The sequence below is a fragment of the Picosynechococcus sp. PCC 7117 genome (assembly GCF_001693275.1).
In the GTDB taxonomy this organism is placed as follows: Bacteria; Cyanobacteriota; Cyanobacteriia; order Cyanobacteriales; family MRBY01; genus MRBY01.
In genome coordinates, this window is record NZ_CP016482.1 from 57,672 (window position 1) to 114,705 (window position 57,034).

Consider the following 57,034-nt stretch of genomic DNA (forward strand, 5'->3'; position numbering starts at 1 on the left):
AGCATTACCCCGCCAAATCGTGGTTGGGGTTATCGTCGGTGGTGTGATGTGGCTGGTGCATACTTTCCTATTGGTTGGTGTGAACGAAGGGTTTAATCCGACCACAAATCCTTGGCTCGGTTCCGTCTTGGTGATCTCGGATCAGCTTGTACCCGGCACATTATTTTGGCTATTTAGTGGCATTTTGGTGGGTCACCTATTTCGAGGCACCCTGGGTAACTATCTCCAGGGGATCGGTCAACTGCCGCAAATCTGCGTGGATGTTGGCCAACAAGCGAGTCAATTTCAAAGTCCTTTCCCCTGGGTGGGTCTGGCGGTGGCGATCGCCTTTAGTACCTTTTTAGGGAATCTGCTGGTGAGCATCCAAATCGCTCTATTTGCCCTGGCCGCCGTTTGTGAACCCCAACATCTCCTGCGCCTTGCGGCCCAGTTGGGCTGGCAAGATGCCCATCGTCTATTTCGCCATCAATCTCCCCCAGCTTTATCCCAGGTCACGTTACAAACCCTCCTAGCTGGCCTCATGGTGGGCTATCTCATTGCGGCCATTTGCTTCTGGTTTTTTGGCGGCATTCCCCAATTACTTTTTCTCGGGGCGATCGCCATTGCTCTTGTTCTCATTTTTAGAAACAATCAACCGCCATCGACCCAGACTTTAATACTGCTATCGCTCAGTTTGGTAGGGTTTTACGTCGCCCATGGCATTCCTGTCCTCGCCGATGACTGTGGTTGGCAAGAAGCAGGTGGTAGCCTAGATCGCTGGTTAGCTAGTGGCCCCTGCGTTATCACAACAGCGACCCTTGGTTTTCCTGCTGCGGGCGGTTTCTGGACAGGCTGGATTTTAGGGAATTTGCCTTCAATTCCCACAGTTATCTATGGCACTGGCACGCCGGATGATCCTTTTTGCGATTACCCTGATGCCAATAATCCCCCCTGGAAACAAGGCATCTACGGTACGGGGACAAAAGAAGATCCTTTCCGCGATTATCCTGATGTGAATAATCCACCGCAAACCCCAGGTATCTACGGCAGTGGCACACCCGATGATCCCTATCGTGATTATCCTGATGCCAATAATCCACCGTGGCAAAAGGGTATCTACGGCACTGGTACAAAAGAAGATCCTTTCCGCGATTATCCCGACGCGAAGAATCCACCATGGCAACAAAACATTACTGGAAGCGGTACGAGAAATGATCCCGTTCGCAATGTGAACATCCCACCTGGACAGAATTTTCCAGCTTCACCGGGCCAAGGGCCAGGCGTACCGAAGCAACCTGGGATGCCAAATGCACCTTTTTATAATCCTAATAGTTGGGTTCCTGTAAATCCGGATGCACCTTTTGACCCACGGGTAAATCAATGGATTGGGTCGCGGGAAGTATATTCCAATGATTGGGAAGTAACGCCCGATGGAAAATTTGTCACCCTTAAAGATAATCCGCTATTTGTCATTCCGATTTCTCAAATTACGGGAGATTCTGGGGATGATTGGGCGACGATTTTTAGTACCCCAGTTCCAAGCGCAGATCATGATCAATATGTTGAAGGTATTGTTGATACGGCTTTGATCATTGATAGTCTTGAGGCGTTAACGGGTGATTCTGAGATCCGCCCATTGACAAGATCGGGCTGGAACCAGCTTTCTGATGCGGACAAACAGCAAACCCTACAATACATTGCGAATTTATGTGGCCATAAATTGGGAGTAGGGCCGGTACAGGTCGATTTCGGTTCTGGCCTAAAGGATGCTAATGGCAATATGGTTCATGCCCACTTCGATCCAAATACAGGGCGAGTTGTGTTTAACACTGACTCATACATGTATAAAAATCCTCAACAGGCGATCGCCACCATTGGCCATGAGGTGAAGCACGCTCAACAATGGGATCCGAATAACCCCATGGAAAACCCCACGGCCCGCCACGCCGCGACGACGAATGCCCAAAAATATACAGGCTCAGACACCGATCCAGTGATTTATGCGGGTCAATATAACGAAAATGATGCTGAATCCTTTGGTAACCGTTTGGGCAATGCCCTGAGTAAAGAAGCCTACAAGAAAGAGTTAGCCAGCATTAAAGATGTCTGGGATCAACTGAAGGGAGGCGCAGAACAGGCACCAAAAAATCAACCACCAAAATCCTGGGTACGGGAGAAAACGCTCATGGATTTTGTCAGTAAGGCAAATCCCCAGCAACGGCAGCAAATCTATAACCTTGTTAAATCCGGTGCTTTAAAAGTTAAAGATGATTGGGGGCGAGAGGTATGGTAACGCCACAAGAACATCCGTTATTACCCTTAGCAACGGCGATCGCCAATTTAGGCTATCAACCAACGTCGTTACTCTGGAATGCAACCCAACGCATGGCCCAGGTACCGGGTTTAGCCCAGGATCTCTTGGCCTATGTAAAAGCAGGTTCACCGCCTCCAGATTTTTCCCAGCAACAACCCGCCATCTTATTTAAGCCTTTACCAGGCGGCTATAGTGTTGCAACTTTAATTCGGGATTATCAGTTTCAGGCCATTGGTGCTTTTTTGATCGCTGTAGAACTCAGTCTGCGGCCCGACCAAGGGAAAGCTTTGTTAAATTATTTTCTTCACCTGGGTTATTGGCGTACAAATACCGATGGTTCAAGGGATTTGATCTTTCCCCCGCTCACAGAACAACTGCCCCAATGTCCCCAATGCCGTAGCCGCTGGTTTGAAGATCTGCCCCGATGCCCAAGCTGTGGCCTTGTGCGTCGTCATGTCACCGTTGAGGATGGCCCCTTACCCTTGGAGGAATTGGCGACAATGGCGCGAACTCAATCTATTGATCAAAAAGTTCCAGCGGCGATCGCCCCTAACCATCCCATTCCCCCGACGAGCGTAAATCGACGCTGTGACCAATGTCATCATCCTTTATCCCAAAACAGTCATTTTTGTCCCCATTGTGGTGCCGTTGTTGCGGTGGCTGCTGCACCTATTGAGCATTCTGCAGCTTGTCCGAAATGTGGCCATCTAGCCCGCCCTGGTGCAAAATTCTGTAGTCATTGCGGTCTGAATTTAAACTAACTCTTGTCTCTGCCTATCCCTGGGACTCATCTCCCAACGATAGAGGGTGAAAATCCTCTCATCTATCATTCATTACAATTCATTATTACTTCTTAAGTACTGTCGTATTGTTAAAGATGGAGTCTCTATTTTTTTAGACGACTCTTAAGTAAAGAAAATCTGGAGAAAAATTATTGTGGATACCGCAGTTCGTAAGGTGAAAGGTCAATGCCGTTGTGGACAGGTGAAATTTGAGGTCACGTCAGAACCATTGATTACAATGGCTTGTCATTGTGTGGGGTGTCAGAAAATAACTGCAAGTGCATTATTTCCAAACGCTACTTTTTTACTTTAGACACAAAAATCTCTGAAAAGCATAGCAAGACAATGATTTACCGATGAGGCGATCGCCATGTTGCATCACGAAAGTCTGCGGTAATATCCTGATAAGCCTGGTTTGTTGTGTGGCAGGTGCGGCATACCCCCTAGTTCAACCATAAAAACCAAAAAGTAAAGCCCACGGAGAGGAAATATGTCATGGCAGACCAAACATTTAAGACGTCGCCACAAATCTACGCGCGGGCAGTGGGAGTGTTGTATCTGATCATTATCGTCCTCGGACTTTTTAGCGAAATATTCGTGCGATCGCCACTTATTGCTCCAGGAGATGCAGCGACGACTACCAGCAACATTATGGCAGCAGAGCCGCTTTTCCGGGTTGGATTTCTAGCCGACTCAATCATGTGCCTGAGTGATGTGGCCGTGGCTGTATTACTGTTCGTACTTCTGCAGCCAGTTAATAAAATAATTGCTCTGATTGCCCTATGTTTCCGCGTGACCCAGACAGCAGTAATTGCCCTTAGTCTCCTCAACTATTACGCAGCCATACTTCTTTTGAAAGGTTCAAATTATACTGCGGCATTCGATATCGCTCAACTCAATTCACTTTCATCACTATTTCTTGATCTTCATAGCTATGGGTATGATCTCGGCCTGATTTTGTTTGGGGTTCATTGTCTCGTCCTCGGTTACTTAATTGCCAAGTCGCTATATATGCCCAGGGTGCTTGGATACTTAGTCATGGCTGCGGGTGTTACTTATTTGATCGGGAGTTATACACGGTTTTTGTTTCCGGACTTCGTCGAAGCTATCGCGCCAATTTATCTGGTGACGATTATTTCAGAACTCTCCCTATGTCTATGGTTGCTGATTAAGGGAGTGAATCCAGAACAGTGGCAAGAAAAGGCAGAAAGTGTTGGTTTGCTATAAAAAAATATATTTTTTGAATGGGACAGATTACTTCATTGTTCGTTAGAAAAGTTGTCGGAGTCGTTGAAGATGCCCTCGACAAAAATAACCTCTTGAAATCGCTCGGTATTGATCCAGATAGTGCCGCTGATCCCTCCCAGATGGTTTCTGATACGGATTACTATTCCTTTCTAGAAAAGATTGCCATAGCCGAAAATAATGGTACAACTTTGCCACTGCGAGCGGGGGCGGCAATGCGTTGTGATGATTATGGTGCTTTTGGCCTGGCCTGGAAGTCAGCCACAAATCTGGGCGGCTCCTATGAACGGGCAGAACGTTATGCTCGTGTGCTGACGAGCGTTTCGACCTATACAGTTGAGCGAGTAGACCAAGGCGCATTTATACACTTACACCGAATGGGCGACCGCCGCCTGGGAATGCGACTTTCCAATGAAGCAACAATTGCCAGTATTGTCTCAATTAGCCGGCAAGTCTCTACCAAGCCCTTTACACCGCTAGCCGTTTACTTCAAGCACCAGGCCCCTAAACGCATCAGAGAACATCAAGCCTATTTTGGCTGTCCAATGCGCTTCGATGCAGACCAAGACGCATTATTAGTTTCCAATGAGTCGCTGCAAACCCCCAACCAGCTTGGCGACAAAAGTATTTCCCAATTTTTTGATACCCATCTTGAGACTGAACTCTCTAAACTAGCAGACCCCCATTCCCTCGAACACCAGGTGCGTATTTACGTTTCTCGATGCCTGAGTGAAGGTGTGCCAACGATCTCTGATGTTGCCGAGCACTTCACCATAAGCGGACGCACCTTACAGCGCCGACTCTCAGAGCTAGGTTACTCCTACAAAACGCTGGTGGATGAGTCACGACGTCAGTTGGCAGAGCGGCTTTTACAGCAGACTGATTATTCTCTAGCGGAAGTCGCTTTCATGACGGGCTTTTCTGAGCAAAGTGCTTTTACACGAGCTTTTAAGCGCTGGGCTGGACAGACACCACGTTCTTTCCGTCTTAATCTCCAGACCAAACCAAATTAAGCCGAACTTGGCGCACTCAGTCAAAATTTCGGCAGCAACTGTCAAGAAATTCCCTAGTTGGGCTTTTTATAGTGGGCTTACAGTTCACCCAACAAAGGGAAGCAAACCATGAACACTATTCAACATCAAGCTTATAATTCAAACAGCTTAACCCTTGTCCTTGGTGGCACCGGCAAGACAGGACGACGGATTGTTACTGCGCTAGAAGCAAAGGGCATACCGACCCGGATCGGTTCACGCTCAGCCACACCAGCCTTCGATTGGCACCATGAAACCAGCTGGGATGCCTGTCTTAAAAATGTAGCAGCGGTTTACATCAACTATGCGCCAGATCTAGCCATGCCGGGAGCGACAGATGCTATTCAGGCTTTTATTGATCGCGCTAAAGGTCATGGTGTTAAACGCTTGGTACTCCTGTCGGGTCGAGGCGAAATCGAAGCCCAAGCCTGTGAACAGATTGTGCAGGAGAGTGGTCTTGATTGGACAATCATCCGAGCCAGTTGGTTTAATCAAAATTTCTCAGAGGGTGCGTTCCTCGAAATGGTCACGGCTGGACAAATCACTCTCCCAGCGGGTGATATTTCTGAACCTTTTGTAGATGTCGATGATATTGCCGAGGTTGCTGTTGCTGCCCTGACAGAAACGGGGCATGCCGGAGAAATTTACGAAGTCACTGGCCCTCGCTTAATGACCTTTGCTGATATTGCGGCTGAGTTGTCAAATGCCAGCGGCTGTGAGATTACCTATGTGCCAGTTCCCCACGATGCTTTTGTGGCTGGTATCAAAGAATCTGGCGCCCCCAAAGAAGTAGTTTGGATGCTGGACTATCTTTTTAACACTGTGCTTGATGGCCGCAATGCCTATCTCACCGATGGCATTCAGCGTGCCTTAGGACGTTCACCCAAGGATTTTGCTGATTATGCTAGCGAGGTTGCTGCCACCGGCCGATGGCGACCAGTGACCCTGTAGGAAAACACGAGAAGTTTGAGGCAGGACGCAGAAGTTGGCAATTGTTATCAATATTTTTGTGCGTCCTGTTTAAACCGATAAAACTGGTCGACCGCTAACCCTAGGGAATACATCATCAGGCTGTTGCTCGAAACCCCGACCACTGTACCCACCAGGGGAATCATTTCGAGAAAACTTAGGCCTGTTTTGAGACCATTGCCACCGAGGGACAAGCCAAAAATTGCCAGAATTTCTGCCCGGCGACGGGGATCCTGGAGATTCAGCCCATGGAGGCCAGAAATTTGATAAACCATCTCCGCCTGGAGTCTTGTCATACTTGCCAACTCCCAGCCGAATAATGCCAGGGCCAAAGGGGGCAAAAGATTGGCCACAAACCCTAATTTGGCAGCTTCTAGACTTTTTGCTTGGATAACTCGCTGGGTTAGTTGGGTTGGATTTTCGTTGGGATAAGCCTGTTTTAACCGCTGAATCTCAGCCTGAGCCATTGCCACATCCACATCTCCGACAATTGCTGCTAGCCAACCAAAGCCAAAGATTTTCTGAATTGTTTTAAAAATAGGATTGTTGGCGATCGCCGCCAGATTTTGCCCTGTATTAGCAGTGAGGGTTTCAATGAAATCGTGGAGATCTTTTTGGCGGGCTTTGGAATCGAAGGGATTAGTCGGCATAAACTCCCAAATAACTTACAGGCTAATAGTCGTTCCTTTACCGTAACAAGTTGCTCCCCAATCAACCTCTGTAAAGAGAAGCAGTTTGATGCTAATCACCCAGCATAGAGTGCTAGGAAAAATTGTCTGGAGGTCGTGAAAGAGCTTTGATGGGGCTAGGGGAAAGCTTGACGTAGGCCAGTCTTCAAGCCATGGTGGGGAAAATAGTTATTGTTCACAGTATCCTTTAGGATATGGATAGCTTCCCTAAAATGTTTTCTCCTGTTTTTGCTGGACTTTCCATGTAGAAAGCTTTTTAGGGCTTGTGTTTGTCAAGCGGCTTAAGTTGACAATGCCGTTTAGCCCCATCCATATTTTGGATTGCTGAAAGTCAGTATATTTTTACCATTACTAACATTCATCAACTTTTTTAAAATGCCTTTAAAAACTAGCTCTACCGCTGTTACGACGCCAGCAGACAAAGCAGGGCTAGGTATGTTCGGTGGGGTCTTTACCCCTTCGCTGCTGACCATTTTGGGGGTGATTATGTACCTCCGCTTTGGTTGGGTAGTTGGCAATGTCGGTCTTTTTGGCACATGGCTGATTGTCACGATGGCTGTGAGCATTACCTTTCTGACGACGTTGTCAATTTGTGCGATCGCCACTGATCGGGTCGTGCGAACTGGTGGCGCTTATTTTATGATTAGCCGCTCCCTAGGGATCGAGACCGGAGGAGCCGTAGGGATTCCCCTCTACTTTGCCCAGGCGCTGTCAGTTGCACTTTATACCATTGGATTTGCCGAAAGCGTTGTCAATGCCTTTGGCCGCTTCAACCAGACTTACATTGCCCTAATTGTCACCATTCTTGTGGCAGTATTAGCAATTACCTCAGCCGAAATTGCCATCAAAGCCCAGTACTTCATCATGGCGATCATCGCCTTATCGCTTGTTTCCCTAGCTTTCGGTTCACCACTGGAAGCAACTCAGCTAGAACCCTGGGGTACGGATAGTGGCGAATCTTTCTGGACAGTTTTTGCCGTCTTTTTCCCAGCCGTGACCGGAATTATGGCCGGGGTTAATATGTCCGGCGATCTCAAAGAACCGACAAAGGCAATTCCTACAGGTACATTGGCAGCCGTCGGCGTTGGTTACTTGATCTATATGGCTCTGCCTTTTTTTCTTGCCACTCGAGCCGATGCCAGTACGTTAGTTGAAAATCCCCTAATTATGCAGCAGATCGCCTTTTGGGGGCCATCAATTCTGTTAGGCATTTGGGGAGCGACATTATCGAGTGCTATCGGTAGCATTTTAGGTGCCCCCCGGATTTTACAAGCCTTGGCAAGGGACCGCGTCTTACCGCGATGGCTAAGCTTCCTAGGCAAAGGCAGTGGTCCTAATAACGAACCACGCATCGGCACAGCGATCACCTTAGGGATCGTCACAGTAGCGGTCATGGTGGGTGATTTAAACTTAATCGCACCAGTGCTGAGTATGTTTTTTCTCACAACCTACCTAGTACTCAACATTGCCGCTGGCGTTGAAGGATTTCTCGATAGTCCCTCTTTTCGCCCTCTATTTGCGGTGCATTGGTCTTTCTCGCTGCTTGGGGCTCTCGGATGTTTAGCGGTTATGTTTTTAATTAATCCAGTGGCGACCATCGTTGCTGGGTTAATTGTTGCGATGATCTTTTTGTGGATTCAGCGACGGGAGTTAAAGAGTACTTGGGGAGATGCCCGTCGCGGTATTTGGATGATGCTGTTGAGAACAAGCTTATTTCAACTGGGTCATCACCCCGATCCGAGAACATGGCGGCCCCATATGTTAGTTCTTTCTGGTGCACCAACGCGGCGTTGGGGATTAATCGAATTAGCAGATGGGTTAAATCGCAATCGGGGCCTGTTTACCATTGCAAGTATTTTGCCGATGGATTCTCGCAGTATCCGTCAGCAGCAGCAAATGGAAAAGAGCATTAATGATTATCTGCAAGAGCGAAATATACAAGCATTGGTCAGAGTCTTGACCGCCCAAGATCCATTTGTGGGCGTGGAGCGGCTTGTTGAAATTTATGGCCTTGGCCCCATCGTGCCTGATACAGTCCTCCTTGGTAATAATGAAACCCCCGAAAATCGCAGTAGCTATTGTCAGCTTATCCATGCACTGCATCGCGCTGAGCGTAATGTGATTATCTATCGAGAGAAATCTCAGCCCGAAAGTAAGCAGCATCATCAAATTGATGTTTGGTGGGGAGGTTTGCACGCTAATGGTGCACTGATGATGATCTTGGCAGAGCTACTGCGGGACAGTATGGAATGGCGTAGCGCTCAAATTTATTTGAAGCTAGTGGTGCCGGATCAATCAGCCGCAGCAACTGCCAAACAAAATATTAATGTCCTGGTACAAACGCTTCGCATTGATGCAGAGATTTGTATCTTGGTGGCAGAAGGTCGATCATTTGATGAGATTTTGTCTGAGTCTTCGCGTAATGCAGATCAAGTCATCCTCGGTATCGCAGAACCGAACGAGAATTTTTGTGATTACTATGCCTCCATTGAAGAGAGAATCCATGATCTACCATCTACAATGTTGGTTCTTGCTGCACCAAGCTTCGCCTTTGCTGAAGTCCTAAAAAAGTAGTACTTATTTTTTTTGATCCAACTTCAAATCCTGCTGTATCAAAAAATCTGCACTTCATGACTCTGTAATGGGCATTAGGTCGTTCACAATAAGGGGGTTCCGCAGCTCTCGCTACCCATGGATATTATTTTAGCTCTTTGTATTGGCGTTACTCTCAGTGCTGCTGCTGGCTTTCGTATTTTCATTCCCCCGCTAATACTCAGTGGGATGGCGATCTTCGGCGATCTATCCCTCGGTGAAGATTTTGTCTGGTTGGGAACTTACCCAGCCTTTTTTGCTTTTGGAATAGCGACGATCGTTGAAATACTTGCTTACTACATTCCTGTTGTTGACAATTTATTAGATGGGATTGAGATTCCTTTGGCGATCGCTGTTGGTACTCTTTTAACTTCTGCCAGCCTGGGGCAGCTAACTGAACTGGAACCGTTACTCCAATGGACTTTAGCAATTCTTGCAGGTGGAAGTACTGCCGGTACCATTGAAACTTTTACGGCGGTAACGCGAGGCGCTTCAACTACGGCTACTGGCGGCATTGCTAATCCAGTGGTGTCAACGGTCGAGGCTCTTAGTGCTGGAGTTTTATCTTTACTGGCACTATTTGTGCCGTTCCTGGCAATAGCGATTGTTGTTGGGGTTCTGGGAGTTGCGCTACAGCGACTATTTCGTGTTTTTGTTCGAAAATCTAGATCTTAGTGATCTCAGAGCAATTGATTATGAGATTGCTGAGGAAAACAATCTTGCAATTTTTGACCAGACAATATTTCTGATAATGTGCCCAAGCTGTTAAATGACCTGACTGCCATTGGTCATCAAGGCCCAGTCTTTGAAAAGGTTGCAGTGAATCCTTACGGAGCCTGTTTTGGCAGGAGCAACTATTTATTGTAGGTTTGGCGGTCTCTTCATGTTTTCTTTTTATTTATGCTTGCGAAATTTGTATACTTGCCAGATTGTCAAGTCATAGCGCAAGAAAATTAACATTGCGTTACAATACAATCAAGGTGATAGCGTCAGTGCCCCATAAAAAATCGAGGATGACAATCTTCGCCGCGAAGACTAAAACTTACTCAATATTCACGGCGATCGCCTTTACTGATAGCTACTGGTTTACGTACTCATGTTTCCTAACCTCCTCAATGCCACCCAAGAATACTGGCGCAAGCTAGACGCCCTGGAAGCAAGGTATCAGCAGGGTGAAATTTCATTACAAGAAGTTAATGCAAAGGTGACCAGACTAATACGAGAATTAGGAAATGAGCGACGCCGCAGCCTACACAATTTCAAGAATATGCTGCAGGGGTGGTTTAGTCAGCAAAAGGAATTCGTTTACGGGTTAATCCTGTTGGCAGTTGTAACCTATGGTTGGGTCATTTCAACGACACAGTTCTCTTAGCTCGACTTTATCCATTGAAAGAAGTGAGGAAACGGTAACGGTAGCAAGATCAGAATAGAAGATTTGCAGAGGTTCTGAGGCAATGCTACCGGGGGCGAGGGAGCCAAATTCTGGTTATCAGTGCTCAATGAAATCTACCATCGCGGGGTAGAGAACATTTGGGTAGTACTAAGAGGGTATTTATAAAGTAAAGATAAAGAGAATAGGATTGTTGCCCGTGAAGTCGTTAAGGTCAAACATAAGCATAACGACACAGGAAACTAGCACCAATGTCTCAAGCTTCCTATCCCAGTGACTTAAGCGATGCAGAATGGGCTTTACTAGAACCCTTAATTCCTGCTCCAAAGTCCGGCGGTCATCCACGTACCACTGATATGCGACAGGTCTGCAATGGAATTTTCTATCTCCTCAAAACGGGTTGTCAATGGGCCTATCTGCCCAAGGACTTTCCTCCCTCTTCCACAGTCTACTACTACTATCGCAAATGGCAGAGGCAAGGAGTCTGGGAAGAAATCAACCATGCTCTGCGTACCCGCTGTCGCCAATCAGTGGGGAAAAGCGCAGAACCTAGCGTCTTGATTGCTGATAGCCAATCGGTTAAAACGACAGAAAAAAGGGCGAAGTCTATGGCTTCGATGGTGGTAAGCAGGTCAAAGGAAGACGGAGAAACCTGCTAGTCGACAGTTTAGGGCTACTCTACAAAGTCCTGGTCTCTGAAGGGAATGGCTCAGAGCGTAGCCTTACCCTGGCGGCAGTGATGGAACTCAGGGAACAGCAGCAGGAACTATTGAGACGATTTCGGTTGATGTGGGTCGATGCCGGATATCGGGGAGGGCGTTTTGCCTTAAGTCTGTGGTTAATGGTTCAAGCCAAGGTGGAAGTGATTAGCAGAAACAGTAAGGCATTTGTGGTGTTACCAAAACGTTGGATTGTTGAGCGTACATTCGGTTGGTTGAATTGGTATCGTCGCCTTAGTAAGGACTATGAGCAATTACCAGAGGTATCGGAGGCAGGGATTTACGCTTCCATGAGTCGTCTTATGCTACGTCGGCTAGTTTCCTAAAGATTTACTTTATAAACGGCCTCTAAAGGGGTAATGATGAATTTTAGTGATGGATAAAATTCCACAGCAGTTCAATGTGATTAAATACACACCTGGAAAAAACTAAGTGGCTATGTCCACATTTTTGATGGTGTATTGAGATAGACCGCAACAAACCCATCATTACCTTTTAGGTTTCACCTAATTGCGTAAGCAAAAAGCACTAGCACAACAAAAGCCAGATGTTACTTAAGAACAAGGAATAAAGCCAAACTCAATACGGTAAATGACATCCTCTAAAGTCACATCCACCGTATCAATACCCATAGAAGTAACTTCATCACCGGAACGGGGTCCCCAAGCACTAATGTTAGTGTTAATGCCAAAGTTTGTTGTAACCGGTCGAGTGCAAGCATTGACTGCTGAAAGGGCAATATCGACATTACGTTCAAAATCGCTTTGAAAGCCTGGGCCAAAGTTGCTGCGATCAACCCACCCGCCACTTGCACCGAAACTCGCAAAAGTATTCAGCGTACTACGTGCCCCCGATACATTAGGAATATTGGCATAGCCTAAATAGCGGAGATTCACCGGTTGTACTGTGTAACCGCTAGGAACATCGAGCTTCATACGAATGTTGCAAGAAGCCCGTTTAAATTCCCGTCGGGCCGCTTCGGTATACATTTCACTAAAAATAATTGAAACCGAATTCCCATTCACAATCCCAAAAGCACTGCCAGGAGGACAGCCACTACCATTTACAATGACTGGTACACGTTTAAAGGCAAACCCTTCTTCTGCCTTGACGGCTTGAACATTCGCAGTGACTATACCCGAAGCAGCCAATAGACCTAAAAAAGCGTGTTCTAACTTCATTTCAATTACCTCATTAATGATGCAGTTTCCAATTCGTTTTTCTAGATTTAAAGTTCTAGATTTCAAGAAAGTCAAAAGTTCGCCAAAAGATTTGACGCAGCTATTTATTAACTGGTGATGGTGTATTAATGCTTTCTTTTTTGAAGAGGTATTGCAGATTGTGTTAGGGTATTTGACTAGATTGGTTATCAATTGTTTCCAATTTTTAGATTTATTTTACGGGAACAAAATTCAAGATTTTTAGTCGATCCAGACGCTGTTTTCAGAATCGTTCAAAATTAATATTTTTTTGCATCTAAATTCCAACTAGGTACCTCTCTTTTTTTCAGAGATATTAATAAGCCAATTAAGAATCTCCTGATACCTGAGTTTTAATTAATTGGCCAATATTTCAGCAAGCTCCAGGAATAGCACTAATTCGGAAGGAATATATCCATTAAATCTGAGAGGATACCTGAACGACATCAAATGCTATTGAGTCGCTACCCTAAATCTCTTCATGTGGGGGACGAGACTGCATTGACTTAGCATTTAGGGGATTTTCCTAGCCTGGGGGAGCAAGGGGGGCTTTGCCAGCATTATTCCAAACCAACCCTAAGAAGAGTGAACAGCTCTCCACAAAATAAGTCGACGTCCAAATGCTTGAACCGTAGTGTAGAATATTAGAGAATGATTATCATTTTTTATTATGTCGATACCCCCACCTCGCCCAGAGTCTCCTTTAGCCGCTGTTGTAAATATTTCTACTAAAGCCACAACCCCTGCTAAAACCACTGATGCTACGACTCCTGCTGAAATAGCAACATATCGGCCCCGGCGACTACGACGGACTACTGCTTTACGCCGCATGGTGCGGGAAACGACCCTGACTGTGAATGATTTTATTTATCCCCTGTTTGTCATGGAGGGTGAAGGACAAAAAGCGGAAATCCCTTCGATGCCTGGCTGTTTTCGTTATTCTTTGGATTTGCTATTAGCTGAAGTGGCGACAGCTTATGACCTCGGCATTGGGGCGATCGCCCTTTTTCCGCTGATCCCTGATTACCAAAAAGACAATGCGGGTACCGAAAGCTATAATCCTGCCGGGTTAATTCCCAGGGCTATACGGGCGGTTAAAGAAGCCCTGCCCAATATGGTCGTTATCACAGATGTAGCCCTCGATCCTTATAGCAGTGAAGGTCACGACGGTATTGTCGAAGACGGAGAAATCCTCAATGACGAAACAGTCGCTGTCCTGGTCAAACAAGCCCTCATGCACGCAGAAGCAGGCGCTGATTTTGTGGCACCATCAGACATGATGGATGGTCGCGTAGGAGCGATTCGCCGCGCCCTCGATGCCGCAGGCTGGATTAATGTAGGGATTCTCGCCTATTCCGCTAAATATGCATCCGCTTACTATGGGCCATTTCGAGATGCCTTGGATTCGGCCCCTCAGTTTGGTGACAAAAAAACCTACCAAATGGACCCGGCCAATGGTCAAGAAGCCCTCAAAGAAGTGGAATTAGACATTCTCGAAGGGGCTGACATCGTGATGGTTAAACCGGCCTTAGCCTATTTGGATATTATCTATCGCATCAAACAACGGACAAATTTACCCGTCGCCGCCTACAACGTCAGTGGGGAATATGCCATGGTCAAAGCAGCGGCCAAACGGGGTTGGCTGGATGAACAAACCGTCATGCTAGAAACCTTGACCAGCATGAAACGGGCCGGGGCTGACTTGATTTTGACCTATTTCGCTAAGGAAGCGGCTATAGCTTTACAGCAAATGTAATTCGCTGATCTTCCCTACATCTAAAACCAGTCAGTCATCCTTCGGCGCGTTGCCGCATAAAACTTGCAGGGCGATCGCCCTCCGACAACCAACAAACCACTAATTGATAAAACTTAATCCCATGGACTTACCCATTTCCTTGACCGATATTCGCCAACAAACCATTAATACTGAAATCAAACCACCAGTTTCAGAAGCCGAAATGCAGGCAGCCGTGCGCACTTTATTACTCGGCTTAGGCGAAGATCCAGATCGTGAAGGATTACGCGATACGCCGAAACGATTGGTCAAAGCCCTTAAATTTTTGACATCTGGCTACCATCAATCCCTTGATGAACTCCTCAATGGGGCCGTGTTCCATGAAAATACCAATGAAATGGTCTTAGTGCGAGATATTGATCTGTTTAGCTCTTGCGAACACCATATTTTGCCGATTTTAGGCCGCGCCCATGTGGCCTACATTCCAAATGGTAAGGTGATCGGCCTCTCGAAAATTGCCCGTATTTGTGAAATGTATGCCCGGCGTTTGCAAGTACAAGAACGCTTAACCCAACAAATTGCCGATGCCCTTCATGGATTATTACAACCCCAGGGAGTCGCTGTTGTGGTTGAGGCAACCCACATGTGCATGGTGATGCGTGGGGTCGAGAAACCAGGCTCTTGGACAGTAACCAGTTCAATGCAGGGCATATTTGCCGACAATGACGCCACTCGCCAAGAATTCATGGAGTTAATTCGCCATCGTCCTTCGTTCCACTAGCAAATATTGATTCCCCTGAGAATCTAAAAAAATCCCCCTAAACCACCAAAAAAAGGTAATTTAGGGGGAAATTCTGCTATTAGAGGGCAAAAAATCAACCAAATCCCGCTCTACCATAACGCACTGTCCGAAAGGTCACTTGGTCTGTATTGGGATTGTAGAGGGTGTAGGTGGCTTGCTTGGGGACTCGGCCCACACTGCCAACACCAACAATCAAACGGGCGGCAGTACCAACAGAGTCGCCAATAGTATAGTTCTGACTGATCGCAGTCTGGTCAAGGGTAGTGACTGTAGCCGCCAATTTTCCGGTGCTCACCTGATATTGGAAGGTTTGGCCCGATCGCCCGCAAAAAAGACGATTACTCCCCGTGCGGGACAGACGATCTAATAAAACCAAAGGAGAAATGTCCGGTGTGAGGGCTTCAAACACCGTCAGGCTACTGCCATGGAGCAAAAGACAGTCTAATTCTGCAAAGCCGAAGTGGAGTTGTCTAAACCATTGCACCGTTTCTAAGGGAACATGATCCCAGAGTCGTTTGAGAATGGCACCACCTTTTTCTGCGAGAAAAGGATTTTCTTCGGGTTCTGCTGCTAAACCCCGCACGATTAGACATTGTTCTTCCCAAGCACCCTTACAGACCTGGGGCATCAGTTCGCCTTGTTTCGGGTGGCGGATGCGCTCTACAACGGCATTACCTGCCGGGGTTCCGTCAATTAGATCGCCTAGAATATATAGCTCTGTGACCTTGGGGGTTTGTCGCCGAATATCTTGGAGTACCGCTTCATAGGCCGCTAAATTCCCTTCGATACCGCTTAAAATTGCCCACTGCATCATCGTTATACTCCCCGTTCGCAAAGGTGGCTTGGATCGTCGGCTCGTTCGGCAAATTCCATCCCCTGAGCTAAGCGCCAGGCAAAAATTGGCGGTAATCCTTTTTCGATAATCGCCGCACAGGTTTTGTGATAGTCATATTCCACTTCCCGTAATGCCACCTGATCGCGATCGCCATCGTAAATGACATAGGTGGCATTGGGACGACCATGGCGCGGCTCACCGACAGACCCAGCATTGATAATCCGTTTGACGGGGGCGGTAAATTCCTGCTCCGGGGCGATCGCCTTCCCGGAATTGGTGCGGACAGAAAATTTCAGAGAATGCTGATCAAGGGTGCGCACATAGGGCACATGGGTATGGCCACAAAACAGAATATCTGCCCCCGTACTCAAAACCCGCTCTAGGGCGAGGAAACCATCTAGTTCTGGCAGTAAATATTCATGCTGACTTTGGGGACTGCCGTGGGTAAAAGCCAGTTGATCCTGCTTGAGTACTTTTGGTAACTGGGCTAGATAGGTGCGGGTTTCGGGGTGAATTTCTTGGTCTGTCCATTGGTGGGCAACTTTACCCCGTTTTTCTGCGAGCAATGATGGATAACTGCATTCGCAGGCATTTAAGCCATCGACAATATCTTCATCCCAGCAGCCTTGGACAGTGGGAATATCCAGCGATCGCACGAGGGTCACCACTTCATTGGGGTAGGGGCCATAGCCGACCAAATCCCCTAAACAATAAATCTGGTCTACATTTTGGCTGTCAATGTCCTTAAGCACCGTCGTTAAGGCTTCATAATTCCCATGAATACAGGAAATAACGGCAATTTTCATAATTTTGAGAAGGTTTTATTAATTTTGTTAGACGTTTTAGCAGGCTAAATGAATTAGGCGTTTAATTTTAGGTATAGGCATACTGTTGTTTTGAGTCAGGTTGCTGCCGTTGTCGCCGTATTTGCCCTTGGTAATAAGCCAGTAATTCATCGTTAAGACAGCAATCTGGGATGGTAGCGGCCATTTGTCGCCCATCGAGTTGAGTACCGACTACTTCTAGGCCACTAAAGCGTTCGGGTCTACCTTCCAGCCAAAGTTCACAGGGAAGCTCACGGTAGAAGCTGTCCGCCATCCCTGCCACATAGTCGAGATAAAAAGCTCTGCCATCAATGATTTCGACAATGCCCTTGGCACGCTGGATCTGGCCATAGGCCCCGGCGGTGAGTTCATCCCAAAAAATATTGAGGCTCGCCGGATCAAAGACCTGACCCCTCAGGGGCGATCGCCACACCTGAATTTCATTCGTCGGCAGCGGTAGGGGTACTTCAATCAATTGATCGGCCCAATCATGCCAAGGGGAACTGGCGATCTGCTCGGAGACAAAGGCCAATCGCTGACAGGGAAAACCAGCCTCTTCCAATGCTTTTAGCAATTCTTCCCCAGACGCTAAGGCCACATAAAAACCAAGCTCTAAGATGGCGATCGCCCCCTGTTCTACAGCGCGGATCAGTTCAATTTCCTGCCCTTCTTCTAAAAACTGCCAATGGGGAAATTCAAGGGCGAGACAATGGCGATCGATGGCACAGTCCACCGTCCGCGGTGCGAAATAGGTAACAGGCACCGTTTTCCCCTGGAATTGCTGCCGGAGCCACTGGGTTTTTCCGGAGCCCGCCAGACCGGCGATCGCCACGATAGCTGTTGTTGTCCAATCGATCATTATGTTTTCTTCCTGCTAGCGGACAAGCCAGCGCTTGGTTCAGTGATTTGTTATTATCGATATTTTGATAATAATTATCATTTTTATTTAAAGTCGTGAAAATGTCTATCCCCCCAAGAATTTCCGTCAAGGCGATGCAGCAGTGTGACATTGCAATTATTGGCGCAGGTGTCCAGGCCCTGACCTTGGTGCTTCATCTTTTAAAAAAACGTCCCCAGTGGCGTAAGCGAATTGTTGTTTTTGATCCCCATGGTTGTTGGTTGGCCCGCTGGTCTCACCAGTTTGCGGCCCAGGAGATTCCCCATTTGCGATCGCCGGCGGTACATCATCCCCACCCAGATCCCTTTGCCCTGCGTAGATTTGCTGAGGGACGTCCCAATGAACTTTTTCCGCCCTATGATTTACCCAGTACCCGACTTTTTGAAGATTTTTGCCGAGAGGCGATCGCCGAATTTCAGTTAGAGCAACGACTAATTGCCGCAGCGGTTACAGAGTTAATCCCTCCCCAGAGAGGTCAACGCAAATTTTGTTTAACCCTCGATAATGGCCAACAGTGGCAAGCCAAGCGGGTCGTTCTAGCGACGAACCAAACCCAACGACAGCTACCAGATTGGCTGGAACAGATCGAAGCTAGCTATCCATTTGATCGTCTTTGCCACAGTGATCGCGTTGATTTACGGAAATTACATCTTCAGGGTGAAAAAATTGTCATTGTTGGTGGTGGTCTCTCCACAGGTCATCTCGCATTGGGGGCGATCGCCCGCCAAGCCCAGGTTACGATCGTTGCCCGTCGCCCTTTCCAGGAGAAACTTTTTGATGCCGATGCAGGTTGGTTAGGGCCGAAATATCTCAAGGGATTTGCCGCTGAAACCGATTGGCAAAAACGCCACCAAATGATTCTGGAAGCCCGTAATGGCGGTTCCCTCACGCCAGCGGTGATGACCCAGCTCCGCCGCGCCGAACGCCAGGACAAAGTTACCCTCAAGCCCAATTGCCAAATCCAAGCCGCCCATTGGCAAGGGAATCACTGGCAGTTGCACTGTGACAATGGGGAAATTCTCCAGGGCGATCGCCTCTGGTTAGCAACGGGGAGTCGCTTTGATGTCATGGCCGAACCCCTACTCACCAAGGTGATGGATCGCTATCGCCAACCAATCTTGAACGGTCTCCCTATTTTGGATGAATATTTACGCTGGCAAGGCTGTGATCTGTTCCTCATGGGAGGATTAGCCGCCCTGCAACTTGGCCCCACTGCCCGCAATATCTCCGGGGCGCGTCTGGCTTGCGATCGCCTTGTCCCTGCCCTAACCAAGTCAAGTCTACAACGCATTTACCAAGCGAATACCTGCTCTGGAGTTAGCGCCTAGCAATGTAGGTGTGAATGAAGAGTTTTTAGGAGTTTGCTCTAAGTTTAGAGACATAAAAGGCGATCGCGGTGGGATCATTACTTCAAAAGCACAAATTGCCCACCTAGCCTGCTGGAGTTTTTGTGTACTTTTGTTAAATTATGGCTGATCTATGACTTCGGCTAAATACTTCCAGAATACTTTGCTTCTCATCGCGCTAGCCCATCAATATTAAGCTGGCCTGTGCTGATCTTGGGCGATCGCCTTTTCTTTTCCTGGAGAAGATCCTGTAGAATTAGAGAAATTTAAAAAAGATGAGGGTCGGCGAAAATCTGCTTCCACCAACCCAACAAAGAACTTTTAGCGGGGTTCTTGATGGGTACATTCTAGCAGCTTTTTTGCTGATTCTCCAACCCCCCATCTGGAGAATAAAAAAATGACCGCCTTTGCCATGATTACCGCCGATAGTGACTGCCTCCTCAACCAAGTAAGTCGCTGCGCCGCCACCCTCTACAACTGGCTTCTACGCAAACGTCCCGCCGGTACAACCTTTGAAGTAGACCTCGATACTTTCCGCCACTGGACTGGCAAATTCCGCAAGAAACCCTATTGCTTCAAGTGGATCCGCCAGGCCGTGACCGAACTCGTAAACATTGGTCTCGTCAATATTCAGCGCCAGTACAACAGCAAAATCTACAAACTCGCCGCTTATCGTCCCGGGAATAAAACTTCCCAAATCGAGAACAAAACTTCCCAGTTTGGGAATAAAACTTCCCAAAAACGCGCCTCAAACCCTGATGCTGCCGTACCTTCTTATATAGATACTAAAGATTCAACAGATCAGGATTGTTCTGCTGTTCAATTAAAATTTTCTTTTTTGGATCCTCAGGCTACTGATGTACTGGAACAGAAAACTCAGTCTAGCCAAGGGGAAAATGTTAAAAACCATGAAGCTGGAAATGCAGTTACTGGTGAAACCCACAAGTTAGACCAAGAAAAAGAAAAAGCGGCGGGTCAAAGTGTAGAATCAACAAGAAATATCGATGGAGATGATGGTGGGCTGATATCTGGGGAACAAGTAATTAATCCACAGGAAGTGGCTGAAACCATGACTGGGGACAAGACTGGGGCTGTTGGGTTTGCCAGGGAATTGAAGCAAAAAGAGAAAGAAAAAGATAAGCGAACTCCAGTTCAGGAAGCTGGGAACAGTACAACTCAGGCTATTGAGGAAAAACAACTGCAGACGGAAGAAGCGGATAAAGCGGATGTGGTGGTGAATTCCCAAGCCAAGGCTCATTTGGAGCGGCTTGATGATCTAGGGATTGTGTTGAATCCTTCTCTGGTGCGGTTAGTGAAGACGACGGCGGCAGAAATCATTGAAGGGGCGATCGCCGCCTATCAGCGGTATCGGCGTGACCACTATGTGAAAAATCCAGCGGGCTTTTTTGTTTATGCAGTCAAGAATGCAGTGGCAAATAATCACACAAGTGAAAGGGCGAATTTCTTCTACTGGTTTGAGGCGATGAAGAAGTTGGGGCGTTTGGGCTACTACGAAGAGGTGGATGGGGATTATCTGGTGCGGGATGGTATTCATCTGGTGTCCTGGCAGGTGCTAGTGGACCGGGGCTGGACTTGTGAGTATTTGCAGAAACGATTACAGCGCTAAAGGCTCTAACATCAAGTGATTTGGCTTCGTAACTTACCTTGAAGACAGATATCGATTTTCAGTTGAAAATTGATCTATGGAAAAAATCACAATGCATTCTCGATCAAAAACAATTAATCAAAAACGATGACCAAAGTCGCGATCGCCGCTGATTCTAAACTTGCCGCCAATATCAGCGCAGAGATTATCGCCCAGGGAGGTAACGCCATCGATGCCGCCCTCGCCGCCACATTAACTTCCATGTGTTGCGAACTGGGGGTCATGGCACCGGGCGGCAGTGGTTTCATCACGATTTGGCCCCAGGATCGAGAACCCGTTGTCATTGATGCCTATGCAGCGATGCCTGGTAAAGATTTCCCTGGCGATCGCCCCTACCCAGAGTTACAAAAGACCTTGCTGAACTATGGTGGTGGCATTTATACCGGAATTGGTTATGGTGCGGTGGCAGTGCCAGGGATGTTCGCCGGGATCGCCAAAGCCTCAGCAGAATACGGCCAATTGTCTTGGGCAGAATTAATCACGCCCGTGGCCAAAGTGGTAGAGCAAGGCAGTCTCCTTTCCCGTGTCTCAGGAATGTATTTAGAACAGGCCCATGCAGCGATTTTTGGGTGGCATCCCGAAAGTTATCAGCTTGTTCATCCAAACGGCAAAGATTATCTCAAGGCTGATGAGATCGTCCGCTTACCGGGCCTCGCTAAAACTCTAAAGCTGATGGCTGATGAAGGCCCTGACTGTTTGTATCAAGGGACTTTAGCCCAGGAATTAGTCGCTGCAATGGAGCGATCGCACGGTGCCATTACCCAAGCTGACTTGGCAAGCTACGAAGCGATTATCAGAGAACCAATTCGGCTGAACTACGGTGACTGGGAAATTGTTACCAACCCGGCCCCCGCAGTGGGTGGTGCCTGTTTAGCCGCTTTACTCCTTCTTCAGCAGACCCGTCAAAGTCTCGACCATAAAACCATTGCTGCGATCCAAGAGGCCGTCCTTAACTATCGTTTTGAACATCTCAATGTTGATCAAGATCGATGGCAAGCAGTCACGGATCTGCTACATTTTGCTCGGACAAATCAGCTCGATCATTACCGCAGTTCACCTTCTACGATCCATGTGTCCACGGTCGATGATCAAGGTTGTGCCTGTTCGCTGACGGCATCGGCGGGTTATGGTTCTGGGGCGGTGATTCCCGGTCGTAATTTTTGGTTAAATAATTCCCTGGGTGAGTTGGAGCTGCATCGAGAGCAGAGTGAACCCATTGCGCCAGGCACGAGATTGATTTCAAATATGGCCCCCACCATTGCGCGTCACCGGAATGGATCTGTACTGTCGATTGGTTCCCCTGGTGCGTCGCGGATCACCACGGCGATCGCCCAGTCACTGACCAACTTTATAGTGCATGGCGATTCTCTCAGTGAGGCCATCCGACGACCGCGCCTCCATGTGGAAGCATTTGACGACCAATTGATGCTTGCCTACGAAGAAAATTTAAGGGCTGAGAATTTATTGAATCTGTCGATGCCACTCCGGGAGTTTCCGCCGCTATCAATGTATTTTGGTGGCGTACAGGCCGCATTGTGGTCTAAAGAAGCGCAGCAATTGCAGGCGATCGCCGATCCCCGACGGGAGGGCAGTGTCGCTTTTGCCTAAAATCCAAAATTTTAGGTGTGGTTACTGGAAAAGGCTACTTTTCTCTAATGAGAGGAGGTTTGGGATAAATTTTGCAGCTTAAATTGGGGATATCTTTCGGCTGTTGGCACCTTGCAACCACCCCGGAGGTGGATGTTTTGTGTTGGGTCTTCGACAATCTCTGCGGTATAAATTATTTGGCGATCGCCTTCTTGTTGAGCCGTGATCTGACACCGAAAAAACGTCTCGTCTTTATTCGCGTCTAATATTTGAAAATCAACCCCGTAGTCTAACCATTGCCAACCATGACGGTACCATAATTCTCGCTCTAAGATTTGTACCGGCGCAGGTAAAACGCCCCAGCCTCGATAAACTTTTTTGAGAAAATCTAAATCGCCTTGACGGGTCAGTAAAGATTGCAAGGAAGCCTCATCTAACCTGCCATAATAACGTCCTCCAGGAAACTCGATGGCCGTGGGCGCAAAGCGATGTCCACCGAAATGAGTTGCTTGCCAAATGCGCACTCGATCTTCAAGGTTTAATTCTTGAACCAATCGTACTGCTTGCCGATAAAAGGGCTTGCCATATTTTCCACAACACTTGTCATAAGTGCCGTGGGTACAAATAAGAATATCCCGTTGTTGTTGGCTTGAATCTGTTGTAGCAAAAAAACTATCTGAATCAGTGAAACAAGTTTCTAGGATTGGAATAGCTTCTGCTAACTTCGAAATTGTAAATTCTTGGCGTTTGTAACCTCGAATAAATCCTTGCTCTTGTTTTAATAAAATAGCTCGACTTCGATCTTTTGACGACGATTCACCCCAAATAAATATGGGCCGGATTTGGATTTTTCTCGGTGCCAAAAAAGTTTGGTAAAACTTTAGGAGCGGTATAAATTGGGGATCACTCTCTAAAATGTTTTCGCGCCAAGGCTGGGCATATTCTAACAAAAGATAATAGGTTGTATTGACACCCCAGCCGATAGGATCTTCTCCTAGTTTGCGGGATGACTCGGCACAAAAAAATGAATTCATATCTCGATTAGTTAATCCCCCAAAAATCCTGTAAGGCTTTGAGATGTAGGAGCGAAGCCTTGTAGCCGTAAATCATACTTCGTATTAATTAGTGCTAGTGGATGTTGTTTCTTTTTGGGCGGCGATCGCCAATCTTGCTCCTTCAATTTGCCGCAGTTCATCCATTACTTCAATTACGGATCCATGGCTAACTGCTTCATCGGCATTGATAATCACCAAGGTTTCTGGGTTCTCAACCATTAGATTTCGGACACCAGCTTGGAGTGTAGCGATTTCAACGGGTGCTTCGTTGAGAAAAATATCTCCCGCCGCATCTACGGTCACCGTAATTTCAGTGCTCGGTTGCTGTTGTGCTGTATTTGCCCCAGGTAGATTAACCGGTAGGCCCTCAGATTTCGTCAAATAGAGGGTCGAAATAATAAAATAGGCCAAAATTGAAAAGATAATATCAATCATCGGCACAATATTAATGCCTGCGGATTTTTGTTCTTCCTGGGGAATACGCATAGTGGTGAATTTTTAAAATAAAAGAATTAAGCTTAAATGGATGGCTTATACATAAAAAAATAGCTGCGCATCGTTTGATTAGCAGGCATTAGCGGTTCATAATTGCTTCTTCACTCTTTTCATAGAAGCGGCGATATAGTAATTCTAACTGGCCACCATACTCTTGGATAAATGCTAGGTTACGTTGATATAACCCATTAAAGAGATTGGCAAAGAGCAGGGTGAAGATTGCCACAACCAGACCCATCACAGTCGAAACCAATGCTTCACTAATTCCACCAGTCACCCCAGCGGCATTGGTATTACCCACATCACCAATGTTGAGCGCCGAAAAGGATTGCATCAAACCGAGGATCGTTCCCAACAATCCCAGTAGGGGCGCAACAGCAATAATTGTGTCAAACACAGTATTAAACCGTTTTAGGGTCGGGATTTCGGCTTGGGTTGCACTTTCGAGGGCGAGACGAAACTCTTCACTGTTGGGATTTTCTAAATCAAGGGCTTCTAAAAAAATCCGGGCAATGGGTAGATCCGCGTTACGCTTCAAAAATTTCATCGCATTGAACGGATCTTGCCGATATAGACCGAGGGCGTCCCGGACAACTTGACGCTGCCGACGATTAATCCGCCACCAAAAAACGGCTCGCTCAATAATGCAGGCTACACCGGCCAAAGAGAAGAGGAGCAAGGGATAAGCAACGATGCCACCGGCGGCAAAGAAATTTGTGATGTTCATAGTGCTATGGGTTCAAATGTGTGAGGGCGTTTAAGAAGCATTATCTGGCACTGCTGCCCAAATGACTAGAGCCTAACTCAAACTATTTTCAATAAATTATCCTTGTATATCAGAAGACTTAGCAAAAACAAAGCCTTTAATCTGAAATGGTAATTCCTGAAAATACTTTTAGTTCTTAGTTTCAGTGGCTTTTAGCCGATAAATGTGGCTTTGTGAAAATTTTAAATACAAGATATTCTCGATAAAGAACTTGACAGTGGTTGAGATAATCTCTTAATCTTCCTGATCTAACGCAATTTTTTAGCAATAAGTAAGTGTGAGGGAAGTTTCTTGAAAGAGTTGACCTATAGTCTGGGGGTTGCCAGTGGGATGCTGGTTGTTCTGGCTCCGGCGGTAGTGGCCCAAACAGTAATTAGTAATATTCGGATTAACCCGACCTCCTTGAGTGTAGAAGTTTTTCTGGATAGTGATCAGGCGATCGCCCCTGAAGTGAATCAACGGCTGGAAGGCGATCGTCTCATCCTCGAAGTCGAAAATGCCCAGTTAACAGATGGTGCAATTTTGCCTGATTTTGCGCCCCAAGCTGGTCTAGAGGCCATTGAAATTACGCAAATATCTGAAAATACCGTTGAAATTATTCTTGTGGGTGAAACAGCAGCGCCCTTTGTTGATGTACTGTCTCAACCCTCTGGTTTGCTTGTACAGGTAACACCGGATGATTTTGTTGATAATTTGGAATTAATCGTTACGGCAACTCGGACGGAAGCAGAGGAAGCGGCGGTACCCCGGTCTGTGACAGTGATTTCCCAGGCAGAAATTCCCCGTCAAGCGGATCTCAACCGCGATCTTTCCAGCATTTTGGCGAAGCTGGTGCCTGGTCTCTCACCTTCGACAGAAACCACCAGTATTTTTGGGCAAAGCCTCCGGGGTCGTAATATTTCGGTCTTGGTTGATGGGATACCCCAGAGCACAAATCGTAATGCCCAACGGGATTTGCGCACCATTGATCCGGGCGTGATTGAGCGGATTGAAATTGTCCGTGGCCCTAGCGCAATCTATGGAGACGGTGCCACTGGTGGGATCATCAATATCATCACTAAGCAGGGAGCTGCCACCGGAGTAGAATCCCGCAGCACTATCGGCTTTGAATTTTCCACGACCAATCCGGAAGACAGTTTTGGTTACTCTCTCCAGCATTCTGTGTCTGGTACAGAGGACAAGTTTGATTATGTTGCGGATTTTGCGATTTCCAAGACAGGTGGTTTCTTTGATGCCGATGGCGATCGCATTCCGCCCGATCCGCTGGGTCAAGGGGGTTTAGCTGACCTCAGAAGCATCAATTTGTTTGGAAAATTGGGCTACAACATCGACGACAACCAACGGCTCCAATTCAGCTTTAATTACTTCTCCGATGACCAAGATTCTGACTTTGCCCTCAATCCATCTCCTAGTGGCGATAAAGCAGAAGCCAGACCTGGCCTTGTCTTGCCTGACCAACCCGGCACCGAAAATACATTGGTTAGTTTGGCCTACAGCAATGATGATCTCTTTGGCAGTCAGTTAAACAGTCAGCTTTACTATCGAGATTACTCCACCCGTTTCTATCCTTTCGATGATGATTTTGGCACCTTCGGGGGTGAAGTTTTGCAATCGGAAGTGGAGTCCGAAAAAATTGGTGGTCGTTTAGATATCAATACGCCCCTCGCGGCAGGCGATCGCCTCAGTTTACTTTGGGGTGTGGACTATTTTTACGAAGAATCTGCTCAACCTGCTGATCTCTTTGATGAACCTACCTTTGAAGCGAGTAATGGCCTAGTTTTTGAGCGAATTGGCACTGGTTTCCTTTCCCCACCCACAGAACAGAAAAATCTCGGTCTATTTGCCCAGTTAAATTGGAATGTGACCGATCAGTTAGTTCTCAATGGTGGCATTCGCCAAGAATTTATTGATGTCAGTGTGGATGATTTCACCACTCTAGCGGGCAATGATGTCACAGGGGGCGAACTGAACTACGATGCGACCCTCTTTAATGTGGGCGCTGTGTATGCTCTCAATGACAATGTAAATATTTTTGGGAACTTTGCCCAAGGCTTTTCCATTGCGGATGTGGCCCGTTCCCTACGGACTTCTCCGGGGGGCAGTGTGGAAAATCTACGGCCTGAAGCCCAACGAGTTGATAACTATGAGTTAGGGATTCGCGGCAACTGGGGTAATGTGCAAGCTTCCATTGCTGGCTTTTATAGCTACTCAGATCTCGGTACTACCTTTGATAGTGCGTTTACAACGATTCGTGATCCCCAGCGCATCTACGGTGTTGAGGCCGATCTACGTACTCAACTCAGTGAACAACTCGCCCTAGGGGGAACCTTTACTTACACCGATGGCGAGCGGGATGCCAATAACGATGGCGATTTTGAAAGTGGCTTACCTAGTTTCCAAATTCCCCCTGTTAAACTAACCGGTTTTGTGGAATATGAACCCGTTGAAGGTTGGGAAAATCGTCTGCAATTACTGTATTCAGCGGGCCGTGATCCCAAGGGTGATGGCTTTGGTTTAGGGGAAGTAGAAAGTTACTTAACTGCTGATTTTATCAGTAGCTATGATACTGGTGTTGGCAAGATTCAGCTCGGCGTTGAAAATCTTTTTAATGCTGAATATTTCCCCATCATTGCCCAGGTTTATGGGGGCAGAAATCAATTTGCTGGCAGAGGTCGCACCATCAGTTTAAGCTACAGTTTAGATTGGTAAAATCCAGGGCGATCGCCTGCGTATTTCAGAAGTTAATTACGTCTTAGTTTGGGATGGAGAGGAGGATTTTGTTTTGCCTTTTCATCCTATTTTTTTAAAATTAAAAAACCTTTAAAATTTATGCAATATCAAAAAAATAAACCTACAATTCGACGCCAGATCCTCGGCTTAATTTGCCTAGCAAGTATGAGTTTGAGTGGTTGTTTTGCCACGACCCAAAATCCATCTCCCACAACGACCCCAGAGCCTGTTTCCCAAGTTTCTGATGAAGCAACCCGCACCATTGAACATGCCATGGGAACGACGGAAATTAGCGGCACTCCCGAACGAATCGTCGTGCTCACCAACGAAGGCACAGATATGTTAGTTGCCCTAGGGGTAACACCCGTCGGTGCTGTTAAATCCTGGCAAGGCGATCCCTATTACGAGTATCTCAGCGCCGAATTAGAAGATGTACCCATGATTGGTGACGAATTTCAGCCAAATTTAGAAAATATTGTCGCTTTAAAGCCAGATTTGATTATCGGCTCTAAAGTCCGGCAGGAGCAACTCTATGGCAAATTGCAGGCGATCGCCCCGACCGTTTTTTCCGAAACCCTGGGTGCCACCTGGAAAGATAATTTTAAACTCTACGCCAAAGCCCTCAACCGGGAAGCCGAAGCCCAAACTTTACTTGAGCAATGGGATCAGCGGGTCACCAACCTCAAAGAACAATTAGGTGATCAGCCGCCAACTGTTTCCCTCGTTCGGTTTATGCCAGGGACAGCGAGGATCTATTATGAACAATCCTTTCCGGGGCAAATTGTCGCTGAAGTGGGCTTACGACGGCCTGAAGTACAACAAAAAAATGACTTTGCCGCCGAAATTAGCCTAGAAAGTATCCAGGATCTCGAAGCCGACCATCTGTTTTATTTCACATTTAATGAGACCGAAAACCGAGGTGAAGATACCCAAAATCAATGGCAAGATCATCCCCTTTGGCAAAATCTCGCTGTGGTTGAAAACGGTAATATTTATCAAGTTAATGATGGGGAATGGACAAGTTCTAGTGGTATTTTAGCGGCTCATCAAGTTCTTAATGATCTCGCGAAACACATTTTAGATGAAACACAAAATTAGTAATTATTTGAAGTGTGGCAACTAAAAAAGAGAGTATTTTTCAATACTCCCTGAAAAAAGAAATAATTTGCTATGCCAAATCATCCTGGGCAATCATTTGGATCAAGCGTGGCATCGTCGGATCAAACCCTCCTAAATCCCATGACAAAGGATCTTTTGGATCAACCAAACTCAATTTGTAGGGGGCCAGGGTCACATAAATGGCCTTGACATTAGGGTTTAATTTGCGGCGATATTCCGCCAGTTTTTGGCAGGGTTGCGTGCCCGCCCAGGATTCGCAATCTGTCCAGAAGCAAATTACATCGGCATGAAAGCGATGTTTAAGCGCCCATTTGTAGACAGAGGAAGCATCGGTGCCGCCGAAATTTTGATCACTCGTTTTTTGTAAGGCCGTGCGGAAACTATCGCTGGCGGTAATGCCTAGATCTTTAAACGCGGTAGAAAAGCCACGAATGGCATAATTTTTCTCGGCTTTTGCGGTGACCAGGGCCATGGTTGCGGCTATCTCGGCACAGGTTAAATGGACAGAACCCACAGAGTAATAGGACATCGACCCCGACACATCCACCGCATGGAGAAACGTTTTCCCGGTGGCAGGCACTGTTTCAAAGGACATCTCCAGGGCTTTTTCGAGGATGTCGATAATGCGGGGTACAGGTTCCCAGGTTTTTTTGCTGCGCCCCAATCGACCCCCAGATTGATAGGTTTTTAGGGCTTTGAGGATGTCAATGGGATGGATGCGACCTTTGCGCAAGCGTTGTTTATCGTTTAAAACCATCGCCACGTGCTTGAGGTTTTTCTGGCGGTTGACCCGCAATACCCCAATTTCGGTTAGGGAACCCAGGTTCCGTAACAGGGCACCAATGGGCATCTCCAGCATCAACAGTTTCCAGGTCTGCTCATCCATTTGACCAATGGGGGCGACCATTTCGTGGGTAAGGTGGCCTTGGGCGATCGCCTTTTTCGTTTGGTCGGGGTTGCGTTTTAGCCATTCGTACCACCAAATTTGTTCAAGGGCAGTTGCAGGGGGCTGTTTCGGTAACTGCTCCCAACCGTTAATGACCCAGTTATACAAGGTTTGATGCTCGACACTTGGGGGTTTAACGTGGAATAAACGCAACGCATCCCGGTGGCTAAACCCGTACCGTTGTTGATACTTCAGCAGTTGGTAGGCCAAAGCTTGCACATCGTCCTGACTGAGCCAACCTTTACCACACTCACGCACCACTTTTCCGAACCCGCGCAGGGCCTTGGTATAGCTTAACCATTCATAGAAATGGCTCCCGGTGCGCACCACCTGGGGAAAGATTTTCATAAATGCCTGTTTCGCTGCTGGGGTTTCCCCCATGGATAACAGCGTTAATGCATATAAAGGGGCGCTATTGTTGAGCGATCGCCCATCGCTCGCATAGAAAATTTCCTGGGCGACCCGGCCTGGATCCGCCACCACGCACTGCTGCACAACCTGGGTAAACTCACCCGTCAACTCATGTTTATCAGCATAAAAAGTATTTTGGGCGGTACCGATTAACAAACAGCGCCGTAACATGACCCAAATCCCCGGATCGAAGTGATAACCACCGGCTCGCCCCTGCACCATTTCTGTCGCTCGACCCGGAATTGGTTGCGATTGGGGCGTTTGGCCACGGGCTGTAAAAAATTGATATGACATGACAACTCCGTCCCTCGCGGGATAACAACTTTAGATCAAAACCCCATGCGGGGAAGGGAGACGAGCCGGAATCGAACCCGCATCTCGGCGGACAAAAGGGAGATTCGTCCATAGCGATAACCTTTAGTCCTGCGGCCCCTAAGGGCAAATATTGCGCTCTACCATTGAGCTACCGTCTCCAGGTTTGACATTTTTCTAAATGGGGGGACAGGGAAAGACTCGAACTTTCGACCCGATAATCTTGATACGGCGACCCGTTGGGGTAAAAAAATTGCAGCAAGAATCTGCTCTACCAACTGAGCTACCTGCCCAAGTCATTTAGGAAAAGATCGTGGCGAACGGAGGAGGAATCGAACCTCCATCTCCCGCTTAACAGGCGATAACCCTGAATTCAGCGACCCTTACGGATAAATAAATGAATCAGGGAAGATTGGTGTTTTGCCATTAAACTATCCGTTCATTGCGTTGCTTTTAATGTATGGGCTGTTGCTCCCCCGATTCCAATGGGAGTTAAATCACCTGAAATGGTTACGATATCGGGCTTTGGGATTAGGGGGGCCGATAAAAGTTATGGTCTCCCCCCAACTTTCTAAAAATAGAGCATCAAAGATTTATTGATAGATAGCATTGGCGATGTCGTCGTTAAAGGCCGTGGTGGGCACATCCAAAATAATCTGACCCGCACGCATCCCTAAAATGCGATCGCCGTAGCGTTTGGCGAGATGAACCTGATGGAGGCTACAAATCACAGTGAGGCGTTTTTCATTACAGAGGGAGCGCAGTAGTTGTAGCACTAATGCCGCAGTTTCTGGATCAAGGCTCGCAATGGGTTCATCGGCCAGGAGCAGTTGGGCTTTTTGGGTCAGGGCGCGGGCGATCGCCACCCGTTGTTTTTGTCCCCCAGATAGTTGGTCAGCCCGTTGAAAAGCAACATCGAGGAGCTGCACCCGTTCTAGGGCGGCTAAAGCTTCACAGAGCATCGCTTCAGGAAAACGTCCCAGTAAACATCGCCAGAGAGGTAACTCTGGTAACCGTCCGCCCAGGCAATTTTCGAGGGCCGTGCGGCGTCGCACTAAATTAAATTGTTGGGCAATCATCGCCATTTTTTGCCTGGCTTGGCGTAACTGTCGAGGTGATGCGGTGGTTAGATCAAGACCTTGAAAATAAACTTGGCCAGCATCGAGGGACACCAATTGGGGCAAGCAGCGCAGCAAGCTTGTTTTGCCCGCACCACTGGAGCCAAGGAGAACAGTAAAGCTATGGGGCTCGATGGTAAAGCTAATGTCCTGGAGGCTGAATTGACCGTGGGAATAGGCTTTTGTGAGTTGGTGAACCTGCAGCATAGAATTTTTTTGAAAATGAATTTTTTAACCCAACGTTAGTTGTGAGGTAAATGTAAAAGTGAATTTTTCAGTGCGGCGATCGCCCTTGATCTGCACCATTGGACGGCGTGATCAGGGCGAAACTTTGTTTAGGGCAATCAATATTCCAGAATTACTGTAAAAATACCTTAAATAAAATGATAAAATGGAAAAAGTTAGTGAATTGAGAGTAATTACATCAAATTAAGCGAAAATCTTCCTTTGTAAGGCCATAAAGGCTACTGTAAGCGACGGCGTAAATAGGCACTCAAGGCATCAATTAAACTCACCATAATCAAAATCAAGATCAAAATTGTGGCCAAGCGGGGAAAGTCGAGTAGCTTCAGGCTAACCAGCAATTCGTAGCCAATGCCGCCGGCCCCGACAATGCCGAGGATTACGGAGGAACGCACGTTAAACTCCCAGAGGTAGAGACTAATGCCTACCAAACCCGGTAATGCTTCGGGAAATACCGCAAAGGCAAAGGTGCGCAGGCGATCGCTACCGGTGACTTCGATGGCTTCGATGGGTTCAGGGGGAATTGATTCGAGCACTTCACCGTAGAGTTTGGCCATGGAACCCGCCGTGTGACAGGCGACTCCCAACACCCCAGCAAAGGGGCCAAGGCCGACAATTGACACAAAAAAGAGAGCAAAGATCGCGGTATCAATGCCCCGCAGTAAATTTAAAAAACTTCGTAAGCCCGTGGCTAACCAGCGATTTGGGGTTGTATTGCGGGCCACGCACAGGGCGAGGGGTAAGGCCACCAGCATCGCCGCCCCTGTGCCGACAATGGCGATCGCCAACGTTTCCCAGATCGCCACCAAAAAATTGGGCAACTCCGAAAAATCCGGCGGAAATAATTGCTGCAGCCATTGACCCACCGTTGGTAAGCGCTGCCAAAACTGCTGGGGATCAATCTCGGCGGTGCGCACGGCCATGACCAGGATCGCTACTCCCAGGACTCCCCAAAAACCAGACCTGAGTAATCGCCACAAACTATATCGGCGGCGTCGTTCCTGTCGGAGGATTTGGGCAAAATCGCTTGCTTTGGCGGGTTGCTGCAAGAGGGTCACTACTCCAATACCTCTAGGGCAAGACCTGCTGCTTCGATGGGCTGATAGTTGCTGCCATCGGAAGCGACAAAACCGGTGTAGTTCTCTGGTAAAAGGGCGGCGGCCTCGGCGGGAGTGAGATTGACTAATTTTTGTTGGAGTTGTTTTTTGTAGGCTTCTGGAAAATTGCCCCGCACCACAATGGGATCGTTGGGTAAAGGTTCAGACTGCCAAATGATTTTAATTTCGTCAGCCTGAATGCGTCCTTCAGCAATCATCACATCGAGGTTGCGGTTGTAATCGGAAGCAATGTCGATCTGGCCCGTGCTCACACCAATCACCTGGGCGGCATGGCTCGCTCCTTCGCTATAGTCAAACACGGCTTCGGGATCGAGGTTGCGTCGCTTAAATTCTGCCTGGGGAATTAACCAACCAGATGTGGAACCGACATCGGCCAAGCTAAGTTTCAGTTTTTCACCTTGCTGACTGAGGGCGATCGCCTCTTCGAGGGTGTCAAAGGGGGCATCGGCGCGGGCAATCAAAACGCTGTAGTAAACAGGTTCGTCCTGGTATTTTACGGTGGCGATCGCCTCTAGGGAAGGATCATTATGGTGCGCCAAAACGTAACCCCAAGGCCCCAACCAAGCCACATCTAAGGTGCCAGAACGTAGGGCTTCAGAAATGCCAATCCAATCTTCGGTAACGGTGACATCTCCGGGGAGATCCAGTTCAGCGGCGAGGGCATCGAAGAAAGGCTCGAACTGTTGGCGGTTCTCGTTGGGCGTCGGGAAATAGGGGCCAACACCAAAGGAAATGCTATCGAGGGTCATTGTACTCTCTGGCCCAGGATCAGACTGGTTATTGGCCGAGGCACAGCCCACTAACAGGACACCCACAGTCCCGATCAAGATATTTTTCCACTTTCTGATCCGTTGCATTTGCCTGATTATGCTTCCATCAAAATTTGATCAACAAAGCCTAAACCTTGATTTAGACCCAGCTACGTTCAGCATAGCGAAAATGATTTGAGAAAAATGAAAAATACCTTAAAAATTTGTTGATTTCCCTGATTTATGACGTTCTGAAGCATGATCTGATGTTTGCAATTCTCCACATTTGTGGCGGCCCTAGGGATCTTCGCTAGAGTGATGAAAAGCCTCCCAAAAGGCGATCGCCTTAATTTATCGCTCCCCATGCCATCGACCCACCAGCCGCCAAGAACCATAAACATTGGGAAAGTGGTTTCCGTGCGCGGTAGCGTCGTTGATGTGTGCTTTTCCCAACGGCTGCCCAGCTATCTCCATCAACTCAATGCCGGGGAAAAAGGTCAAATCATTATCGAAGTTGTCGCCCACCTAAACGCCATCCTTGTCCGGGGCATCGCCTTGACCCCCACCTCCGGCCTTGCCCGGGGGGCCACCGTGACGGATACCGGCCATCCCCTCACTATGCCCGTGGGTCGCGCCTTACTCGGACGTATGTTTAATGTTTTCGGCGAGGCGATTGATCAAGGTGAACCCCTAACTGCAGTTAAGCATCGCTCAATTCACCAAGCTGCCATTCCCCTCGCCCAACAATCAACCCAAGCAGAAATCTTGGAAACAGGGATCAAAGTGATTGATGTCCTCGCCCCCATCGAACGGGGTGGAAAAGCAGGTCTCTTCGGGGGAGCAGGGGTCGGCAAAACGGTCTTAATTACCGAGATGATCCACAACATGGTCAGTCAGCACCAGGGGATTAGTCTATTTTGCGGTATCGGTGAACGGAACCGAGAAGCTGAGGAACTCTATCGGGAAATGCAGGCGACGAGGGTACTAGACCAGACGGTGTTACTGTTTGGCCAGATGAATGAACCGCCCGGAGCCAGGTTTCGGGTAGGCCATGCGGCCTTAACTATTGCTGAATATTTCCGGGATGAAGCTCGCCAGGATGTGTTGCTCTTGATTGATAATATTTTCCGCTTTATTCAGGCTGGCCAGGAGGTGTCAGGTCTAATGGGAGAGCTGCCCTCACGGGTGGGCTACCAACCCACTTTAGCGACGGAATTGGCCGCCCTCGAAGAACGGATTACCAGTACAAAAAATGGGGCGATCACCTCGGTACAAGCGGTGTATGTGCCCGCTGATGATTTTACCGATCCGGCGGCGGTACATACCTTTGGCCACTTATCAGCGTCCATTGTGTTATCGCGTAAGCGGGCCAGTGAGGGGTTTTATCCAGCCGTCGATCCCCTACGTTCGAGTTCCAAAATGTTGATGCCCGCGATCGCCGGTCGGCGTCACTACGAAATTGCCTTGGCAGTGCGTCAGACCCTCGCCACCTACGAAGAGCTTAAGGACATGATTGCGATGTTGGGAATGGCGGAACTCGCAGCGGGCGATCGCGCCATTGTGTACCGTGCCCGTCGGTTAGAACGATTTCTCACCCAGCCTTTTTTCTCAACGGAACAGTTCACCAACAAAACAGGACGAGTGGTCAGTTTAGAGGCGGCCTTAACGGGTTGTGAGCGAATTTTAAACGATGAATTTGCCGATGTACCCGAAAGTGCGCTCTACATGATTGGGGCTATTGGGGAGGTGCAGCGGCCATGATCACCCAGATGGATCTCAAAGTACTGTGTTTGACGGATTTGCTGGTGGATCAGCCAGTACGAAAAGTGACGGCAGAAGGTGATGGGGGCGGCTTTTGTCTATTGCCCAACCATGTGGATTATGTGGCGGTTTTGCCAGCGGGTCTCTTGATCTTTGAGAGCATCACGGGAGAAGAACATTGTCTGGCCATTGATGAAGGCATTTTAGTGAAACAGGGGGCTGCCGTTTGGGTGTCGGTGCGCAATGCGGTGCGAGGGGATAATCTTGATGATTTACAGCAAGCAGTGCAAGCGCAATTTACCCAGTTAGATGAACAAGAAGAACGGGCAAGGAGTATGTTGGCGCGCCTAGAAAGCAGCATTGTGCGGGACTTTATCGATTTGGGAGGTGCTCTATGACCACGCCAGAAGGCGATCGCCACCGGGAAGATTTTGAACGGCAGATCCAGCAAAAATCCCAACAAAAACTCCAGGCCAAACGGGAAGGCGATCGCAGTTTGTGGTTAGGATTTGGGGTTTTTGGGATGGTGGGTTGGTCGGTGATGGGGCCGACCCTACTGGGGATCTTTCTGGGGATTTGGCTCGACCGCCGCTTTCCGAGTCCCTATTCTTGGACATTAACGGGCTTATTTTTGGGGATTATTCTCGGCTGCTGGAATGCATGGTTATGGATTCAACGGGAGCAAAATCGATGAAGTTTAATTATTTAACTGTTCCTGCAAAAGATAAAAATATCAAAGGCGATCGCCTAATCCAATCACTAATCTAAACCCGATTAAAAAACGAATTTAAAAACTCAATTAAAATCACAATGAATCTATTTTTAGAAAAAATAACGCCTAATTTATTTGTTTTTCCCCTTGGCTTTGGGTTGGGATTATTTTACTTCACGGCACTGTGGTTTACCGTTAAACAATTAACTCGTTCTCAACATCCAGTATTACTAATAATTACCAGCGGTGTAGTGCGCTTAATCCTTGCTATGACAGCCTTATATTTTATGATTGGTGGCCATTGGGAACGAGTACTAATTGCTCTCGCGGGTTTTTTGTTAGCACGAACGATTTTAATCAATCGTTGGCGGCCACAAACTTCATTATCGGAACTGTTGCTGGAGGAATAAATGTAGGATGCAAATTACACCGGATAACATCATTTTCTATCAATATCAGTTTGTGGTAATTAATGCCACTTTAGTTTACACATGGCTCACCATGGCCCTATTAGTAATAGGAGCAGCTTGGGTAACGAAAAAATTAGTGGTGCGTCCCAAACTACCCCCTTGGCAAAATTTTTTAGAAATAGTTGTTGATGACATTTATCAACACATTGCAGAAGTCACCCAACAGGAACCGGAACCCTATCTTGCTTTTGTGGGTACTTTATTTTTATTCATTTTAACGGCTAACTTATTAACTGTAGTTCCCGGTTATCAAGCTCCCACTGGCTCCCTTTCAACCACCACTGCTTTGGCGATCGCCGTATTTATTGCGGTGCCGATCTACGGAATCCGTCAGCGGGGAATCTTAGGGTATCTCAAAAGTTACCTCCAGCCGACGCCAATTATGCTGCCCTTTCAAATCATTGGTGAATTTTCCCGAACTTTAGCCCTGGCCGTGCGTCTTTTTGGCAATATTATGAGTGGAAACCTTTTGGCGGCAATTTTATTAGCCCTTGTCCCGTTATTTGTACCTGTGGCGATGAATTTACTGGGACTTGTATTTGGCGTTATTCAAGCCTATGTGTTTGCGATTTTAGCCTTGGTTTACATTGCTTCTGCCGCAACGGTGCAGGAGAAAAAACAAAGTATTTCGATGGAGGAAAATTCATGAGTGATCTCGCATTAATCGGCTCGGTGGCGATGGTGACCGCCGGCATTACCATTGCCATTGGTTCCATTGGCCCGGCCCTAGGGGAAGGCATGGCTGTAGCCAGGGCTTTGGGGGCGATCGCCCAACAACCCGATAAGGCGAATATGATTACCCGCACTCTATTTGTGGGCCTCGCGATGGTGGAATCAACGGCGATTTATTGCTTGGTGGTGTCAATGATTTTGTTGTTTGTCAATCCATTCTGGAACTATTTTCTCAACCAGGGGGGTTAACGGTGTTAATTGACTGGTTTACGGTGTTTGCCCAAATCCTCAACTTTGTCATTTTGCTGGGGTTGTTGCGCTGGTTTTTGTACAAGCCCATTTTGCAGGTGATGGCCAAGCGTCAGGCCCAACTGGCAGAACAATGGCAAACGGCCACGGATCTCCAAGCCCAGGCCCACCAAGCCCTAGAACAATATCACCAGGAACAACAGTCACTTCAAGCGCAACGGGCTTCATTTTTGGCGGCAGCGCGGGCAGCAGCAGATGAGGAGCGACAACGGCAATTACTAACCCTGCGTGAGGATATCCAAGCGCAACGGGAAGCTTGGGAAGCGGATCTGCACCAAGAACAGAGGGCTTTTTTCCATACGCTCCGGCAACAGGTCAGCCAACAGGTGGTGGCGATCGCCCGGCAAGCCCTCCGGGATTTGGCGAATGTAAACCTCGAGCAACAAATAGTAGAGCGTTTCTGTGAACAACTGCAACACCTTTCTCCGGCCCAACGACAACAGATCAATCATTTAGAAACCCCACCAGAAGCTGTCTTTATCCGGACAGCATTCCCCCTGGATGTCACCCACCAAGCGCAAATCAAACAAAGTCTTGCCACCGTTCTAGAGCTTGACGGAACGCCCATTCATTTTGTCACGGTGCCGGAGTTGGGCTGTGGCATTGAACTGAAACTGGCTGGCCAAGAAATCGTTTGGGGCCTTGATCCCTATCTCGATCAACTCGAACAAACTTTGGCGATCGCCACCCGTTAAAGCCCTGAATTTTTTGACCCACTGCTCACCATGGAACTCCTGGCCCAATCTCTCCAAGGCACTTACACAGAAGCCTTACAGCAAATTCAGCAAACCCTGGCAACCTTTCCGGCCCAACTGACATTCCGGGAAACGGGGGTTGTGGAATCTGTCCGGCCCGGCATCGCCAGAGTGAAGGGATTACCCAACGTCCAAGCCGATGAATTGGTTTATTTTTCGCACTCCAGTGCTGGGGGTGAACCGCTGCTGGGGATCGCCTTTAACCTCGATCCCGACGAAGTGGGCGTAATTTTGCTAGGAGATAGCCACGCCCTCCAGGCAGGGGATGAGGTCTACCGCACCGAAAGGGTGATGGATGTGCCTGTGGGAGAAATGCTACTAGGGCGGGTGTTGACCGTGCTGGGGGAACCTTTGGATGGTCGGGGTGCCCTCAAAGCAGTGGAATGGAAACCCGTCGAACGGGAGGCCGCCGCAATTTTGGATCGCGCCCCGGTAACGGTGCCTTTGCAGACAGGGCTGAAAGTGGTAGATGCCCTGATTCCCATTGGTCGGGGACAACGGGAATTGATCATTGGCGATCGCCAAACAGGAAAAACCACCATCGCCATCGATACGATCCTCAACCAAAAAGACCAGGATGTGATTTGTCTCTACTGTGCCATCGGTCAACGGTCAGCGGCGATCGCCAAGGTGATTGCGACCCTCCGGGAACAGGGGGCCATGGACTACACCATCGTCATTGTGGCGGCGGGCCAGGATCCCCTTGGACTGCAATACATTACCCCCTATGGCGCGACGACGATGGCGGAATATTTTATGGAACAGGGGCGCGATGTGTTGATCGTTTACGATGACCTGACCCACCACGCCCGCACCTACCGTGAACTGTCCCTCTTGCTGCGACGGCCACCGGGGCGCGAGGCGTATCCTGGGGACATTTTTTACCTCCATTCGCGGCTTTTGGAACGGGCAACCCACCTGGCAGAAGCTTTGGGGGGCGGCTCCCTGACCGCTTTGCCGATTATCGAAACCCAAGCCCAAAACCTCTCAGCCTACATCCCCACCAATTTAATTTCCATTACCGACGGCCAAATTTATCTCTCACCAGAGCTGTTCCAAAAGAGTATTTTCCCAGCGGTGGATGTGGGTAAATCCGTGTCCCGGGTTGGTGGGAAAACCCAACTAGCCGCCTACCAAGCTGTTTCTGGGGCGTTGCGCCTCGCCTATGCCCAATTCCAAGAGGTCGAAGTATTTGCCCGGTTTGGGACGCAACTGGATGAACAAACCAAACAAACCCTCCAACGGGGAAAACGCATCCGGGAGGTGCTCAAACAAAATCAAAGTCAACCCCTGACGGCGGCAGCCCAAATTGCCATTTTGATCGCCGTCACCCAAGGTTTATTAGACCACGTGGCCCTAGAAGAAATCTTAACGGTAGAACAAAAATTAGCTCAGGCGATCGCCCAAGAATTACCCGACCTTGTGGAACGCATTCAATATTCCCATCCCCTCACCGAGGCCGATCAAACCCTCCTTTTGGAAACCCTCCAAGCCGCCATCAAAACCTAAGCAATGCACACCCTCGAATCCCTGCGCAACACCATCAACAGTATTGAAGATCTCCGGGCCGTTGTCCGCACCATGAAAGCCTTGGCCATGGTTAGCATTCGGCAATATGAACAGGCCCGCACGGCTCTCCAAGATTACAACCACAGCCTCGACTTAGGTTTTCAAGCCCTGCTCCAGCATCGGCGCTTTGCAGAAACCGATCTTGATCAGCCGTTGCCCTTGGTTAGCAATTCTCCACAGGGAAAAGTGGGGTTGATTTTGTTTGGCTCTGACCATGGTCTGTGTGGTCAATTTAACGAACAGCTTGCCACCTATGCTCTGCAAGCTTGCCAACAACGGCATCTGACAACTGCTGATTATGCTTTGGCTACCGTCGGCGATCGCCTTTTGCCCTATTTACAGCCCTTAAACCACCCCCACCACACAACCTTCCGACTGCCCAATTCCCTCGCAGGAACGCCCCGCTTGATCCAAAACCTCCTAGGCTTGATTGATCAATGGTATTTCGAGGCCGAAACATCACCCGTTCGCCAGATTCTCTTGATCTATCATCAATCCCAATCCAAAACCCTTTACCAGCCCGTCACCCGACAACTATTACCCCTAGACCGTCAATGGCTCCGGGAAATGGGCGATCGCCCCTGGCAATCCAACGCCTTTCCCCTCCTCAATGGCCCCTGGGCACCTACTTTTGCAGGTGTTGTTCGCCAATACCTTTTTTTAAGTCTGTACCGTGCCGCCGTAGAATCCCTCGCCAGTGAAAATGCAGCTCGCCTTGCATCCATGCAGGCTGCCGAAAAAAATATCGAAGAGCGACTGGGTGATCTCCAGGCCAACTATCGTCAGCAACGACAAAATTCTATTACCGAAGAACTCTTAGACATCGTTTCTGGGTTTGAAGCCCTCAACCCCAACCGTACCCGTTAGTGACAACACCCAAACATCTAACCCACACAAACTTGATTACGTCCACTGCGTTTGGCGCGGTAACAAGCCTGATCCGCCTGGGCCATCAAATCATCCACGGAAGGCAAAGGAGCCGATTCTGACGTGAGCAAAATTAAACCAATGCTGATTGTGATCTGAAAGATTTCTTGTTGCCAAGTAAACGTATAGTTTTTGAGAACGCTGACTATTGCCTCTGCAATGGCAAGACCATTTTCTAGGGTGCAATTCCGCAATAGCAGGGCAAATTCATCGCCTCCCACCCGGGCAACTTGGTCTTCAGCGCGGACCTGTTGGGCAAGTAAATGGGCAATATCCCTCAGGAGGACATCGCCAGCATTGTGACCGACGGTGTCATTGACGGGCTTGAAATGATCCAGGTCGCAAAACAGCAATACATGGTTGGCTAAACCAGAATTTGCCTCACTCCGGGCTTGTTCTAAGGTGGCAAAAAAGGCCCGCCGATTTAACAAATCCGTTAACGGATCATGGCTGGCCTGGTAGCTATTGATGACTGCTTGGCGACGCTCGGCCAATTCCTCGGCGGTGACCAATAACAGGAAAGATTCGTTGAACAATAACAAAATAAGGGCAATGGTTAAGACCAACTGAGGTGTGTAGGATTTTTTGGCCCAAATTAAAGCTTCAGTGGGCTGAATTTGGAGTTGCCAAGTGCGCCCCCAGTAACGAATGGGTACAGTAATGGGCTCGGTTTCGGTGGTGGCGATCTCTCCGAGATCCGCTTTGCGGTGCGCCGTTGGATTGGGTGGATCTAACTGGTCAAGATTAAGGGTCTGACCCGATTCCGTAGTGTAGAGCAAGGCCACCCGTAAATTTTGTTGCTGGGCGCAGGTGCCGACTGAAAAAACTTCCGCCAAGAGATTATCCAAGCGGTAAACACCCACCGCAAATCCTCGCACCGATTCTCCTTGTGAATTGACCGGTAGTAGCACGAGGATACTCCGTTGTCCATTGGTGTCTTGGAGCAAGGTCAGGGGTTCTGTGGCATAGGCTTGGCCGGTTTCCATGCTGTTGATAACTGCCGCTGCCCGTTGGGGATCCGATTGAATATCAAAGCCTTGGACGATTCGATGTTTTTCATTAAAGGGTTCGATAAACTGCACGACCACGTAGGATGGCCGTTTTTGGGCCGGAATTAGTTCGCCATTGGGGAGCCGTTCAGTAATTTGAAAATCGTCTGGTATTAAGGGATCGAGCCGTTGCTGGGTCTCGAAGGCTTGGCGTTCTGCATCAAGGACAAATGGATTCCAAGAGAGGGCAGATAAACCCGGCAGGCGCTCTAAACTGTGGCGGGTAAAGGTGCGAAATTCGCTGGCTGTAACGGTTTCGCTAGAGAGGATAAAACTTTCAACACCTTGGAGGGCTTCGGTGTGGCGGGTTAGATTTTTCTCGAATTGGTGCGCCATATTTTGGGCACATTCTTGTAACTCTAGGCGAATCCGTTGTGTTTCAAAGGCGTAAATTTGGTCGTAGGCGATCGCCGCCATGATCATCAACAGGAGAGACGGAAAAAGTACCTTTGCGCGACGTCCCTGCCACTGATACTGCATCGTGGGGAGAAACATCAAAGTTGCTGGGGTAAACACAATGATCCCCAAAACATCGCCAGCCCACCAGGTAAAGGCAGAAAAAGGAATTTGGCTAGCAGTGATTTCTCCAAAAAAATATTGAGCGTAGGCCCCCACACTACTGCCTAAGAGACTACAAACTGGCCCCATCACAATCAAGAAAGGCAGAATTTCTTTGGGATGACGCAGGGCGGGAGTAACCCCAGAGATGCGACGGCCACACCAAGCTGCGAGGGCTATTTGCAAAGTCGATCCAGCCGCTAAAGTCAGCGCTAAAGGCAGATGCCAATCGCTTAAAACCCCATCGACCAGTACAGACCCCAGGGCGATCGCCGGTAGGTAACGGTATCCATGGGCCAAAACAATGGCGATCGCCAAGCCCGCCGCAGGCCAGAAGGGAAAAGATAGACTTAAACCCTGGGCGAGATAACTTGTGCTGAGGCCGATCCCTGCATAGGCTAATGTCAGAGCAACACTGCGCCATAATAATTTTGTTCGAGCCTTCACCCTGAAAAAAGTCTCCCTGTGCCGTGGAATGGAACTTTTAAAATCAATGCCAAAACGAAAGCAACGCTAACAGACATTAATTATATGGCTTACTGGATAGCTAAGTGTTTATTTTTCTGTTTGCTCTGGTCTGCATCGGACTGATTGTTGCTAGAAAAATATCGAGGCGATCGCCAAAAGACCTAGTCTTAAAATTCCCTGAAGAATTTCTGCAGAAATCACCGTAGTGAACTAAGTTTCCAATAGTGTCGTGAAAATGATTACCATTAAAAATGTCTTCTCAATTGATAATCAATGTAAAAAAATCTCAGTAAATTTTGTCTTATGAGAAGGATGAAAAATCTTAAATTTTGCATAACTAAATTAATCTGCTAATTTCTGCCAAACGGAATTTACATAATATTTTTGTTGATCTGAAAAAGTATGTAGTACCCGAAAGTGATGCTGCTCCGCTAGTTCCTTAATTTGCTTGCGGGAATATTTCCGGGAGGTTTCCATGTGAATCGCCTCCCATGCCTCGAAAATATAACTCTGGGACAGTTTATTGAGAGTAACGGTTTGGGTACAGGTACTAACGAGATAACTTTGTGCCTCGCCGGTGAGGGGATGATAAATGGGGCAATGTTGAAAATGATCCAGTTGAAAATCACCCTCTAGTTCTCGATTAATTCGTTCGAGTAAATTGAGGTTAAAAGCACGGGTCACTCCCTGGCTATCGTCGTAAGCTTTGAGGATAATTTGGGGATCTTTCATCAGGTCAAAACCCAACATGATCAAGTCGCCTGGATCAAGATTGCGGGTAATATTTTGCAGAAAATCAGCGGTTTCTTGGTCTGAAAGATTACCAATGGTTGAACCTAAGAATAATAAAATCTTGCGCCGACTTAAATCATGATCCAGAAAATCGGTATGAACATAATCTCCTTGAATTGGGGCGATGGTTAGATTGGGTAAATCAGCCTGAATGGTCTCTGTTAAATGGGTCAGAATATTTTCAGAAATATCGACGGGGGCATAGATAAAATCAACAGCTTGACTTAGAAAGTAATCAAGTAAAATCTTGGTTTTTGAACCATCTCCAGCACCCAACTCCACCAGGGTAAACGGTTGGCGATCGCCATAAAATAAGTCTAGGATATGTTGCTTTTGGGTTAAAAAGATTTCCCGCTCACAACGGGTTAAATAATATTCATCTAAGGTCATAATTTGCTGAAATAAAGCATCACCTTGGGCATCATAAAAATATTTACAAGGTAAACTTTTGGGAGAGTGAGATAAGCCCCGGTGGACATCTAAAGCAAAAGAATTAAGGGTTAAATTTTGACTGGGCATAACATTGTGAATTAGTAAAAATAAAAGATGGCAAGATTTTCTGGACTCAAGAATATTCCGCAAGGCGTAAACCGGAAAATTGCCAACGCATTTGTGGGTGAAAAAAGTTACGGTATGTGGGTCGGATATGTTCCCTTAAGGTCGCACAGGAACCACCCCGGAGTACCATCTGATTCACCATAAATTTACCGTTATATTCCCCTAGGGCACCCGCCGGAATTTCATAGTACGGATAGGGGCAATAGGGACTACTGGTCCATTCCCAAACATCCCCATAAAATTGTTGACTGTGTTGTGTTCGTGGTTGGGGATGCAGTTGCTGGGAATTCAAAAAATTAGCAGTTTGAGGAATCTCAGGTTCGGATAAATTGCAAGCCACTTCCCACTCAAATTCAGTGGGTAGACGTTTTCCGGCCCACCGGGCAAAGGCATCCGCTTCGTAGAAACTAATGTGGGTGACGGGAGCGTCCCAATCGAGGGCTTCGTAGCCATGTAATGTGTAGTGGCACCAACCTTGCTGCTCTGGGCTTTGATCCAAGTGCCAATATAGGGGAGCTGTGAGGTTTTCTGCCTGGATCCATTCCCAACCTTCCATGAGCCAATATTGGGGATTTTGATAGCCGCCAGATTCGATAAATTCTCGGTATTCACCGCAGGTAATTAGACGGTCGAGGATGCGGTACTGATGCAAAAAAACTTGATGTCTGCCCCGTTCATTATCAAAATAAAATGAGTCACCTTGATGGCCAATTTTATAGATACCTTCAGGAATTTCTAAATAATGTTGTGGTGGAGTTGGTGTTAGTGTATGAGGTCTTTGTTGGGCCTCCAAAGGAGATTTGGTTACATAGGCCGGAAACAAGGGATTATGACCGAGAATATATTTTAAATCGTATAACAATAGTTCTTGGTGTTGCTGTTCGTGGTGAATACCGAGGGTAATTGTTTCGTAGATTTGTTCCTGTTTGGGTAAATCAAATGCTTCGATATCTAGTAATAATGTTTTGAGGAATTGATCAACAGCATGACGGTATTCGATAATTTCAGCGACGGTTGGTCGTGATAAAAAACCCCGTTGCGATCGCCCCCATCTTTCTCCAGCCTGTTCATAGTAACTATTGAAAAGATAGGCATATTGGGGATGATGAGCTTGGTAATCTTTAAGGTTTTTTTGGAGGACAAAAGTTTCAAAGAACCAAGTGGTATGGGCGAGGTGCCATTTGGGAGGGCTCACGTAGGGCACAGGCTGAACAACCTGATCTTCTGGGGCGAGGGGCTCGGCCAGTTTAAGGGTGAGTGATCGCGTTTTTTGATAGTTTTCAAGGAGTGAAGCAAACATGGGCGATGTGATCATGCGGGTAAAGTAAAAGTAATTTTAGAAGAGGCGTTTACCAACCCCATGTGCCCACTTCTCCTTTAAAGGGGCCGACAATATCAGCGGTAATCCAACCGCCATAAAAATTACCCGCTTGGGGGGTGACTTTTTCTCCATTAACGTAGCAGGCATCCATCCCCTTGGCACTAAAGCCGTAGAAATTTTCAATGTCTTGGAAGGCTGGGGTCGGTTGAAAAAATCGCCAGGCAGCAGCTTCAAGACGGCGATCGCCCACCACCACATCGTAGTATTCGTAGCGGCCTTTCCATTCACAGATTCCCCGTTGAAGGTTGGGCACGAGGTACTGGCATTGGACGGCGGCGGCGGGAAAATAATAGCTTGGTGGATGGCTGGTTTCGAGCACCCGTTTTCCCCCAGTGGTCTCGGCAATGGTGATCTGATTACAGATAACGATGAGATGTTTTGCCGTGTCTTCTAGGCGGGCGGGACGGGGATAGTCCCAGACGGATTCTTGGTGGGGTTCAGGCTGAATTGGAATTGGGCGCATGAAAACATCTTTCCTCTCGAAAAATTATCCCGCCAAAGGCGATCGCCTTCTAGTGTGTGCTGTTTTGGCCTGGAAATTCAAGTCTGAGAGGTTTTCCGAAGGGTGTTGTCCGAAATTTCAATGCGCCGCTATAAGCTTGGGGTCACTTGTCCATAGGGAATTGCCTTCTCGGAGCCAGACTGTTCTACGAAGACACGACCGATTTCTCTGTCAACCCTTGCCACGGTGTATTCGCCAAATGAAGCCCCAAAAACCGCTTGCACTGTATCCCCTGCCTCTACATCGGGGACGAGCGGTACAGGTTTACAATCTGCTTTGTCATAAACCTTCATTCTGCCCGCAAAACCCAGGGTCAAGACTTTTTCGCCCGCAACTTTGACAATTTGCACAGAATTCCATCTTTCGCCATCATTGGCCGCAATCATATTGCCTTCTTGCCAAGGGTCGGTAATCTTTACGAAGGAATCAGGCGCAAGTGGATATTCCGTTGCACCGATAGATTTACCGCTGTCTTGGTCTGTTGCCGGATTGTCATAGGCCAAATCCAAATACATAACCACGGGTTCTTGGGGGTTTGCATCATCCACAACGATTGCGCGTTGCATCCCGGAGCCAGTTTGCCACCAGGTCAGGACGATGTCGCCTTTTTGCGCTGTTTGCCCTTTTGGGATCGGGATAATCATCGCGTTCGGCATTGTGACAATCCCGTCAAAGGTTGAGTCAATATCTGATTCAACTTCTCCTGGTGCGGACATCTGTGCAGAATAGTAAATGTAGGTTTCGTTCGCCGGGTTTTCTGAGGTTATGGCATTTGTCCACATCCTGTTTGTGGGGGTCAGTACATAGTCGCCGGCTTCGGCTGTGATGCCCACTGTCGGGAAATCGAAGGGAGTCATGCCAGGGGCGATCGCTGTTGTTTCTTCTGTCACTTCGACTTCTGAAGTTTCAACTTGTGGCGTATTTTCGGTGTTGCTGTTTTCATTAGTACCGCAACTGCTCAAGGACACTAGCATACCGCTTGCTATTAGGGCTGTGGCAACAAATTTTTTGAACGTCATAATCCAGAGAGTTTAACTTTTTTCTAATCTATTTGTTTCTCAGATTAGGAGAGACTTACCTCAACAAAAATTAATCCTAAGAAAACCCTTAGAAAGTCTCTGGTTATGATGGTGACTACACAACTTTTACCGGATTTACTGCCTGAATAGTTTATCTTTGGGTTGAGATGGTTGCGATAAAAGCTATTATTAAATCTTTTTTGAATATCTTTTTAGTTGTAAATTAAATCTGTTGATCTCTCTTGGCAACTGTGAAATGATCAGAAGGAAATCAAGAAAAATTTGTGATAATTTGCGGTTTGAATCCACTAAAATTTTGTCTAAATAAAAAATATTTTAGCGAGAAAAATAGTGACAACTAAATAAGCTTTATTGCACTTTGGTCTCATGCGCTAAAAACTGTTTTGAAATTTATTTTAAGACGTAGCCCACACTGCGTACCGTATGGATCAATCGCTTCGGATTGGTTGCTTCGAGTTTCAGCCGTAAAGCCCGAATATAGACTTCAATCACGTTGGATTCTCCCATAAAGTCATAGCCCCAAACTTTTTCGAGGATCTGCTCGCGGGTTAGGACTTGCCGTGGGTGGCGCAGGAGTAACTCTAACAAATCAAATTCCTTGGCGGTGAGCTGGATCAGTTGGCGATCGCGGTAAACTTCGCGGGTAATGCCATTGAGAGAAAGATCCTCAAATTCTAATTGGTCAACCACTTCCCGGCGAGCACGGCGGAGATGGGCATTGACACGGGCCAGTAGTTCTTCAATGCTAAAGGGCTTTGTGACATAATCATCGGCCCCGGCATTTAACCCAGAGACCCGATCAGAAATTTCATCCTTTGCGGTCAACAGAAGAATTGGCGTTTCGATGCCACTAGAGCGGAGTCGTAGACATAAATCTAGCCCCGACAAGCCCGGCATGAGCCAATCGAAAATCAATAGGTCATAGGTATTTTCTCGGATTAAATTTAGACTATCGATGCCGTTGTGGGCAACGGTGATCAAATAACCTTCTAGGCGTAATTCGGAGGCAACGAATTGAGCGAGGTTTTGGTCATCTTCGGCCAGTAAAATATGGGGTTTCATGGTCAGTGGGTGGTCGTTGGTAAGGGAAATTAATAAAGATGTGGTGGTGCATATTTGCAGAAAACTCAATGATCAACGTCTTTGTATAAGGAGAAATGCTTGGGGTTTAACCATGGCGGCGTAGTCCATCCTGCTCAGAGTTGTGGCTTGTGAAGACGGACTGAATATCCCACAGGGGAAGCTTTAGGGTAAAGCAACTGCCTTGGTGGGGCTGGGAACGGAGGCTAATTTTGCCACCCATGCCTTCGATGAGACTTTTGGCGATCGCCAAACCTAACCCTGTGCCATCCCGGGAGCGAGTCATGGTTTCATCCACCCGATAAAATCGTTCAAAAATGCGAGCTTGGTGGGCCAAGGCAATGCCAATACCCTGATCAACGATGTGAATCAAAGCTAGTGATGAAGCGGTTTCGAGGCAAATTTCAATGGCCTGGTCAGGGGCAGAATACTTTAGGGCATTATCAATTAGATTTAACATCACCTGTTGCAGTCGGTCTTGATCGGCGCGAATCACGACATCTTCTGGGGGCGTTTTGAGGTGAATGGGGCGTTGGTTGATCTGTTGACCCATGGCGCTGACTTCTTCGAGAAATGTATTGAGCATGACGGGCTGGGTGCGGAAATGTAAATGGCCCCCGTCGGCCCTGGCCAAATCCAACAAATCTTGGAGCATTTGAATGGTGTGGGTTGTTTCGGTGGCAGCGGTGGCGATCGCCTGTTGTTGATATTCACTGAGGCCATCGCCGCGACGCAGGAGACTCTGGAGATAACCTTCGATAATCGTCAGGGGAGTACGGAGTTCGTGGGAAACATTGCCGACAAACTGCCGTTGGTTGTCCCAGGCACTCGATAACCGGGACAACATTTCGTTAAATACCTGGGCCAAACCTAAAATTTCATCGGGCGCTTGCTGGAGTTCTAACTTTGCCCCTTGGAGGTCATCCGCAGAAATCGCCTGGGCCATGTGACTCATTTGGGCGAGGGGTTGGGTGACTTTTTGAATGCGGTGTATGATCGCGGCGATTAATAAAATAAGCGTTGCTCCACTGACCAGGCGCAGCCGCCACAAACTGACATAGAGTTTTTGCAGATCGGCGGTGATGTCCTGGGATAAATACAGTTGGCCTACAGGTTCCCCCGCGATCGCTAGGGAACTAATGCAAAGGACAATTTGGCGATCGCCTACGCGCACAATTTGGGGGGGCATTGCCCCTTGCTCAAAGGTCATCAGATCGGGCACTTGGGCGACAAAATCAGCCGTCGCCGTTGATTGGGTCACCAGTTGACCGTCAGGATCTTTCACCCAAGCCATAACATCAGCAGTCGTCACCCGCTGGAGAGTTCGTACCAGACTGGTTTCCACGGGTTCCATTTCGCTATACAGTTCTAACTGTTCCGGGAATCGCGAGGCAATGTAATCTAGGGTTTGTTTGTGGGCTGCCACGAGGTTTTGCTCCATCTGCCAGCCCGCCCAAATGGCAACGATGCCGAGGCCACAGATCGATAAACCAGCCAGCTCAAAGGTGAGGCGAAATTGCAGGGAACTCGTCGAAAAATGCCAATGGTCTAATTTCAAGCGTTTGGCGATCGCCTTTTTTAGTTTTTTTAGCCCCATCGCTTACTACCGGAAAAAAGATTAAAAATTTGTTGCCCTGCCCTGGTCGAGGTCAAATTCAAAGCGCTGGTCATAGTCGGTCTCCCCATACACATTAAAGCTAATGGTTGGCGTCGTGCCCAATGCTTTCACCCGATGGATTGCGTCTGGCATTAAACAAACCAAATCCCCAGGATTTAATACTAAGCTCCCAGCCTCCACTAACTGGGTCGAATCTCCAGGCGATCGCCGCCAAAATTGATTTTCTTCCTGGCCTTGCAATAGAGCGACCAAGCCCCAACATCCATGGTTATGGATCGGCGAGACCCGTTGGGGTTCCCAGGCCACAAGCTGCACTGTGAGCGGAAAATCCGGTTCATCATACAAAATTTCCACAGCCCAACCTGTTTTTGGATCTGGCGCAATGGGGATCAGTTGCAGCCATTCTGAACTCTGCAACAAACGCTGCACTAAAGGGTATAGGGCCTGTAAACGTTGGCGATCGCCTGGCTCACGGTTTAGCAGATCTTCCAAATCTGTCAGGAAACGGTAAAGCCGATAGGGTTGTATTTCTGATGTCGGGGACTCAGTGGCTGGCCAAAGCTCCTGGGTGCCGCCGCGATCAATAAACCAAGTTTGTGGGGCCATAAATTCATGCAAAAGATGGGACGGCTTGTTTTTCTACAATGACATTTTTGCCTGAGCGATCGCTGATGGCAGTCTGAATTTTTCCTGAAGATTGCTCGACATTTTATTGCTCAATATTTTTAAGTTTTCTCTAGTTTCCCCTCATCTGCGCTTCATGTTTAGCCGATTTAATCAAGCTCAAGAACCACGGCAAAGCTTTGGTTTTAACTCAGCAATCTAATTAATTTCAGGAGAATGACCATGAAAATTCGCTATGCTGCCACCCTCGTATCAATCTCTCTATTGAGTCTCGGGGCGATCGCCGGCTGTTCCGGTGTCAAAAACCCTTGCGCTGGACTGTTTAAAAATCCCTGTGCGAGTAAAACAGAAATAACCGATCCCTGTGCCTCAAAGGCAAATCCCTGCGCGGCGAAGGAAAACCCCTGTGCTTCTAAAACCAATCCTTGTGCAAGTAAAACAGAAACAGTCGATCCTTGTGCTTCCAAAGCAAATCCCTGTGCCGCGAAGGCCAATGAAGCGGAATAAAAATATTTGCTGGCGATCGCTGCTGAAAACATTATGAGTTTACGAAAAAAAATCATGAAACAGGTGTCGCGTCTTGCGTTGTCGTTATTGCTGTTACGGCTCAGTATTTTTATTGTGATGTTTGTCTGGACATTGGATAAATTTTTTAACCCAGACCACGCCAGGGCCGTTTTCGAGAATTTTTATCTGATTTCTGGCCTCAGCAACGGGGTGATTTTTCTCATCGGTATTGTGCAACTGGCCATTGTGTTGGGTTTCGTGACGGGGTTCCAAAAAAATCGGTGTTATTTTTTGGTGCTGCTGCTCCATGCCGGGTCAACTTTTGCTTCCTTTCGGCAATACCTCGATCCCTTTAATAACCTCCTCTTCTTTGCGGCCTTACCGATGCTGGCGGCTTGTTTTACGCTGTTTTTGTTGCGGGATGCAGACACCCTCTGGACGGTGGATTAGGGGCGATCGCCGGATACAAAGAATGATTAACTTGAGGGGAATTTGATGAAACCTGCTAACTTAAAGAGTGACACCAATCAAAAAATTAGGCATCGACGGCAACCAAAAAAATTACCTTGTTGGACAAGCTTTACGGGTTTCGCCTTGGGTGCATTCGGGGTAAGTATGCTTTTAGAAGTGGTTGCACTCTCAACATTTTTCGCTGGCATGGCGACGGCGGCCAGTTCAACATCAACCTTTGTCCAGGGGCTTTTTGGCACAGGATTTGATCCCCAGGCTTGGTTACTCCAGGGCTTGCAATGGAGCGATAGTCTGGGTGCCCTGGGGGCGATCGCCTTTATGGTGCTTTATGTGGTGGCGACGGTGGCCTTTCTGCCGGGGTCGATTCTGACCTTGGGAGCCGGGGTGGTTTTTGGTGTCGCTTTAGGGTCAATTTACGTCTTTGTTGGGGCAACCCTAGGGGCGATCGCCGCTTTCCTGGTGGGACGCTACCTGGCCCGCCAATGGGTCAGTAAAAAAATCGCCGACAACCCGAAATTTCGTGCCATCGACGAAGCTGTGGGCAAGGAAGGCCTGAAGATTGTTCTCCTGACGCGTCTCTCACCTGTATTTCCCTTTAATCTCCTTAACTATGCCTATGGGGTCACGGGTGTTTCCCTAAAAGACTATGTCCTCGGCTCTGTGGGGATGATCCCTGGCACCATCATGTACGTCTATATTGGCTCCCTGGCCGGAAATCTCGCAACCCTCGGCACAGGAAGCACCAGCGCTAACCCCATTGCCCAGTGGTCGATCCGGATTCTTGGTTTTGTGGCTACTGTTGCTGTGACTGTCTATGTCACCAAAATCGCCAGGCAAGCCCTAAACAAAACCGTGACTGATTTAAAGTGAGCTATTCTTGGCGCAGTTTCTAGGGACATAACTGATTCGTGCAAGCTTTGCCTTTCTCCAGTGCCTGTAAATTATTTAAGGTCGTCGTTGCAATATTTCCCAAGGCTTCCTGGGTGAAAAAGGCTTGATGGGCAGTGATCACTACATTCGGAAAAGATTGTAATAACTGAAATGTATCATCTTGAATCACCGTATCCGATAGATCTTCAAAAAAGAGATTTTCTTCCTCTTCGTAGACATCGGTGCCAAAATAACCCAATTGACCTGTTTTCAGTGCCTCGATAACGGCTCTGGTATCAATTAAGCCACCTCGACTGGTATTAATCAGCATGGCACCGGGTTTGATCTGGGCGAGGGAGTTGGTGTTAATCAGGTGATAGGTGTCGGGTACTAAAGGACAGTGGAGGGAAATCACATCGGCTTGGGTGAGCAGATCTGGTAAATCTGTGTATTGGACACCCAAATCTAAACAGACAGAATTTTCTTGGGGATCGTGGGCCAATAAACGACAGCCAAACCCTTGCATAATTTTGGCAAAGCATTCGCCAATTTTTCCGGTGCCAATAATCCCGACTGTTTTACCGTGGAGATCGAAACCCAGGAGGCCATTAAGGGCAAAGTTATCGTCCCGGACACGGTTGTAGGCGCGATAGAGTTTGCGGTTGAGCATCAAAATCAGTCCCACGGCATGTTCGGCCACGGCATAGGGGGAGTAGGCAGGCACCCGAACAACGGTCAAGCCTAATTTGCGGGCGACCTCAAGGTTGATATTGTTAAACCCGGCACAGCGTAGGGCAATATATTGAGTGCCGTTGTGGGCGAGTTGTTTGAGGACGGCTTCACCCAAGTCATCGTTGATAAATGCACAAATGGCCGGAAAACCAGCGGCGAGGCTAACGGTATCGGGGGTGAGGCGTGGTTCGAGGAAGACCAGTTCGTGGTGAAAACGTTGGTTGGTCTTGTTAAAAGAGACTTGATCGTAGGGTTTGCTGCTAAAGAAGGCGATTTTCATGGTGCTTTGGGGTAATGGAGATGGTTTTTTTGGTGATTTCTTAATAATTAGGGTTAGAATCACGAAATAGGTCACAAAACAGACGGTATTGGCTGTGATGTTGGCCAGAATTTTTTAATACTGTAGCGATTTCAGGATTATCTTGCGGCGCTAGGTTTAGATGAAACATTCTTCTCGATATTCTGATGATTGGCAGGCGATCGCCTTACAAGTAAAAGAGGATGCCGACTGGTGCTGTGAACTCTGTGGCCTGGTTTGTATTCCGTCGGATGTGAAGGTCAAAGGCATTGATCGTCACCTGCGGGCTGTTTTAACCTTAAGCGTTCACCACAAAAATTACATCCCCGAAGACAATCGTCGGGAAAATCTCATCGCCCTTTGCTCGGCCTGTCATTTACGCCAACACCAACGCCGTTACGGCTCCCTCCCCCTTGGTCAGTTGAGTTTGTTCGGGGAAGCTTAAGCGCCTCTGGTCTTCTGGGTCTGGGGGAAGTGGGTTAAACTTTCAGCTAGATCAATTGCTGTAATTTGATGTGGTCTGTGGGAAATGTCTATGAAAAAAATTGCGATTGTTAGTCGAAAAGGGGGCGTCGGCAAGTCCACATTAACGATGAATTTAGCTGTGGTGGCTGGGCCATCAACGATCATTGATACCGACCCCCAGGCGAGTTGTGCCGATTGGGGCGATCGCCGCGCCGATGATCCGCCGTTAGTCCATACCGTCCCCGCAGGTCGCGTCCAAGTTTCCCTCAAGCGTTGTCAGACCGATTGGCTGTTTGTGGATACCCAACCCAGTGCCGAAGCGAGTTTAATTGAAATTGCCCAAATTGCCGATCTCTGCGTGGTGGTGTTACGACCGGGCCAACTCGAACTCGATGCCCTGGGAGCGACCCTCGCGGCAATCCGGGCGGCCCAAGCCCAAGCGGTTTTTTGCATTAACCAAGCCCATCCCCAGGCCAATTTGACGGAATTGATCGAGGGGCTCGCCGTCTACTACCCTGTCGGGCCATTGATTCGCAGTCGTGCCGATTTTCCTGCTTCTGTTGCCGAGGGGCGTGCTGTTACAGAATGGAATCCGGACGGCAAAGCAGCGATGGAAATTAAAAATTATTGGTTGTGGCTCCAGGAGTACCTAAACTAATGGCCCGTAAAAAAGCGACCCTGAATCTTGATCGACTCAACCAACGGGCGACGGCAGAATTCACCGCCGAAAAAGCCTATGAAAATGAAGTTAACCAAAATCTAAAGCTCCTGTTGTTTGAGGATATTTTGGATCGTCCGGGGGGAGATGCCCGTCCCCTCAATGATAAACACGTCCAGGAATTGGTCGATTCGATCCTGGTGCTGGGTTTAATTACTCCTTTGACGGTGGATCGCCATGGCCATTTGCTAGCTGGGGGACATCGTCGGGAGGCCCTTTATCAAATTAAACTAGCCCACCCCGATCAATATGCGAGTTTATTTCCCGAAGGAATTCCGGTGCGGGTGGTGGATATTGACGCGGCGGCAGATGCTGTGGATGCCCTGCAAATTGAAATTGAAGAAAATACCCAACGGAAAAATTTTACGGTGACAGAAATTCGGGAGGCGGCAAAAAAGCTAGAAACTGCTGGTTATAAACGCTTACGGGGCCGACCCAAGACGGGAGAAAAATCCTTGAAACGGGAACTGGCTAAGGTTTTTCGGCTTTCTGAGGATCGGATTCAGCGCATTTTAAATGATTCTGCCCCAAAAGGTAGGCGTACACCTACCTTTTCGCCGGAGTCGGCGATCGCCACCGTCGAGAAATGGTCAAAACAACTGGCAGACAGTGAGGATCCAACCCTGGGGCCAGTTCAAGGGCAATTAAAAAAACTCCTCGGAGAACTGCGCAAACTACCACCGTCGAATCCTTAAAAAAAGGTATGTTTCTAAAAGGTAGGTGCGCACCTACCTTTTTTTTTTAACTTTCCGAAGACCCAATGGAATTAACCCAAGACATGGAGTAAAAAAGCGCGATGTATCGTCAACCGTCGGAAATTTGTTTTCGTTTGCCCCAATGGTTGCAGGCATACAGCAGCCAATATCAACCGACCCCAGGCGATCGCCAAAAAATGCGCTTTGTGGTGGGTGCCGCCCGGGAAAATATTATTCAAAAAACAGGCGGGCCTTTCGGGGCCGGGATTTTTAACATCGAAACCGGGGAACTGATCGCCCTAGGGGTGAACCTCGTGACTAGCGAAAATTTATCATTGCTCCACGCGGAGATGGTGGCAATGGCGATCGCCCAACGCAAATTTAACCAATACAATCTCAGCACTGCAAATTTGTCTGCCCTGGAGTTGGTTACCAGTACCGAACCCTGTGCGATGTGTCTGGGGGGAATCCATTGGTCAGGTTTAAAGCGCGTAGTCAGTGGGGCTAGGGGCGTTGATGCGGAGGCCATTGGTTTCGACGAAGGGCCAAAACCCCCAAATTGGCAAACAGCCCTCGAACAGCGCGGCATCGTCGTGAAAACAGAAGTGGAGCTGTCTCTAGCCCAAGGGGTCTTGCAGTTTTATCAAGCGCAACAGGGGCCAATTTATAATGCCTAGGCCAGGGTATGAAACGGAAAATTTGCCCGAACTTGCCAATGGCGGCCATTGTGTTGTAGCAAACTCAAACCCCCAGCGGTAAAACAATGGTTTAGAGAACGCTCCCGAAAAAAGGCCCAGGCCCGGTCAAAATTAGTACGGCTTAAATCTTTAAAAGCGATGGTCACATGGGGACAAAAAGGGCGATCGCCATAACGTTGATCCTGAATGTTTAACTGTGTCCCAAAGGCCGTTTTTAATTGGGATTGGCAGTCTTGGAGTGGGGGAGTCAGTTGGACATCAATGTAAACCACGCGCGGTGCAAAACAGTTAAAACCCGTCAACTGAATCGAGAAACTAATTTGGCTTTGGGTAAAGGTTTGGGGAATGTTTTCGAGGTGATCGATGTCTGCGACTGGAAACTTAAAGGGCGGTTGCAGGGTGATGTGGGGCGGCGAATTGAGAGCCTTTTTAGTTTGGAATCGCTCAACACAATAATGTTGCCAACCAGAGGCGATCGCCCCTAGGTCGGGCGGTAACAACAACGCTACAAAAAATAACTGTCGATTGGCAGTGCCGATAATCTTACCTAGGATTAACCATCAAAAAAAACAAATCCCAAAACCTGCGCCAAAAGCACTAGACCCTTGCACAAATCTTGAACCCTACTGATTAGCCAAGTAGAATAGCGAAATACACAATCAAGTTTCTTACACTACTCTTGTTCGAGTAAATAATAAAATAAATCATCCACCACAGCATTCGCGGCGATCAAACTAGGGACATTCCAATAGGCATCAATCTCGTAAACCTTATTGTTCTGCACAGCCTGGAGTTGTAACCATAAAGGATCTTGCTTAAACGTTTCTAAAGCCGCTTGGGCCGAATGACTAATTTCTGGCGTTGCGCCAAACGTCCAAACAAACAACACATCCCCATCGGCCCGTTGTAACTCTTCTTTACTGATCACTTCTTGAAAAGGGTGTTCACCGAAGACGCCTCGATCTTGATAGTCAGGACGTGCTAAACCTGCATCTTGCAAAATTGTGCCCGCAAAAGAATTTTTGAGATAAACACTAATCCGATCAGGATAAATACGAACTAGCGAGACTT

The 57,034-nt window shown here is 47.9% G+C and carries 55 protein-coding genes, 3 tRNA genes and 1 pseudogene (2 of these 59 only partly in view); 32 read left to right on the forward strand and 27 right to left on the reverse strand.

The features are described 5' to 3' along the window. The 6 genes and pseudogenes from AWQ22_RS15315 to AWQ22_RS15335 form a co-directional block, all read left to right on the forward strand. Window positions 1–2,272, forward strand: the 3' portion of a protein-coding gene (locus AWQ22_RS15315; RefSeq protein ID WP_065711867.1) for a hypothetical protein. The gene continues 86 nt to the left of window position 1, outside the view; only the last 2,272 of its 2,358 coding nucleotides appear in the window; its start codon lies off the left edge, out of view; the stop codon is at window positions 2,270–2,272. After that, entirely contained in the window at window positions 2,266–3,054 is a 789-nt protein-coding gene (locus tag AWQ22_RS15320) for a zinc ribbon domain-containing protein (protein WP_065711868.1), read from the forward strand. The genes AWQ22_RS15315 and AWQ22_RS15320 overlap by 7 nt, the downstream gene beginning before the upstream one ends. Before the next feature lie 175 nt (window positions 3,055–3,229). Then, a pseudogene (locus AWQ22_RS17455) lies at window positions 3,230–3,379 on the forward strand (GFA family protein); the annotation flags it as partial. A gap of 191 nt (window positions 3,380–3,570) precedes the next feature. Further along, window positions 3,571–4,302, forward strand: a complete 732-nt coding sequence (locus AWQ22_RS15325) for a DUF4386 domain-containing protein (RefSeq protein ID WP_065711869.1) — start codon at window positions 3,571–3,573, stop codon at window positions 4,300–4,302. Between the two features lie 17 nt (window positions 4,303–4,319). Beyond that, window positions 4,320–5,333, forward strand: coding sequence for an AraC family transcriptional regulator (locus AWQ22_RS15330; protein ID WP_065711870.1), 1,014 nt, complete (start codon window positions 4,320–4,322; stop codon window positions 5,331–5,333). Window positions 5,334–5,441: 108 nt separating this feature from the next. Continuing rightward, a complete protein-coding gene (locus AWQ22_RS15335; protein WP_065711871.1) occupies window positions 5,442–6,302 on the forward strand; it encodes an NAD(P)H-binding protein in 861 nt (286 codons plus the stop codon). A 47-nt stretch (window positions 6,303–6,349) separates the two neighbouring features. Here AWQ22_RS15335 and AWQ22_RS15340 read toward each other — a convergent pair whose 3' ends face one another. Next, window positions 6,350–6,970 (reverse strand): hypothetical protein, encoded by a 621-nt coding sequence (locus tag AWQ22_RS15340; protein ID WP_065711872.1) that lies wholly within the window; start codon window positions 6,968–6,970, stop codon window positions 6,350–6,352. A 414-nt stretch (window positions 6,971–7,384) separates the two neighbouring features. Here AWQ22_RS15340 and AWQ22_RS15345 point away from each other — a divergent pair, with 414 nt between their 5' ends. The 4 genes from AWQ22_RS15345 to AWQ22_RS16600 all read left to right on the forward strand — a co-directional run bounded on the left by AWQ22_RS15345 (window position 7,385) and on the right by AWQ22_RS16600 (window position 12,036). Beyond that, on the forward strand, window positions 7,385–9,583 hold the full coding sequence (locus AWQ22_RS15345; RefSeq protein WP_065711873.1) for an amino acid permease: 2,199 nt from the start codon (window positions 7,385–7,387) through the stop codon (window positions 9,581–9,583). A 117-nt stretch (window positions 9,584–9,700) separates the two neighbouring features. Next, a complete protein-coding gene (locus AWQ22_RS15350) occupies window positions 9,701–10,276 on the forward strand; it encodes a DUF4126 domain-containing protein (RefSeq protein WP_012305601.1) in 576 nt (191 codons plus the stop codon). Window positions 10,277–10,697: 421 nt separating this feature from the next. Next, a complete protein-coding gene (locus AWQ22_RS15355; RefSeq protein ID WP_065711874.1) occupies window positions 10,698–10,973 on the forward strand; it encodes a hypothetical protein in 276 nt (91 codons plus the stop codon). 269 nt (window positions 10,974–11,242) lie between these two features. Then, window positions 11,243–12,036, forward strand: a protein-coding gene (locus tag AWQ22_RS16600) for an IS5 family transposase (RefSeq protein ID WP_157094579.1) whose coding sequence is annotated in 2 segments (ribosomal slippage) — window positions 11,243–11,576 and window positions 11,576–12,036 — 795 coding nt in all. Because the reading frame shifts where the segments join, the coding sequence is not laid out codon by codon here. A gap of 228 nt (window positions 12,037–12,264) precedes the next feature. On the opposite strand, the gene AWQ22_RS15370 is transcribed toward AWQ22_RS16600, so the two are convergent. After that, window positions 12,265–12,891: a DUF4360 domain-containing protein gene (locus AWQ22_RS15370; RefSeq protein ID WP_012305603.1), complete on the reverse strand. Its 627-nt coding sequence runs from the start codon at window positions 12,889–12,891 to the stop codon at window positions 12,265–12,267. A gap of 688 nt (window positions 12,892–13,579) precedes the next feature. Between AWQ22_RS15370 and hemB the strand changes: the two genes are divergently transcribed. Both hemB and folE read left to right on the forward strand, forming a co-directional pair. After that, complete coding sequence (gene hemB / locus AWQ22_RS15375) at window positions 13,580–14,665, forward strand: porphobilinogen synthase (RefSeq protein WP_084449065.1); 1,086 nt, start codon at window positions 13,580–13,582, stop codon at window positions 14,663–14,665. A 121-nt stretch (window positions 14,666–14,786) separates the two neighbouring features. After that, window positions 14,787–15,425: a GTP cyclohydrolase I FolE gene (gene folE / locus AWQ22_RS15380; protein WP_012305605.1), complete on the forward strand. Its 639-nt coding sequence runs from the start codon at window positions 14,787–14,789 to the stop codon at window positions 15,423–15,425. Window positions 15,426–15,519: 94 nt separating this feature from the next. Here folE and AWQ22_RS15385 read toward each other — a convergent pair whose 3' ends face one another. From AWQ22_RS15385 to AWQ22_RS17000, 3 genes are all read right to left on the reverse strand, one after another. After that, on the reverse strand, window positions 15,520–16,260 hold the full coding sequence (locus tag AWQ22_RS15385; protein WP_065711876.1) for a metallophosphoesterase: 741 nt from the start codon (window positions 16,258–16,260) through the stop codon (window positions 15,520–15,522). A gap of 2 nt (window positions 16,261–16,262) precedes the next feature. After that, the gene (locus AWQ22_RS15390; RefSeq protein WP_065711877.1) at window positions 16,263–17,087 is read right to left on the reverse strand and encodes a metallophosphoesterase; all 825 of its coding nucleotides are present in this window, start codon (window positions 17,085–17,087) and stop codon (window positions 16,263–16,265) included. A 67-nt stretch (window positions 17,088–17,154) separates the two neighbouring features. Then, entirely contained in the window at window positions 17,155–17,964 is an 810-nt protein-coding gene (locus AWQ22_RS17000) for a hypothetical protein (protein ID WP_065711878.1), read from the reverse strand. 101 nt (window positions 17,965–18,065) lie between these two features. On the opposite strand from AWQ22_RS17000, the gene AWQ22_RS15400 reads away from it, so the two are divergent. The 3 genes from AWQ22_RS15400 (at window position 18,066) to AWQ22_RS15410 (ending at window position 22,623) form a co-directional block, all read left to right on the forward strand. Beyond that, complete coding sequence (locus AWQ22_RS15400; RefSeq protein WP_232321581.1) at window positions 18,066–19,331, forward strand: FAD/NAD(P)-binding protein; 1,266 nt, start codon at window positions 18,066–18,068, stop codon at window positions 19,329–19,331. Between the two features lie 415 nt (window positions 19,332–19,746). Then, on the forward strand, window positions 19,747–20,976 hold the full coding sequence (locus AWQ22_RS15405; RefSeq protein WP_065711879.1) for a hypothetical protein: 1,230 nt from the start codon (window positions 19,747–19,749) through the stop codon (window positions 20,974–20,976). Window positions 20,977–21,102: 126 nt separating this feature from the next. Then, on the forward strand, window positions 21,103–22,623 hold the full coding sequence (locus tag AWQ22_RS15410; RefSeq protein WP_065711880.1) for a gamma-glutamyltransferase: 1,521 nt from the start codon (window positions 21,103–21,105) through the stop codon (window positions 22,621–22,623). Window positions 22,624–22,667: 44 nt separating this feature from the next. On the opposite strand, the gene AWQ22_RS15415 is transcribed toward AWQ22_RS15410, so the two are convergent. The 3 genes from AWQ22_RS15415 to AWQ22_RS15425 form a co-directional block, all read right to left on the reverse strand. Further along, window positions 22,668–23,636: a sucrase ferredoxin gene (locus AWQ22_RS15415; RefSeq protein WP_065711881.1), complete on the reverse strand. Its 969-nt coding sequence runs from the start codon at window positions 23,634–23,636 to the stop codon at window positions 22,668–22,670. Window positions 23,637–23,720: 84 nt separating this feature from the next. Next, on the reverse strand, window positions 23,721–24,143 hold the full coding sequence (locus AWQ22_RS15420) for a biopolymer transporter ExbD (RefSeq protein ID WP_012305613.1): 423 nt from the start codon (window positions 24,141–24,143) through the stop codon (window positions 23,721–23,723). A gap of 88 nt (window positions 24,144–24,231) precedes the next feature. Then, the gene (locus tag AWQ22_RS15425) at window positions 24,232–24,879 is read right to left on the reverse strand and encodes a MotA/TolQ/ExbB proton channel family protein (protein WP_065711882.1); all 648 of its coding nucleotides are present in this window, start codon (window positions 24,877–24,879) and stop codon (window positions 24,232–24,234) included. 330 nt (window positions 24,880–25,209) lie between these two features. On the opposite strand from AWQ22_RS15425, the gene AWQ22_RS15430 reads away from it, so the two are divergent. Continuing rightward, entirely contained in the window at window positions 25,210–27,627 is a 2,418-nt protein-coding gene (locus AWQ22_RS15430) for a TonB-dependent siderophore receptor (RefSeq protein WP_065711883.1), read from the forward strand. A gap of 120 nt (window positions 27,628–27,747) precedes the next feature. Beyond that, window positions 27,748–28,746 (forward strand): ABC transporter substrate-binding protein, encoded by a 999-nt coding sequence (locus tag AWQ22_RS15435; protein ID WP_065711884.1) that lies wholly within the window; start codon window positions 27,748–27,750, stop codon window positions 28,744–28,746. Between the two features lie 70 nt (window positions 28,747–28,816). On the opposite strand, the gene AWQ22_RS15440 is transcribed toward AWQ22_RS15435, so the two are convergent. The 7 genes from AWQ22_RS15440 to AWQ22_RS15455 all read right to left on the reverse strand — a co-directional run bounded on the left by AWQ22_RS15440 (window position 28,817) and on the right by AWQ22_RS15455 (window position 33,772). Next, window positions 28,817–30,418, reverse strand: coding sequence for a TROVE domain-containing protein (locus AWQ22_RS15440; protein WP_065711885.1), 1,602 nt, complete (start codon window positions 30,416–30,418; stop codon window positions 28,817–28,819). Between the two features lie 56 nt (window positions 30,419–30,474). After that, window positions 30,475–30,597, reverse strand: a tRNA-OTHER gene (locus tag AWQ22_RS16855). Between the two features lie 25 nt (window positions 30,598–30,622). Further along, a tRNA-OTHER gene (locus AWQ22_RS16860) sits at window positions 30,623–30,729 on the reverse strand. A 21-nt stretch (window positions 30,730–30,750) separates the two neighbouring features. After that, window positions 30,751–30,877 (reverse strand) — tRNA-OTHER (locus AWQ22_RS16865). Between the two features lie 152 nt (window positions 30,878–31,029). Then, on the reverse strand, window positions 31,030–31,761 hold the full coding sequence (phnC, locus tag AWQ22_RS15445) for a phosphonate ABC transporter ATP-binding protein (protein ID WP_065711886.1): 732 nt from the start codon (window positions 31,759–31,761) through the stop codon (window positions 31,030–31,032). Between the two features lie 257 nt (window positions 31,762–32,018). Then, window positions 32,019–32,855, reverse strand: a complete 837-nt coding sequence (phnE, locus tag AWQ22_RS15450) for a phosphonate ABC transporter, permease protein PhnE (protein ID WP_012305619.1) — start codon at window positions 32,853–32,855, stop codon at window positions 32,019–32,021. Further along, window positions 32,855–33,772 (reverse strand): phosphate/phosphite/phosphonate ABC transporter substrate-binding protein, encoded by a 918-nt coding sequence (locus AWQ22_RS15455; protein ID WP_065711887.1) that lies wholly within the window; start codon window positions 33,770–33,772, stop codon window positions 32,855–32,857. The genes phnE and AWQ22_RS15455 overlap by 1 nt, the downstream gene beginning before the upstream one ends. 255 nt (window positions 33,773–34,027) lie before the next feature. Here AWQ22_RS15455 and atpD point away from each other — a divergent pair, with 255 nt between their 5' ends. The 9 genes from atpD to AWQ22_RS15505 all read left to right on the forward strand — a co-directional run bounded on the left by atpD (window position 34,028) and on the right by AWQ22_RS15505 (window position 40,779). Continuing rightward, window positions 34,028–35,425: a F0F1 ATP synthase subunit beta gene (atpD, locus tag AWQ22_RS15465; RefSeq protein WP_065711889.1), complete on the forward strand. Its 1,398-nt coding sequence runs from the start codon at window positions 34,028–34,030 to the stop codon at window positions 35,423–35,425. Beyond that, on the forward strand, window positions 35,422–35,823 hold the full coding sequence (locus AWQ22_RS15470; protein ID WP_200870508.1) for a F0F1 ATP synthase subunit epsilon: 402 nt from the start codon (window positions 35,422–35,424) through the stop codon (window positions 35,821–35,823). The genes atpD and AWQ22_RS15470 overlap by 4 nt, the downstream gene beginning before the upstream one ends. Continuing rightward, window positions 35,820–36,119, forward strand: a complete 300-nt coding sequence (locus AWQ22_RS15475; RefSeq protein WP_012305623.1) for an AtpZ/AtpI family protein — start codon at window positions 35,820–35,822, stop codon at window positions 36,117–36,119. The genes AWQ22_RS15470 and AWQ22_RS15475 overlap by 4 nt, the downstream gene beginning before the upstream one ends. A 116-nt stretch (window positions 36,120–36,235) precedes the next feature. Further along, complete coding sequence (locus AWQ22_RS15480; protein WP_065711890.1) at window positions 36,236–36,547, forward strand: ATP synthase subunit I; 312 nt, start codon at window positions 36,236–36,238, stop codon at window positions 36,545–36,547. 7 nt (window positions 36,548–36,554) lie between these two features. Further along, window positions 36,555–37,256, forward strand: coding sequence for a F0F1 ATP synthase subunit A (locus tag AWQ22_RS15485; RefSeq protein WP_065711891.1), 702 nt, complete (start codon window positions 36,555–36,557; stop codon window positions 37,254–37,256). Beyond that, the gene (locus AWQ22_RS15490) at window positions 37,253–37,528 is read left to right on the forward strand and encodes a F0F1 ATP synthase subunit C (RefSeq protein WP_012305626.1); all 276 of its coding nucleotides are present in this window, start codon (window positions 37,253–37,255) and stop codon (window positions 37,526–37,528) included. Before AWQ22_RS15485 ends, AWQ22_RS15490 begins: the two co-directional genes overlap by 4 nt. A gap of 2 nt (window positions 37,529–37,530) precedes the next feature. Next, complete coding sequence (locus tag AWQ22_RS15495; protein WP_065711892.1) at window positions 37,531–38,283, forward strand: F0F1 ATP synthase subunit B; 753 nt, start codon at window positions 37,531–37,533, stop codon at window positions 38,281–38,283. 30 nt (window positions 38,284–38,313) lie between these two features. Next, complete coding sequence (locus tag AWQ22_RS15500; RefSeq protein WP_157094664.1) at window positions 38,314–39,852, forward strand: alternate F1F0 ATPase, F1 subunit alpha; 1,539 nt, start codon at window positions 38,314–38,316, stop codon at window positions 39,850–39,852. 3 nt (window positions 39,853–39,855) lie between these two features. After that, on the forward strand, window positions 39,856–40,779 hold the full coding sequence (locus tag AWQ22_RS15505; protein ID WP_065711893.1) for a F0F1 ATP synthase subunit gamma: 924 nt from the start codon (window positions 39,856–39,858) through the stop codon (window positions 40,777–40,779). A 17-nt stretch (window positions 40,780–40,796) separates the two neighbouring features. Here the strand turns inward: AWQ22_RS15505 and AWQ22_RS15510 are convergent, their stop codons facing one another. The 9 genes from AWQ22_RS15510 to AWQ22_RS16870 all read right to left on the reverse strand — a co-directional run bounded on the left by AWQ22_RS15510 (window position 40,797) and on the right by AWQ22_RS16870 (window position 51,048). After that, window positions 40,797–42,893, reverse strand: coding sequence for a diguanylate cyclase domain-containing protein (locus AWQ22_RS15510; RefSeq protein ID WP_065711894.1), 2,097 nt, complete (start codon window positions 42,891–42,893; stop codon window positions 40,797–40,799). Window positions 42,894–43,256: 363 nt separating this feature from the next. After that, complete coding sequence (egtD, locus tag AWQ22_RS15515; protein ID WP_065711895.1) at window positions 43,257–44,225, reverse strand: L-histidine N(alpha)-methyltransferase; 969 nt, start codon at window positions 44,223–44,225, stop codon at window positions 43,257–43,259. 46 nt (window positions 44,226–44,271) lie between these two features. Continuing rightward, entirely contained in the window at window positions 44,272–45,564 is a 1,293-nt protein-coding gene (gene egtB / locus AWQ22_RS15520) for an ergothioneine biosynthesis protein EgtB (RefSeq protein WP_232321582.1), read from the reverse strand. A gap of 49 nt (window positions 45,565–45,613) precedes the next feature. Next, a complete protein-coding gene (locus tag AWQ22_RS15525; protein WP_065711897.1) occupies window positions 45,614–46,108 on the reverse strand; it encodes a DUF427 domain-containing protein in 495 nt (164 codons plus the stop codon). 128 nt (window positions 46,109–46,236) lie between these two features. Further along, the gene (locus AWQ22_RS15530) at window positions 46,237–47,121 is read right to left on the reverse strand and encodes a hypothetical protein (RefSeq protein ID WP_065711898.1); all 885 of its coding nucleotides are present in this window, start codon (window positions 47,119–47,121) and stop codon (window positions 46,237–46,239) included. A 456-nt stretch (window positions 47,122–47,577) separates the two neighbouring features. Continuing rightward, complete coding sequence (locus AWQ22_RS15535) at window positions 47,578–48,249, reverse strand: response regulator transcription factor (RefSeq protein WP_012305635.1); 672 nt, start codon at window positions 48,247–48,249, stop codon at window positions 47,578–47,580. A 106-nt stretch (window positions 48,250–48,355) separates the two neighbouring features. Beyond that, window positions 48,356–49,864, reverse strand: coding sequence for a cell wall metabolism sensor histidine kinase WalK (locus AWQ22_RS15540; protein WP_232321583.1), 1,509 nt, complete (start codon window positions 49,862–49,864; stop codon window positions 48,356–48,358). Window positions 49,865–49,885: 21 nt separating this feature from the next. After that, the gene (locus AWQ22_RS15545; protein WP_065711899.1) at window positions 49,886–50,491 is read right to left on the reverse strand and encodes a cupin; all 606 of its coding nucleotides are present in this window, start codon (window positions 50,489–50,491) and stop codon (window positions 49,886–49,888) included. 251 nt (window positions 50,492–50,742) lie between these two features. Next, window positions 50,743–51,048, reverse strand: a complete 306-nt coding sequence (locus tag AWQ22_RS16870) for a hypothetical protein (RefSeq protein WP_157094665.1) — start codon at window positions 51,046–51,048, stop codon at window positions 50,743–50,745. A 22-nt stretch (window positions 51,049–51,070) separates the two neighbouring features. On the opposite strand from AWQ22_RS16870, the gene AWQ22_RS15555 reads away from it, so the two are divergent. Both AWQ22_RS15555 and AWQ22_RS15560 read left to right on the forward strand, forming a co-directional pair. Continuing rightward, the gene (locus tag AWQ22_RS15555) at window positions 51,071–51,466 is read left to right on the forward strand and encodes a hypothetical protein (RefSeq protein ID WP_062437093.1); all 396 of its coding nucleotides are present in this window, start codon (window positions 51,071–51,073) and stop codon (window positions 51,464–51,466) included. Between the two features lie 207 nt (window positions 51,467–51,673). Further along, a complete protein-coding gene (locus AWQ22_RS15560) occupies window positions 51,674–52,357 on the forward strand; it encodes a TVP38/TMEM64 family protein (RefSeq protein ID WP_232321593.1) in 684 nt (227 codons plus the stop codon). Between the two features lie 19 nt (window positions 52,358–52,376). Here the strand turns inward: AWQ22_RS15560 and AWQ22_RS15565 are convergent, their stop codons facing one another. Beyond that, window positions 52,377–53,369, reverse strand: coding sequence for a 2-hydroxyacid dehydrogenase (locus tag AWQ22_RS15565; RefSeq protein ID WP_065712025.1), 993 nt, complete (start codon window positions 53,367–53,369; stop codon window positions 52,377–52,379). A gap of 160 nt (window positions 53,370–53,529) precedes the next feature. On the opposite strand from AWQ22_RS15565, the gene AWQ22_RS15570 reads away from it, so the two are divergent. The 4 genes from AWQ22_RS15570 to AWQ22_RS15585 all read left to right on the forward strand — a co-directional run bounded on the left by AWQ22_RS15570 (window position 53,530) and on the right by AWQ22_RS15585 (window position 55,942). After that, window positions 53,530–53,832, forward strand: coding sequence for an HNH endonuclease (locus AWQ22_RS15570; protein WP_065711901.1), 303 nt, complete (start codon window positions 53,530–53,532; stop codon window positions 53,830–53,832). 90 nt (window positions 53,833–53,922) lie between these two features. Next, a complete protein-coding gene (locus tag AWQ22_RS15575) occupies window positions 53,923–54,510 on the forward strand; it encodes a ParA family protein (RefSeq protein WP_065711902.1) in 588 nt (195 codons plus the stop codon). Further along, window positions 54,510–55,265: a ParB/RepB/Spo0J family partition protein gene (locus AWQ22_RS15580; protein ID WP_065711903.1), complete on the forward strand. Its 756-nt coding sequence runs from the start codon at window positions 54,510–54,512 to the stop codon at window positions 55,263–55,265. Before AWQ22_RS15575 ends, AWQ22_RS15580 begins: the two co-directional genes overlap by 1 nt. A 101-nt stretch (window positions 55,266–55,366) precedes the next feature. Further along, complete coding sequence (locus AWQ22_RS15585; RefSeq protein WP_065711904.1) at window positions 55,367–55,942, forward strand: nucleoside deaminase; 576 nt, start codon at window positions 55,367–55,369, stop codon at window positions 55,940–55,942. Here AWQ22_RS15585 and AWQ22_RS15590 read toward each other — a convergent pair. Together AWQ22_RS15590 and AWQ22_RS15595 are read right to left on the reverse strand one after the other, a co-directional pair. Beyond that, window positions 55,939–56,466 carry a 2'-5' RNA ligase family protein gene (locus AWQ22_RS15590; protein WP_084449068.1) on the reverse strand — a complete coding sequence of 176 codons (528 nt, stop codon included), beginning with the start codon at window positions 56,464–56,466 and terminating at the stop codon, window positions 55,939–55,941. The genes AWQ22_RS15585 and AWQ22_RS15590 overlap by 4 nt on opposite strands. Before the next feature lie 170 nt (window positions 56,467–56,636). Beyond that, window positions 56,637–57,034, reverse strand: the final stretch of a protein-coding gene (locus AWQ22_RS15595) for an ABC transporter substrate-binding protein (protein WP_065711906.1). The gene runs 592 nt beyond the window's last position; only the last 398 of its 990 coding nucleotides appear in the window; the start codon falls outside the window, past its right edge; the stop codon is at window positions 56,637–56,639.

Excerpts from the sequence above, each read along its gene's own strand:
- AWQ22_RS15320 (WP_065711868.1), top strand. The coding sequence starts at position 2,266 with ATGGTAACGCCACAAGAACATCCGTTATTACCCTTAGCAACGGCGATC.
- AWQ22_RS15325 (WP_065711869.1), top strand. The coding sequence starts at position 3,571 with ATGGCAGACCAAACATTTAAGACGTCGCCACAAATCTACGCGCGGGCA.
- AWQ22_RS15330 (WP_065711870.1), top strand. The coding sequence starts at position 4,320 with ATGGGACAGATTACTTCATTGTTCGTTAGAAAAGTTGTCGGAGTCGTT.
- AWQ22_RS15335 (WP_065711871.1), top strand. The coding sequence starts at position 5,442 with ATGAACACTATTCAACATCAAGCTTATAATTCAAACAGCTTAACCCTT.
- AWQ22_RS15340 (WP_065711872.1), bottom strand. The coding sequence starts at position 6,970 with ATGCCGACTAATCCCTTCGATTCCAAAGCCCGCCAAAAAGATCTCCAC.
- AWQ22_RS15345 (WP_065711873.1), top strand. The coding sequence starts at position 7,385 with ATGCCTTTAAAAACTAGCTCTACCGCTGTTACGACGCCAGCAGACAAA.
- AWQ22_RS15350 (WP_012305601.1), top strand. The coding sequence starts at position 9,701 with ATGGATATTATTTTAGCTCTTTGTATTGGCGTTACTCTCAGTGCTGCT.
- AWQ22_RS15355 (WP_065711874.1), top strand. The coding sequence starts at position 10,698 with ATGTTTCCTAACCTCCTCAATGCCACCCAAGAATACTGGCGCAAGCTA.
- AWQ22_RS15370 (WP_012305603.1), bottom strand. The coding sequence starts at position 12,891 with ATGAAGTTAGAACACGCTTTTTTAGGTCTATTGGCTGCTTCGGGTATA.
- hemB (WP_084449065.1), top strand. The coding sequence starts at position 13,580 with ATGTCGATACCCCCACCTCGCCCAGAGTCTCCTTTAGCCGCTGTTGTA.
- folE (WP_012305605.1), top strand. The coding sequence starts at position 14,787 with ATGGACTTACCCATTTCCTTGACCGATATTCGCCAACAAACCATTAAT.
- AWQ22_RS15385 (WP_065711876.1), bottom strand. The coding sequence starts at position 16,260 with ATGATGCAGTGGGCAATTTTAAGCGGTATCGAAGGGAATTTAGCGGCC.
- AWQ22_RS15390 (WP_065711877.1), bottom strand. The coding sequence starts at position 17,087 with ATGAAAATTGCCGTTATTTCCTGTATTCATGGGAATTATGAAGCCTTA.
- AWQ22_RS17000 (WP_065711878.1), bottom strand. The coding sequence starts at position 17,964 with ATGATCGATTGGACAACAACAGCTATCGTGGCGATCGCCGGTCTGGCG.
- AWQ22_RS15400 (WP_232321581.1), top strand. The coding sequence starts at position 18,066 with ATGTCTATCCCCCCAAGAATTTCCGTCAAGGCGATGCAGCAGTGTGAC.
- AWQ22_RS15405 (WP_065711879.1), top strand. The coding sequence starts at position 19,747 with ATGACCGCCTTTGCCATGATTACCGCCGATAGTGACTGCCTCCTCAAC.
- AWQ22_RS15410 (WP_065711880.1), top strand. The coding sequence starts at position 21,103 with ATGACCAAAGTCGCGATCGCCGCTGATTCTAAACTTGCCGCCAATATC.
- AWQ22_RS15415 (WP_065711881.1), bottom strand. The coding sequence starts at position 23,636 with ATGAATTCATTTTTTTGTGCCGAGTCATCCCGCAAACTAGGAGAAGAT.
- AWQ22_RS15420 (WP_012305613.1), bottom strand. The coding sequence starts at position 24,143 with ATGCGTATTCCCCAGGAAGAACAAAAATCCGCAGGCATTAATATTGTG.
- AWQ22_RS15425 (WP_065711882.1), bottom strand. The coding sequence starts at position 24,879 with ATGAACATCACAAATTTCTTTGCCGCCGGTGGCATCGTTGCTTATCCC.
- AWQ22_RS15435 (WP_065711884.1), top strand. The coding sequence starts at position 27,748 with ATGCAATATCAAAAAAATAAACCTACAATTCGACGCCAGATCCTCGGC.
- AWQ22_RS15440 (WP_065711885.1), bottom strand. The coding sequence starts at position 30,418 with ATGTCATATCAATTTTTTACAGCCCGTGGCCAAACGCCCCAATCGCAA.
- phnC (WP_065711886.1), bottom strand. The coding sequence starts at position 31,761 with ATGCTGCAGGTTCACCAACTCACAAAAGCCTATTCCCACGGTCAATTC.
- AWQ22_RS15455 (WP_065711887.1), bottom strand. The coding sequence starts at position 33,772 with ATGCAACGGATCAGAAAGTGGAAAAATATCTTGATCGGGACTGTGGGT.
- atpD (WP_065711889.1), top strand. The coding sequence starts at position 34,028 with ATGCCATCGACCCACCAGCCGCCAAGAACCATAAACATTGGGAAAGTG.
- AWQ22_RS15470 (WP_200870508.1), top strand. The coding sequence starts at position 35,422 with ATGATCACCCAGATGGATCTCAAAGTACTGTGTTTGACGGATTTGCTG.
- AWQ22_RS15475 (WP_012305623.1), top strand. The coding sequence starts at position 35,820 with ATGACCACGCCAGAAGGCGATCGCCACCGGGAAGATTTTGAACGGCAG.
- AWQ22_RS15480 (WP_065711890.1), top strand. The coding sequence starts at position 36,236 with ATGAATCTATTTTTAGAAAAAATAACGCCTAATTTATTTGTTTTTCCC.
- AWQ22_RS15485 (WP_065711891.1), top strand. The coding sequence starts at position 36,555 with ATGCAAATTACACCGGATAACATCATTTTCTATCAATATCAGTTTGTG.
- AWQ22_RS15490 (WP_012305626.1), top strand. The coding sequence starts at position 37,253 with ATGAGTGATCTCGCATTAATCGGCTCGGTGGCGATGGTGACCGCCGGC.
- AWQ22_RS15500 (WP_157094664.1), top strand. The coding sequence starts at position 38,314 with ATGGAACTCCTGGCCCAATCTCTCCAAGGCACTTACACAGAAGCCTTA.
- AWQ22_RS15505 (WP_065711893.1), top strand. The coding sequence starts at position 39,856 with ATGCACACCCTCGAATCCCTGCGCAACACCATCAACAGTATTGAAGAT.
- egtD (WP_065711895.1), bottom strand. The coding sequence starts at position 44,225 with ATGCCCAGTCAAAATTTAACCCTTAATTCTTTTGCTTTAGATGTCCAC.
- egtB (WP_232321582.1), bottom strand. The coding sequence starts at position 45,564 with ATGTTTGCTTCACTCCTTGAAAACTATCAAAAAACGCGATCACTCACC.
- AWQ22_RS15525 (WP_065711897.1), bottom strand. The coding sequence starts at position 46,108 with ATGCGCCCAATTCCAATTCAGCCTGAACCCCACCAAGAATCCGTCTGG.
- AWQ22_RS15530 (WP_065711898.1), bottom strand. The coding sequence starts at position 47,121 with ATGCTAGTGTCCTTGAGCAGTTGCGGTACTAATGAAAACAGCAACACC.
- AWQ22_RS15535 (WP_012305635.1), bottom strand. The coding sequence starts at position 48,249 with ATGAAACCCCATATTTTACTGGCCGAAGATGACCAAAACCTCGCTCAA.
- AWQ22_RS15540 (WP_232321583.1), bottom strand. The coding sequence starts at position 49,864 with ATGGGGCTAAAAAAACTAAAAAAGGCGATCGCCAAACGCTTGAAATTA.
- AWQ22_RS15545 (WP_065711899.1), bottom strand. The coding sequence starts at position 50,491 with ATGGCCCCACAAACTTGGTTTATTGATCGCGGCGGCACCCAGGAGCTT.
- AWQ22_RS16870 (WP_157094665.1), bottom strand. The coding sequence starts at position 51,048 with ATGTTTTCAGCAGCGATCGCCAGCAAATATTTTTATTCCGCTTCATTG.
- AWQ22_RS15555 (WP_062437093.1), top strand. The coding sequence starts at position 51,071 with ATGAAACAGGTGTCGCGTCTTGCGTTGTCGTTATTGCTGTTACGGCTC.
- AWQ22_RS15560 (WP_232321593.1), top strand. The coding sequence starts at position 51,674 with ATGGCGACGGCGGCCAGTTCAACATCAACCTTTGTCCAGGGGCTTTTT.
- AWQ22_RS15565 (WP_065712025.1), bottom strand. The coding sequence starts at position 53,369 with ATGAAAATCGCCTTCTTTAGCAGCAAACCCTACGATCAAGTCTCTTTT.
- AWQ22_RS15570 (WP_065711901.1), top strand. The coding sequence starts at position 53,530 with ATGAAACATTCTTCTCGATATTCTGATGATTGGCAGGCGATCGCCTTA.
- AWQ22_RS15575 (WP_065711902.1), top strand. The coding sequence starts at position 53,923 with ATGAAAAAAATTGCGATTGTTAGTCGAAAAGGGGGCGTCGGCAAGTCC.
- AWQ22_RS15580 (WP_065711903.1), top strand. The coding sequence starts at position 54,510 with ATGGCCCGTAAAAAAGCGACCCTGAATCTTGATCGACTCAACCAACGG.
- AWQ22_RS15585 (WP_065711904.1), top strand. The coding sequence starts at position 55,367 with ATGTATCGTCAACCGTCGGAAATTTGTTTTCGTTTGCCCCAATGGTTG.